General features: G+C 50.5%; 54 protein-coding genes (1 of these 54 running past the window's edge). 21 read left to right on the top strand and 33 right to left on the bottom strand.

Features of this window, described 5'->3' with window-relative positions; genetic code table 11:
- Positions 1-69: the 3' end of a DMT family transporter gene (locus tag U868_RS0110200; RefSeq protein ID WP_025153206.1), read on the top strand. 837 nt of this gene lie to the left of the window's left edge; only the last 69 of its 906 coding nucleotides appear in the window; its start codon lies beyond the left edge, outside the window; the stop codon is at positions 67-69.
- 49 nt (positions 70-118) lie between these two features.
- On the opposite strand, the gene U868_RS0110205 is transcribed toward U868_RS0110200, so the two are convergent.
- Positions 119-715, bottom strand: coding sequence for a TetR/AcrR family transcriptional regulator (locus tag U868_RS0110205; RefSeq protein ID WP_025153207.1), 597 nt, complete (start codon positions 713-715; stop codon positions 119-121).
- A gap of 196 nt (positions 716-911) precedes the next feature.
- Here U868_RS0110205 and sugE point away from each other — a divergent pair, with 196 nt between their 5' ends.
- Positions 912-1,232, top strand: a complete 321-nt coding sequence (gene sugE, locus U868_RS0110210) for a quaternary ammonium compound efflux SMR transporter SugE (RefSeq protein ID WP_004239315.1) — start codon at positions 912-914, stop codon at positions 1,230-1,232.
- A gap of 48 nt (positions 1,233-1,280) precedes the next feature.
- Here the strand turns inward: sugE and U868_RS0110215 are convergent, their stop codons facing one another.
- From U868_RS0110215 to U868_RS0110230, 3 genes are all read right to left on the bottom strand, one after another.
- A complete protein-coding gene (locus U868_RS0110215; protein WP_004237600.1) occupies positions 1,281-1,736 on the bottom strand; it encodes an Lrp/AsnC family transcriptional regulator in 456 nt (151 codons plus the stop codon).
- A 229-nt stretch (positions 1,737-1,965) separates the two neighbouring features.
- Positions 1,966-3,573 (bottom strand): ABC-F family ATPase, encoded by a 1,608-nt coding sequence (locus tag U868_RS0110220; protein WP_071997703.1) that lies wholly within the window; start codon positions 3,571-3,573, stop codon positions 1,966-1,968.
- 118 nt (positions 3,574-3,691) lie between these two features.
- Positions 3,692-4,144, bottom strand: a complete 453-nt coding sequence (locus U868_RS0110230) for a hypothetical protein (protein ID WP_025153209.1) — start codon at positions 4,142-4,144, stop codon at positions 3,692-3,694.
- 117 nt (positions 4,145-4,261) lie between these two features.
- Between U868_RS0110230 and U868_RS0110235 the strand changes: the two genes are divergently transcribed.
- The 4 genes from U868_RS0110235 (at position 4,262) to U868_RS0110250 (ending at position 7,836) form a co-directional block, all read left to right on the top strand.
- On the top strand, positions 4,262-5,005 hold the full coding sequence (locus U868_RS0110235; protein ID WP_025153210.1) for a DUF4184 family protein: 744 nt from the start codon (positions 4,262-4,264) through the stop codon (positions 5,003-5,005).
- A gap of 48 nt (positions 5,006-5,053) precedes the next feature.
- Positions 5,054-5,518 (top strand): YaiI/YqxD family protein, encoded by a 465-nt coding sequence (locus tag U868_RS0110240; protein ID WP_025153211.1) that lies wholly within the window; start codon positions 5,054-5,056, stop codon positions 5,516-5,518.
- 364 nt (positions 5,519-5,882) lie between these two features.
- Positions 5,883-7,307: an NAD(P)/FAD-dependent oxidoreductase gene (locus U868_RS0110245; RefSeq protein WP_025153212.1), complete on the top strand. Its 1,425-nt coding sequence runs from the start codon at positions 5,883-5,885 to the stop codon at positions 7,305-7,307.
- Between the two features lie 40 nt (positions 7,308-7,347).
- A complete protein-coding gene (locus tag U868_RS0110250; RefSeq protein ID WP_025153213.1) occupies positions 7,348-7,836 on the top strand; it encodes a Rid family hydrolase in 489 nt (162 codons plus the stop codon).
- Positions 7,837-7,940: 104 nt separating this feature from the next.
- Here the strand turns inward: U868_RS0110250 and U868_RS0110255 are convergent, their stop codons facing one another.
- Genes U868_RS0110255 through U868_RS0110265 form a run of 3 tightly spaced genes read right to left on the bottom strand, consistent with a single transcriptional unit; the run spans position 7,941 to position 12,341 of the window.
- Positions 7,941-9,041 (bottom strand): hypothetical protein, encoded by a 1,101-nt coding sequence (locus U868_RS0110255; RefSeq protein WP_025153214.1) that lies wholly within the window; start codon positions 9,039-9,041, stop codon positions 7,941-7,943.
- Between the two features lie 17 nt (positions 9,042-9,058).
- A complete protein-coding gene (locus U868_RS0110260) occupies positions 9,059-10,207 on the bottom strand; it encodes an ABC transporter substrate-binding protein (RefSeq protein ID WP_025153215.1) in 1,149 nt (382 codons plus the stop codon).
- 13 nt (positions 10,208-10,220) lie between these two features.
- Complete coding sequence (locus U868_RS0110265) at positions 10,221-12,341, bottom strand: TonB-dependent siderophore receptor (protein ID WP_025153216.1); 2,121 nt, start codon at positions 12,339-12,341, stop codon at positions 10,221-10,223.
- A gap of 195 nt (positions 12,342-12,536) precedes the next feature.
- Here U868_RS0110265 and U868_RS0110275 point away from each other — a divergent pair, with 195 nt between their 5' ends.
- Positions 12,537-13,142, top strand: a complete 606-nt coding sequence (locus tag U868_RS0110275; protein WP_025153217.1) for a rhomboid family intramembrane serine protease — start codon at positions 12,537-12,539, stop codon at positions 13,140-13,142.
- 37 nt (positions 13,143-13,179) lie between these two features.
- Here the strand turns inward: U868_RS0110275 and U868_RS0110280 are convergent, their stop codons facing one another.
- Positions 13,180-13,641 carry a DUF1456 family protein gene (locus U868_RS0110280; RefSeq protein WP_004237586.1) on the bottom strand — a complete coding sequence of 154 codons (462 nt, stop codon included), beginning with the start codon at positions 13,639-13,641 and terminating at the stop codon, positions 13,180-13,182.
- Between the two features lie 140 nt (positions 13,642-13,781).
- On the opposite strand from U868_RS0110280, the gene U868_RS0110285 reads away from it, so the two are divergent.
- The 6 genes from U868_RS0110285 (at position 13,782) to U868_RS0110310 (ending at position 20,385) form a co-directional block, all read left to right on the top strand.
- Positions 13,782-15,179, top strand: coding sequence for an amidohydrolase (locus tag U868_RS0110285; RefSeq protein ID WP_025153218.1), 1,398 nt, complete (start codon positions 13,782-13,784; stop codon positions 15,177-15,179).
- Positions 15,176-16,006: an HAD family hydrolase gene (locus U868_RS0110290; RefSeq protein ID WP_025153219.1), complete on the top strand. Its 831-nt coding sequence runs from the start codon at positions 15,176-15,178 to the stop codon at positions 16,004-16,006. Before U868_RS0110285 ends, U868_RS0110290 begins: the two co-directional genes overlap by 4 nt.
- Before the next feature lie 152 nt (positions 16,007-16,158).
- Positions 16,159-17,088 (top strand): Dyp-type peroxidase, encoded by a 930-nt coding sequence (locus U868_RS0110295; RefSeq protein WP_025153220.1) that lies wholly within the window; start codon positions 16,159-16,161, stop codon positions 17,086-17,088.
- A 132-nt stretch (positions 17,089-17,220) separates the two neighbouring features.
- Positions 17,221-18,573: a molecular chaperone gene (gene yegD / locus U868_RS0110300; protein ID WP_025153221.1), complete on the top strand. Its 1,353-nt coding sequence runs from the start codon at positions 17,221-17,223 to the stop codon at positions 18,571-18,573.
- A 37-nt stretch (positions 18,574-18,610) separates the two neighbouring features.
- Positions 18,611-19,207 carry a TetR/AcrR family transcriptional regulator gene (locus U868_RS0110305; RefSeq protein ID WP_024473048.1) on the top strand — a complete coding sequence of 199 codons (597 nt, stop codon included), beginning with the start codon at positions 18,611-18,613 and terminating at the stop codon, positions 19,205-19,207.
- 77 nt (positions 19,208-19,284) lie between these two features.
- Entirely contained in the window at positions 19,285-20,385 is a 1,101-nt protein-coding gene (locus U868_RS0110310; protein ID WP_025153222.1) for an alkene reductase, read from the top strand.
- Between the two features lie 42 nt (positions 20,386-20,427).
- On the opposite strand, the gene U868_RS0110315 is transcribed toward U868_RS0110310, so the two are convergent.
- The 10 genes from U868_RS0110315 to U868_RS0110360 form a co-directional block, all read right to left on the bottom strand.
- Positions 20,428-21,174, bottom strand: a complete 747-nt coding sequence (locus tag U868_RS0110315) for an ABC transporter ATP-binding protein (protein WP_025153223.1) — start codon at positions 21,172-21,174, stop codon at positions 20,428-20,430.
- The gene (locus U868_RS0110320; protein ID WP_025153224.1) at positions 21,171-22,154 is read right to left on the bottom strand and encodes a FecCD family ABC transporter permease; all 984 of its coding nucleotides are present in this window, start codon (positions 22,152-22,154) and stop codon (positions 21,171-21,173) included. The genes U868_RS0110315 and U868_RS0110320 overlap by 4 nt, the downstream gene beginning before the upstream one ends.
- Entirely contained in the window at positions 22,151-23,062 is a 912-nt protein-coding gene (locus U868_RS0110325; protein ID WP_025153225.1) for an ABC transporter substrate-binding protein, read from the bottom strand. The genes U868_RS0110320 and U868_RS0110325 overlap by 4 nt, the downstream gene beginning before the upstream one ends.
- A gap of 9 nt (positions 23,063-23,071) precedes the next feature.
- Positions 23,072-25,219, bottom strand: a complete 2,148-nt coding sequence (locus U868_RS0110330; RefSeq protein WP_025153226.1) for a TonB-dependent receptor plug domain-containing protein — start codon at positions 25,217-25,219, stop codon at positions 23,072-23,074.
- 307 nt (positions 25,220-25,526) lie between these two features.
- On the bottom strand, positions 25,527-26,303 hold the full coding sequence (locus U868_RS0110335) for a sugar isomerase domain-containing protein (RefSeq protein WP_025153227.1): 777 nt from the start codon (positions 26,301-26,303) through the stop codon (positions 25,527-25,529).
- Positions 26,304-26,305: 2 nt separating this feature from the next.
- Positions 26,306-27,460, bottom strand: a complete 1,155-nt coding sequence (locus U868_RS0110340) for an N-acetylglucosamine-6-phosphate deacetylase (protein ID WP_029991006.1) — start codon at positions 27,458-27,460, stop codon at positions 26,306-26,308.
- On the bottom strand, positions 27,454-28,230 hold the full coding sequence (locus U868_RS0110345; RefSeq protein WP_025153228.1) for a glucosamine-6-phosphate deaminase: 777 nt from the start codon (positions 28,228-28,230) through the stop codon (positions 27,454-27,456). The genes U868_RS0110340 and U868_RS0110345 overlap by 7 nt, the downstream gene beginning before the upstream one ends.
- Positions 28,223-29,521 (bottom strand): hypothetical protein, encoded by a 1,299-nt coding sequence (locus U868_RS0110350; RefSeq protein WP_162817223.1) that lies wholly within the window; start codon positions 29,519-29,521, stop codon positions 28,223-28,225. The genes U868_RS0110345 and U868_RS0110350 overlap by 8 nt, the downstream gene beginning before the upstream one ends.
- Positions 29,503-30,771, bottom strand: coding sequence for an AGE family epimerase/isomerase (locus U868_RS0110355; RefSeq protein WP_025153230.1), 1,269 nt, complete (start codon positions 30,769-30,771; stop codon positions 29,503-29,505). The genes U868_RS0110350 and U868_RS0110355 overlap by 19 nt, the downstream gene beginning before the upstream one ends.
- A 1-nt stretch (position 30,772) precedes the next feature.
- Positions 30,773-32,263, bottom strand: a complete 1,491-nt coding sequence (locus tag U868_RS0110360; protein ID WP_025153231.1) for a sodium:solute symporter family protein — start codon at positions 32,261-32,263, stop codon at positions 30,773-30,775.
- Positions 32,264-32,596: 333 nt separating this feature from the next.
- Here U868_RS0110360 and U868_RS0110365 point away from each other — a divergent pair, with 333 nt between their 5' ends.
- From U868_RS0110365 to U868_RS0110375, 3 genes are all read left to right on the top strand, one after another.
- Positions 32,597-33,748 carry an ROK family protein gene (locus U868_RS0110365; RefSeq protein ID WP_025153232.1) on the top strand — a complete coding sequence of 384 codons (1,152 nt, stop codon included), beginning with the start codon at positions 32,597-32,599 and terminating at the stop codon, positions 33,746-33,748.
- Positions 33,749-33,971: 223 nt separating this feature from the next.
- Entirely contained in the window at positions 33,972-34,964 is a 993-nt protein-coding gene (locus tag U868_RS0110370) for a YeeE/YedE family protein (RefSeq protein WP_025153233.1), read from the top strand.
- Between the two features lie 8 nt (positions 34,965-34,972).
- On the top strand, positions 34,973-36,343 hold the full coding sequence (locus U868_RS0110375; RefSeq protein ID WP_025153234.1) for a rhodanese-like domain-containing protein: 1,371 nt from the start codon (positions 34,973-34,975) through the stop codon (positions 36,341-36,343).
- A gap of 57 nt (positions 36,344-36,400) precedes the next feature.
- Here U868_RS0110375 and U868_RS0110380 read toward each other — a convergent pair whose 3' ends face one another.
- Positions 36,401-36,667, bottom strand: coding sequence for a VF530 family DNA-binding protein (locus tag U868_RS0110380; protein WP_025153235.1), 267 nt, complete (start codon positions 36,665-36,667; stop codon positions 36,401-36,403).
- A 255-nt stretch (positions 36,668-36,922) separates the two neighbouring features.
- On the opposite strand from U868_RS0110380, the gene U868_RS0110385 reads away from it, so the two are divergent.
- The 3 genes from U868_RS0110385 to U868_RS25960 all read left to right on the top strand — a co-directional run bounded on the left by U868_RS0110385 (position 36,923) and on the right by U868_RS25960 (position 39,796).
- Positions 36,923-37,723 carry an LEM-3-like GIY-YIG domain-containing protein gene (locus tag U868_RS0110385; RefSeq protein WP_025153236.1) on the top strand — a complete coding sequence of 267 codons (801 nt, stop codon included), beginning with the start codon at positions 36,923-36,925 and terminating at the stop codon, positions 37,721-37,723.
- A 400-nt stretch (positions 37,724-38,123) separates the two neighbouring features.
- Positions 38,124-39,245: a cupin domain-containing protein gene (locus U868_RS0110395; RefSeq protein ID WP_025153237.1), complete on the top strand. Its 1,122-nt coding sequence runs from the start codon at positions 38,124-38,126 to the stop codon at positions 39,243-39,245.
- A 143-nt stretch (positions 39,246-39,388) separates the two neighbouring features.
- The gene (locus U868_RS25960) at positions 39,389-39,796 is read left to right on the top strand and encodes a hypothetical protein (RefSeq protein ID WP_240182705.1); all 408 of its coding nucleotides are present in this window, start codon (positions 39,389-39,391) and stop codon (positions 39,794-39,796) included.
- 13 nt (positions 39,797-39,809) lie between these two features.
- On the opposite strand, the gene U868_RS0110400 is transcribed toward U868_RS25960, so the two are convergent.
- The 11 genes from U868_RS0110400 to malI form a co-directional block, all read right to left on the bottom strand.
- Positions 39,810-40,295, bottom strand: coding sequence for a GNAT family N-acetyltransferase (locus tag U868_RS0110400; RefSeq protein ID WP_025153238.1), 486 nt, complete (start codon positions 40,293-40,295; stop codon positions 39,810-39,812).
- 82 nt (positions 40,296-40,377) lie between these two features.
- Positions 40,378-43,074, bottom strand: coding sequence for a magnesium-translocating P-type ATPase (gene mgtA / locus U868_RS0110405; protein ID WP_025153239.1), 2,697 nt, complete (start codon positions 43,072-43,074; stop codon positions 40,378-40,380).
- 584 nt (positions 43,075-43,658) lie between these two features.
- Entirely contained in the window at positions 43,659-43,793 is a 135-nt protein-coding gene (locus tag U868_RS26165; protein ID WP_275886620.1) for a hypothetical protein, read from the bottom strand.
- Positions 43,794-43,944: 151 nt separating this feature from the next.
- Positions 43,945-45,087, bottom strand: coding sequence for an MFS transporter (locus U868_RS0110420; RefSeq protein WP_025153240.1), 1,143 nt, complete (start codon positions 45,085-45,087; stop codon positions 43,945-43,947).
- Positions 45,087-46,010, bottom strand: coding sequence for an aKG-HExxH-type peptide beta-hydroxylase (locus U868_RS0110425; RefSeq protein ID WP_025153241.1), 924 nt, complete (start codon positions 46,008-46,010; stop codon positions 45,087-45,089). The genes U868_RS0110420 and U868_RS0110425 overlap by 1 nt, the downstream gene beginning before the upstream one ends.
- 396 nt (positions 46,011-46,406) lie before the next feature.
- On the bottom strand, positions 46,407-47,432 hold the full coding sequence (locus tag U868_RS0110435; protein WP_025153242.1) for a threonine aldolase family protein: 1,026 nt from the start codon (positions 47,430-47,432) through the stop codon (positions 46,407-46,409).
- 69 nt (positions 47,433-47,501) lie between these two features.
- Positions 47,502-48,158, bottom strand: coding sequence for a Crp/Fnr family transcriptional regulator (locus tag U868_RS0110440; RefSeq protein ID WP_025153243.1), 657 nt, complete (start codon positions 48,156-48,158; stop codon positions 47,502-47,504).
- A gap of 120 nt (positions 48,159-48,278) precedes the next feature.
- Positions 48,279-49,526: an adenosylhomocysteinase gene (locus U868_RS0110445; RefSeq protein ID WP_025153244.1), complete on the bottom strand. Its 1,248-nt coding sequence runs from the start codon at positions 49,524-49,526 to the stop codon at positions 48,279-48,281.
- Positions 49,527-49,644: 118 nt separating this feature from the next.
- Positions 49,645-50,106, bottom strand: a complete 462-nt coding sequence (locus tag U868_RS0110450; protein ID WP_025153245.1) for an NUDIX hydrolase — start codon at positions 50,104-50,106, stop codon at positions 49,645-49,647.
- Positions 50,107-50,124: 18 nt separating this feature from the next.
- Entirely contained in the window at positions 50,125-51,030 is a 906-nt protein-coding gene (locus U868_RS0110455) for an AEC family transporter (protein WP_025153246.1), read from the bottom strand.
- 171 nt (positions 51,031-51,201) lie between these two features.
- Positions 51,202-52,230, bottom strand: coding sequence for a Mal regulon transcriptional regulator MalI (gene malI / locus U868_RS0110460; RefSeq protein WP_025153247.1), 1,029 nt, complete (start codon positions 52,228-52,230; stop codon positions 51,202-51,204).
- Between the two features lie 195 nt (positions 52,231-52,425).
- On the opposite strand from malI, the gene malX reads away from it, so the two are divergent.
- On the top strand, positions 52,426-54,042 hold the full coding sequence (gene malX / locus U868_RS0110465; protein WP_025153248.1) for a maltose/glucose-specific PTS transporter subunit IIBC: 1,617 nt from the start codon (positions 52,426-52,428) through the stop codon (positions 54,040-54,042).
- A gap of 50 nt (positions 54,043-54,092) precedes the next feature.
- Positions 54,093-55,265 carry a MalY/PatB family protein gene (locus U868_RS0110470; protein ID WP_025153249.1) on the top strand — a complete coding sequence of 391 codons (1,173 nt, stop codon included), beginning with the start codon at positions 54,093-54,095 and terminating at the stop codon, positions 55,263-55,265.
- Between the two features lie 35 nt (positions 55,266-55,300).
- Here U868_RS0110470 and U868_RS25715 read toward each other — a convergent pair whose 3' ends face one another.
- From U868_RS25715 to U868_RS0110485, 3 genes are all read right to left on the bottom strand, one after another.
- Positions 55,301-55,465, bottom strand: coding sequence for a hypothetical protein (locus U868_RS25715; RefSeq protein ID WP_004237547.1), 165 nt, complete (start codon positions 55,463-55,465; stop codon positions 55,301-55,303).
- 1 nt (position 55,466) lies between these two features.
- Positions 55,467-56,237 (bottom strand): PadR family transcriptional regulator, encoded by a 771-nt coding sequence (locus U868_RS26170; protein WP_025153250.1) that lies wholly within the window; start codon positions 56,235-56,237, stop codon positions 55,467-55,469.
- A 241-nt stretch (positions 56,238-56,478) separates the two neighbouring features.
- Complete coding sequence (locus U868_RS0110485) at positions 56,479-57,489, bottom strand: NAD(P)H-quinone oxidoreductase (protein ID WP_025153251.1); 1,011 nt, start codon at positions 57,487-57,489, stop codon at positions 56,479-56,481.
- Positions 57,490-57,671 lie beyond the last annotated feature (182 nt).

Consider the following 57,671-nt stretch of genomic DNA (forward strand, 5'->3'; position numbering starts at 1 on the left):
GCCGGGATCGTGATGATTGTGCTGGCACTGGCGGTGATAAGTATTAAACGGCCGAAAAAAAACGCCTGACATTTTACCGCACACTTCAGTTATCAGTCAGAAGAAGAAGGGCTGGTCATCAGCGGCCGGTGAACCGCTTAAGCTGGTCAGCCAGCAGGGTTTTGACCAGCCAGATAGCTTCTTCACTGACTTTTGCTTTCAGCGCCGGGTCTGCAAACATCATCAGGCACAGTGACTCGGTTGCGCCGAAAATCATCACGGATGTCCATTCCGGGATCCGGAAATTCTCCGGCAGCCAGCGCTGCAATGCGCGTTGCAGGATCTGACAGAAAAAATCCTGCACTTCGCGGCTGATCCCTGCATATTCAGGATACGCTTTCAGTGCCGCCACGGTGGCATTGAAGGCTTCACCATCCTCTGCCATCACATCAAAATAGGTCGTGATAAAGACAGAAACGGCCTGGTCAAGATCGGCTATCGGCTGCTCCATCCCGGTATTCATCCGTTCGGTCAGAACATCATCACTGTATTTAAACAGCGCATGCAGCAGAGACTTGCGGTTGCCGAAATGTTTGTAGGTTACCGGCTTGGTCACGCCCGCCTTTTCCGCAAGGGTAATGAGGGTCAGGGCATCGGTGCCTTCCGCCAGGATAATGCTGTTGGCGACATTGAGCAGCTGTATCTGGCGCTCGTCGCGCTGTAAACGTCCGGACAAATCTGCCTCCTCATGATATTAACGTCGTTCTGTCTGCCGGAAAGTGTATCACAGAGTTCCCGGCAGCGGTCAGCTGACAGAAAAGATCGAAAAAAGATCGGAAAGGTATTTACAAGTTACCAAAGGTAACATATAACTATACCAAAGGTAACTTATAGCCGTTTCACCTGCAACCAGGAATCAGTGAGGATGCACCATGCCGTGGATTTTATTAATTACTGCCGGATTATTTGAAGTCGTCTGGGCATTTACTATGAAACAATCAGAAGGTTTCACCAAAGTGGGGCCGTCAGTGATCACCATTATTGCCATGCTGATAAGCTTCGGGCTGCTGGCAATGGCCATGCGGGCACTGCCGCTGGGTACGGCTTACACCATCTGGACCGGGATCGGCGCTATCGGTGCCTTTATTGTCGGGATTGTGGTGCTGGGCGAACCGGCAAACATGATGCGGATTATCGCCGGGGTGTTAATTATCTCCGGGCTGGTGATGATGAAATTAGCCAGCCCGGCATAAAAAATTCAGTACAGTGTTGCCTGCCGGCAGATATTGCCGGCTTTTTTGTTACAGCAGGGGCAGTTCCCGCGCCGGGATCACGTCTTTCATCACCAGGGTGGATGTCAGGCGCTGAACCCCCGGCATGGCAGCCAGGCGGCTGTCATATAATTTCTGAAAGGCATCGATATCTTTGACCACAACCGTCAGCATATAGTCCGGATCGCCAAACAGCCGTTTGGCTTCGATAATCTGCGGGATGTCCGCCACTGCTGTCTCAAATTTGCTCATACTTTCCTGGTTGCCGTCTTTCATCGTGACAAACACCAGCGCGGAGAAATTCAGTCCCAGCACGCGCGGATCAAGCTGTGCGCGGTAATCGCAGATAGCCCCGGACTGCTCCAGTGCTTTCAGCCGCCGGTGGCAGGGGGACAAACTCAGACCCACGCGATCTGCCAGTTCAGTGACAGTTAATCGCCCGTCAAGTTGTAATTCAGAAAGAATCTTCCTGTCAAAGCTGTCCATTGATGATTTTCTCCCTCAAATAAGGTAAATCAGGGTCTGATTAGCAAGCACATTCTACCCGAATACCGATATCCTTCCTATCAGTTTCCGGTACAGGACAGAGGTATGCGGGAACTGGTTTCTGAAAAATGTCAGATATACCGGCAACCGCCCCCGCCGGGTCTGACGAAAACAAAAAGCCCCGTTTCATGGCTCTGAAACGGGGCTTTTCTTATTGGCAGAACGGGGATCAGTTGTTTTCTGATTCAATACCGCGGCTGCGCAGGTATTCATCGTAACTGCCGGTAAAGTCAGTGACTTTCTCCGGTGTGATTTCGATGATACGGGTCGCCAGGGAGCTGACGAACTCACGGTCATGGGAAACAAACACTAATGTTCCCTGATATAACTCCAGTGCCATATTCAGGGATTCAATAGATTCCATGTCGAGGTGGTTGGTCGGCTCATCCATAATCAGAATGTTGGGTTTGGTCATCATTAACTTACCAAATAACATCCGGCCTTTTTCACCCCCGGATAACACCTGTACCGATTTTTTAATGTCATCCTGGGAGAACAGCAGGCGGCCCAGCACACTGCGGACAGACTGCTCATCATCACCCGGCTGCATCCACAGGCTCATCCAGTCAAAAACCGTCATATCGACTTCAAAATCAGTGGCGTGATCCTGTGCGTAATAACCGATATTGGCGTTTTCAGACCACTTATAACGACCCGTATCCGGTGTCAGTTCACCGACCAGGGTTTTCAGGAAGGTCGATTTACCCACACCGTTCATACCAAGAACCGCAACTTTTTCGCCCACTTCCATCATCATATTGACGTTTTTGAACAGCGGGGCGTTACCGTCATAACCTTTGGACAGGTTTTCCACTTCCAGCGCATTGCGGAATAATTTTTTATCCTGCTCAAAGCGGATAAACGGGTTCTGACGGCTGGACGCTTTAATCTCGGTCAGCTGAATTTTTTCAATCTGTTTGGCGCGGGAAGTCGCCTGACGGGATTTGGAAGCATTTGCGCTGAAACGGCTGACAAATGACTGCAATTCACTGATTTGTGCTTTCTTCTTCGCGTTATCCGCTAACAGACGCTCACGCGCCTGGGTGGCGGCAAACATATATTCATCGTAGTTGCCCGGATGCACATTCAGACTGCCGTAGTCCAGATCGGCCATGTGCGTGCACACCATATTCAGGAAGTGACGGTCATGGGAAATGATGATCATGGTGCTGTTGCGCGCATTCAGCGTCTGCTCCAGCCAGCGGATGGTGTCGATATCCAGGTTGTTGGTCGGTTCGTCGAGCAGCAGAATATCCGGATCCGCAAACAGGGCCTGCGCCAGCAGCACACGCAGTTTCCAGCCGGGAGCCACTTCACTCATCGGGCCGTTATGCTGTTCCAGCGGGATCCCCACACCCAGCAGTAATTCACCGGCGCGGGATTCCACGGTGTAGCCGTCCATTTCAGCAAACTGCACTTCGAGATCCGCCACGCGCATGCCGTCTTCTTCGCTCATCTCCGGCAGGTTGTAGATGCGGTCACGCTCCTGTTTGACTTCCCACAGTTCGGTGTGACCCATAATGACGGTGTCGAGAACAGAAAATTCTTCATAGGCGAACTGATCCTGTTTCAGTTTACCCAGACGTTCGTTCGGGTCGAGAAACACGTTGCCGCTGCTCGGTGCCAGATCACCGCCGAGAATTTTCATAAAGGTGGATTTACCGCTGCCGTTTGCGCCGATCAGGCCATAGCGGTTACCGCCGCCGAATTTGACAGAGATATTTTCAAACAGCGGCCTGGCGCCGAACTGCATCGTAATATTGTTGCTGATTAACAAGACGAATACTCATAAGTTAAAGGAGAAAAATAAACGGCGGGCATTATGCCACAGATGAGCGGCGAGGCACAGATGTATAAAAAAAGGGCGGTGACCCGGCAGGCCACCGCAGTACATATTATTGTGAGTTCGGATCCATGGCATAGATTTCACCGGATGCATCTTCCGGCAGGCCGTAATTCAGAACGTCATGAATACCCAGGTCAGTTTTACAGAGTTTTTTGTTAATGACTTTATCCCCTTTGTAAACTGCCAGACCGGTAAATTCCCAGCCGCGCCCGATGCCACTGTATACCACATAGTTAAACGGGCCGTTTTCAAAGCGGATATAGGCCGAACCGCCGCCGATAAATGCGGTTTGTCCGACATAAACACCATTTTTCGCATTACCTTTCACCGGCAGAGTGATCTCCGGTTTTGCCAGCGTCCCGTAACGGTATACCGGCGTTTTGCCTTTTTCCACCACCACACTGACGTATTTATTATTTTCCAGCTGGCAGGTAAACTCCTGAGCCAGCGCCGGGGCTGACAGCAGCCCGGTTACGACCATCCCGATAAGATATTTTTTCATTTTTCTGCCTTTACAGGTTATTGTCCGGAGTCCGGTGTGCCATTAATGTTTATGACCGGCTATTTATTACCATAAAAATGAATTTATTTCCGGTTTTCCGGAACAGGATAAGCAGACATGCCATGGACTTTTGCACATCCGGCGGTTGTTTTTCCGCTGAAACAATCCCGTTTCGGGCGGTGGCTGAATCTGCCCGCATTGATTACGGGCAGTGTATCACCGGATTTGCTGTATTCTTTCGGGATGTACCGCGCAGCAGATAAGGCGCATCATTTTACCGGCTGGTTTTATACCGGGTTACCGGTATGTCTGGCGGTTTTGTTCATTTTTCACTGTTTATCCGGGCCGCTGAAAACCGTGTTACCGTTTCCGGTGACTGACCCGCTGACCCGTTCTCTGCGGAAAAATACCATTATTGTGTTGTCTCTGTTTATTGGTGCGGCGACACATATTGTCTGGGATGCATTTACCCATGAAACCGGCACGATGGTGCGGGCGCTGTCCGTTTTGCAGGTACCGTTGTTACACGGTATGACGGACGGGCAGGAGATTGCGGTCTATAAAGTGTTGCAGCATCTGGGATCACTGCTGGGCAGCGGCTATCTCTGCCTGAAATTTGCACAGTATCAGCGGGCACTGCCGAAGGCAGAAAAACGCGGGAATCTTATCCGGCTTATCCGTCTGATTGCGTTGGCGGTTCTGGCGGCGCTGTGTACAGTGCCGCTGGCCTGTCGTCTGGCACAGACAACCGCCGGTGTTCATATAAATCGTTTTGTCTTTTATGAATTGTCGCTTTCTGTCTCCTTTTTTGCCGCTTTTGTTGTTTTGGCGGCACTTTTTCAGGTTATCAGAAAGCATTAATACGCTATGATCGCGGATTCAATTTTGCAGCACTGAGGAAAATAAACCGTGGCGATTTGGGTGGATGCGGACGCCTGTCCGAAAGTTATCAAAGAGATCCTTTACCGGGCAGCAGATCGGGAAAAAACAGACGTTACCTTTGTGGCCAATCAGCGGCTGGTGGTTCCGCCGTCAGCGTTTTTAAAAACATTGCAGGTCTCTGCCGGGTTTGATGTCGCCGATAATGAAATTGTCCGCCGTGTGCAGAAAGATGATCTTGTTGTCACCGCTGATATTCCGCTGGCTGCCGAAGTGCTGGAGAAGGGCGCGGTGGCACTGAACCCGCGCGGCGAACGCTACACCCCGGCGACGATTCGTGAACGCCTGACCATGCGTGATTTTATGGATACCATGCGGGCTTCCGGTATTCAGACCGGCGGTCCGGCGGCGCTGAATCAGCGGGATCGCCAGCTGTTTGCCAATGAACTGGATAAATGGTTTTTACAGCGCAAAAAACGCACACCATCCGCCTGATTGCCCCATTTTATTAATATCTTTATAAAGCGCCGGTTGCTGCTGTGGCATCCGGCGTTTTATTTCCCCCCTTACTGTAACAACTTCTTAATTAACCCCGTCCTGCAGCCTTATTCACTATAATAACGATGGTTTATGATATTTACAGCTGGTTATACTACAGAATATCCGCTCTGCATTCTGCACGTCACCTCGTTAAATCCGACACTTTGTATCGGGTATTCCTGATAAAGCTTATCTTAAGTCTCGTTATTATTAACATGACACCATATTCATTAACATTGTAATGATAATTGTTATAATTAGCATGCTACTTAATTAAAAAAATGCCACACAAATATTACAGATAATGATGAGGCTTTAGATGAAAATCTCACGCAGAAAGTTAATTTTAGGGGTTGGTGCTGCCGGCGTACTGGCAGGTGGTGCTTCAGTATTAGTTCCTATGGTTCGCCGCGATGGCAAATTTGTGGAATCGGCTTCACGCGCAAAACATGTTGACGGCACCGGGGGTGCATTACCGAAAGAGTCCGATGCAGTCATTATCGGCGGCGGCATGATGGGGATCATGACAGCGATTAACCTGGCGGAAAGAGGCATGAGCGTCACCGTCCTGGAAAAAGGTGAAATCGCCGGTGAGCAGTCCGGACGTGCTTACAGCCAGATCATCAGCTACAAAACATCAAAAGAAATTTTCCCGCTGCACCATTACGGCAAAATGTTATGGCGCGGTATGAATGAAAAAATCGGGGCGGATACCAGTTATCGTACCCAGGGCCGTGTTGAGGTACCGTCAGGCGCGGAAGATCTCGCAAACTCACAGGCCTGGGTTGAGAATGCCAAAGAGTGGGCCGCTGATTTCGAAGCACCGCTCAACACCCGTTTCATTCAGGGTGACGAACTGAAAAAACGCCTGGTTGATGCCAAAACTGACTGGCCGGTTGCCGGTTTTGAAGAAGATTCAGGCAGTGTTGACCCGGAAACCGGCGTACCGGTTCTGGCACAGTATGCCAAATCCCTGGGTGTTAAAATCTACACTAACTGCGCGGTCCGTAGTATTGAAACTGCCGGCGGTAAAGTCTCTGATGTGGTCACCGAGAAGGGCGCTATCAAAACCTCTCATGTGGTGCTGACCGGCGGTATCTGGTCACGTCTGTTTATGGGTAATCTGGGTATTGATATCCCGACACTCAATGTTTATCTGTCACAACAGCGTGTTTCCGGTGTTCCCGGGGCACCGCGCGGTAACGTGCATCTGCCGAGCGGTATTCACTTCCGCGAACAGGCCGACGGCACATATGCCGTGGCACCGCGTATCTTCACCAGCTCTGTGGTGAAAGACAGCTTCCTGCTGGGGCCGAAATTCCTGCATCTGCTGGGCGGCGGTGAGCTGCCGCTGGAATTCTCCATCGGTGAAGATCTGTTTAACTCCTTCAAAATGGCGACATCCTGGAACCCGGATGAAGTCACGCCGTTCGAGACTTACCGCATCGCAACTGCCACACAGAATACTGAACACCTGGATGCGGTATTTGCCCGCATGAAAGCGGAATTCCCGGTATTTGAACAATCGAAAGTCGTTGAACGCTGGGGCGCGGTCGTCGCACCAACCTACGACGAACTGCCGATTATTTCTGAAGTGAAAGAGTATCCGGGTCTGGTGATCAACACCGCGACTGTCTGGGGTATGACAGAAGGTCCGGCATCCGGTGAAATCACTGCGGATATCGTGACCGGTAAAAAACCGGTTATTGACCCGGCTCCGTTTAGTCTTTCACGTTTTAGTTAATTTTCTGATTACTTACGTTGATACTATTAAGAGGCTTAATATGCGTTATAAAAGTTTACTGTTAGCTCTTCCGCTGGTCTGGGGCGCGGCTCATGCGTCAGAAGGTGTCGTTCATCATAAACTGAACGGTATGCCTATCTCTGAATCTGTGGAAATCAGCAGCAGCAAAAATATTATTTTCCTCAGCGGCAAAGTACCGACCAAAATGTCCAAAGACGCACCGGAAGGTGTTCTGGCGTCATACGGCAATACTGAAGCACAAACTGTTAATATCATGGAGCAGATCAAAGCTCACCTGGCTGAGCTGGGTCTGGAAATGAAAGACGTGGTGAAAATGCAGGTATTCCTGGTCGGTGGTGAAGAGACCAACGGTAATATGGATTTCGCGGGCTTTATGGCCGGTTACTCCAAATACTACAACGACAAAGATTCCGGTAACACATTACCGGCGCGTACCACTGTTCAGGTTTCAAAATTAGCAAACCCGGCATGGCGTGTAGAGATCGAAGTGACCGCTGTTCGTCCGTAATTGTATCAGTGTGTTAATAACGGGTTTGCCTCCGGAAGGAGCAAACCCGTTTTTTATTGAGGGATAAGTGATTGCACGACCGGCATACCAGATTCTCAATGATTTCAGGTATGCGCATCTGCTGCTGTCGGCGGCAGCCACGCCGTACGCCCGCCGACAGTGGCACTGCGGTGCAGTGCCGTGTGACTCAGACAAAAAGCACTGACCCCAGCAAACTCCTGAGAATACCATGCTCCGCCGCGCATCAGTGCACGCTCTCCGTAATTGCGCAGGTAAATCTGATCAGTCAGCGGTTTTTCCCCGTACGGCGCGAGTCCGTTCAGTTGTAACAGATGCGGCACGGGCAGATGAGCGGCTGTTTTCATGCTGAAGAACGGGCCGTCGAGCAGTCCCGGCGGATAACTGTTGTCAGCCGGATCGCCGTTATAATGTACAATATTTTCTGACAGCACTGGTGTGCCGCCGTTGCCGGTCAGACAGGCAGACGGCGAATCATATTTTGCCGTCCCGGGGCTGCCGGGTTTACAATATTCCCCGCTCTGCATATTGACTGCCTGCCATAACAGCGGCGCATCTGCCGGTAACGCACTGATATCATTATCACGGATAAGCTGAATCTCACCCGCTATCAGCCGGACGCCGGTCTGCCATTCCCACAAATTCCCGCACAGATCACTTATCCCGGTCAGTTGCTGATTATGATACCAGTCCGGGTGCGGTGATCCGGTAAGCGTATTCGCTTCCCCGCTGAGATCACCGGCTGGTTTGCCGTCAATCCGTACCGCGCTCTGGTCAGGATGACGCAGACTGCGGCCATAATCGGTATTACCGTCCGGAAAAACATTCTGCTGATCAATACAATGCATCAGTGCCGCCCATTCCGCATTACTGCTGAGATGAAATCCCGGTCCGGTTTGTTGGGCCAGTTGCCGGAATTCCGCCAGATTCAGGTGACAGGCCGGTGCTTTTCCCGGCTGACTGATAAGCTCGCCGTCATGCAGGCTGCCCGGGTAGCAGGCATAGAAAAAGGTATCAATTATCTGTCCGTTCACACGAAATGCCGGATGCAGAGCAGGGAGATCATCACGGCAAATCTGATACATAAAATTCGGCTGACCTTTGGCGGAATAAATTACGGTCCGCCGTCCCTGACTCTCTTTCTCTGTTTTGACCCGCAGCGCATCGGGTGAAAAAATCGTTGTCATCAATATTATCCTTATCGTTATGATTCCGGGCGCAGTGATACCCAGTAACCCGGCTGCCACGGCACCGGCAGAAACTGCTGATAAAATGAACGGAATACCGCGTCAGCATCAATATCGGCAAACAGTGCCGGATGCAGCCAGGCGGCGAATTTCAGGACGGCGATAAAGCCGAAAGGGCTGTCATAGAAGGCGTGCCAGATGGCATAACACGCCCGTTGTTGTACGGCGGCGAGGGTTTTAAACGCGGGACGCTTCATCAGAACAGCCAGCTGTTTTTCCGCCACCGCAAGATCAGCCCCCGGGCCGAGTCCCACCCAGTCACCGCCGGGGTTATAGCTCTGCCATTGGCCGCCGGTGACAATCACTTTCTCCGGCCGGGTATGGATGATGGTTTCCTGATTGAGCGTCCCGTAGGTGCCGTCAATATAATCCGCGCCGATATTCTTACCGCCGGCACAGGTCAGAAATTCCGCGAAATTGCCGTTCCCGTAAGCATAGCAGCACTCCGCACTGAATCCGGCGGCGCGTTCCAGCAAAACCGGTACCGGGCGGTAAGGTGCGGCAGCCAGCCGCGATGTCACGAGCGCAAGATGTGAGTGAATAAAGGCGATCATCTCAGCGCCTCTGTCCGGCACACCAAGAACAGCACCCATAATGGCGATACTGCGCGGCGTGTTTTTCAGCGGGCTGATACTCATATCCAGTACAACAATCTGTATCCCTGCGCGTTCCAGTAATGCGGTGATCCCGCCTGTTTCCATGGCGGAGAATGTGCCGGTGGTGACAAAAATAATGTCAGGGTGCAGATCAACAATAGTTTCTGTGTTTGCCTGTGCCCCGGCCAGTGGTGCAAGGTGCGGCAGGGCAGCCAGTGCCGGAAACGCCCGGCAGTATTGCTGATAGCTCAGTCCGTCCGCATGACGGAATGCTGCCGGAATCGCCGCCAGTTTTTCTGTCAGCTGTTTTCCGGTCAGTGAGGCGTACAGAAACATCAGGGAGGCATCTGCCACATAGATCCGCTGCGGTGTGATCCGGCAGTCAATCTGTCGTCCGCGTATATCGGTAATGAACGGCTGTTCCGGTGCGGCGGATAATCCGCCCGGCAGTGCAGCCAGTGCGGAAAACAGCAGGCTGTGTTTCAGCAGATTTCGTTTCAGATGATCCATAGTGTCACCGCCCTCAGAAGAAATAATTGAGGGTGGCGACAACGGTGCGGTCATTACCGATGCTGCAATAAGTGGAACTGGTACAGCCCGCCACATAAGATGTATTGGCGATATTGCTGATGGTGACACCCAGTTCCATTCCGCTCAGTTCCGGTGTCAGCGCGTCCATCTGATAACGCAGGCTGACATCCCCCAGCCAGACGGCAGGTACAGTAAAGCTGTTGGTGTTATTCCCCTGCGTCGCACCGAGATAGCGGACACCGGCACCGATCAGCGCGCCATCGAGATAACGTCCGTGAAAGCGGTAATCTGCCCAGAGTGAACCGCTGTGGCGCGGCACCTGAACAGGGCGTTTATTCAGTACGGATTTGTCATCCGATTCCGTGATTACATTATCGGTAAAAGCATAACCCAGCATAAGGTTAAGTGACGGTGTCACGGACATGCGACTCTCAAACTCCAATCCGCGGGAGCGGACTTTGCCGGTCTGATTATAGTAATCCGGATTTTTCGGGTTATGGGTGGTGACATTTTTCTGTGTCAGCTCATACACCGCGAGGCTCGCCATAATATCACCGTTATCACTCAGATATTTCACCCCGGCTTCTGTCTGGTCAGACTTTGTCGGCACAAATGCCTTGCCGTCCTCATCAGTGCCCAATACCGGGTCAAAGCTGTCAGAGATGCTTATCCAGGGAGAGAAACCATTGCTGAAGGTGTAGGTCAGCCCCGCACGGTGACTGTAAGCTGAGGTATCACTGTTTTGTGTTGTTCCGCTGAGGTTGTTGGTGGTTTTCAGTGAGGAATCATCATAACGGCCGCTTAAAATCAGGCTCCATTGCTGCCAGCGCAGATGATCCTGCATATAAACACCGTAGCGCCGGTAAGTCTGTCCGGTGGAAGTGGATGATGTCATGTGCGGCGTAAACTGCGGACGGTAGTGAGAACCGTACGGATCAAATGTTACCGTTTGCGAGCCTGACCAGTCCTTATCCAGCTTACCGGCCTGAAGATCGAAACCGGTCAGAATTTCATGGGATACCGGGCCGGTGAGGGCTTTGTAAATCAGCTGATTATCCGCAGCCAGAGTACGTGCACGGGACGGGGAATCCTGATACACTGCGGTCAGCAGACGTCCGTCCTGCACAAATCCGCGCGTAAAATCACGGCGGATATGCGTTTTCACATCCGCATAGCGGAGGTTCTGCTTCAGTGTCAGTGAATCCGATACCTGCCAGCTGACCAGTGAGGTGACGGATTGCTGTGTCCGGGCCGATTTCTCATGATCCGGATTACTGTAGTTGCGGTGCCTGTCCAGAGAGCCATAAGGCAACGGCAACAGGCCGAGAGCAGCGGCGGGAAGGGTATTGTAATAACCGATATAAGGATCATGCTGATAGACACCGGCCATTGTCCAGCTCAGGTTATTCAGAGGCTGCCAGGTGACGGACGGCGCTATCAGGTAACGGGACTGTCTGGTGTTTTCGATCTGTGAACCGGTCGATGCTGCTGAGCCGGTCATCCGGTAAAGCCAGGTTTCATCCTCATTCAGTGCGCCGGTGCTGTCAAAACGCAGTGCATTGTTATCATAATTCCCGTTCTGAAACTGAATCTGATGGGATTCTTCCGCCCGGGGCAGCCGCGACTGCATGTTAATTACACCACCGGCACCGCCCTGACCATACAGGGCAGAGGACGGGCCGTGAACCGCCTCTACGCTATCCAGCAGCCAGGAATCAACCTGTGCGCCCCAGATCCCGCTGTTACCCGCGACCCGCAGGCCGTCGAGATAATAATCCGCATCAAACCCGCGTATTTTGGAAAAATCAATACCGTTACCGAAGGCACCGTATTTTTCACTGGTTACCCCGGCACTGTAACGCAGTGCTTTACTGAGGGATTCGCCGGGCAGGGTATCGAGCTGATCACGGCGGATCACTGATACAAACTGCGGCGTTTCCGCCAGCGCTGCAGAACCTTTTGTTGCCGAGGACTGACGCAGGGCACCATAGCCGCGCGGCTCATAATGAACATCATCCGCAGCGGTGACATACACCACATCCTCCTGTTCCGCATAAACCGCCGGAGAGGATAAAAAAGCGACAGAAAAAACAGATGAAATAACAGTTGTCATAACGGCTGGGTAAAACCCCGGTAATCGGTACATGAGGATTGTCTCAGTTGATCAGAACAGCAGCAGCATATACATTGACCGACCGACAGTCAATAATGATGGTAATTATTTTCATTTGCATTTGAAAGATCAGGATGGAAGGGGCACAAAATTTCGCTATAGTAGGGCGGACTCCATCACCCAACGGATCGGGAAATGACAAAAAATATACTGAATAACACAGAGCAGCCCGCACAGAGCGGTATAAAAATCTATCTGAGAAACGGGTTGTATTTTGTGCTGTTTTTAATGGCGGTACAGTTACTGACCACACTGACCGGCGGGAGATTAACCGCATTGGGTATTGAGCCGCGTACGGTTAACGGGCTGTTTGGTATTTTCTTTGCGCCTTTTATTCACAGCAGCTGGGGGCATTTATTCAGTAATCTGCCGCCGCTGTTAATTCTCAGTGTGTTACTGATGATCCCGTCGGTAAAACATTATATTAAGGCGTCTTTGTTTATTATTATCGTCGGCGGGTTACTGGTCTGGCTATTCGGGCGGACGGCGGTGCATGTCGGGGCGAGCGGCTGGATCTTCGGTTTATGGGCATTACTGATTTATCAGGGAATTTTTCGCCGTAAACTACCGGATATTATTATCGGCATTGTGGTGCTGATTTATTACGGCGGTATGATCAGCGGATTGTTTCCGGGGCAACAATTCGTCTCGGTTGAGTCTCATCTGAGCGGCGCTGCCGCCGGGGTGTTATTCGGCTGGCTGCAATACCGCAAACGGAAACAGAATAACAAACCGGCATAACACTCTGCCGGGTGATAACACCCGGCATCATTATCTGTCAGCCCCGGATGCGGGATGTCAGACCTTTCAGGAAATAGCGCAGCAGCTGATCACCGCAGTCGCGGTAATTTTTATGATCCGGGTTGCGGAACAGGGCGCTGATTTCCGGTTTTGAAACCCGGAAGTCGGCACGCTGAAAAATATCCGCCATATCCGTATCCTTCAGTTCAAACGCAACGCGCAATTTTTTCAGGATAATATTGTTGGTCAGACGGGCATCCACCGCCGGAACCGGACGGCTTTCATCTTTGCCGCGGCGGAAAATAATCAGTCCGTTGAGAAAATGACCGGTCACATTATCATCACAAAGCTGATAATCCGCTTCGTCTTCTTTTTTCAGCCAGTCGCTCATCTGCGCTTTGGTGACAGTTAATCCGGCAAGTCCGGTGATTTCGGCCATTTTTGCGTCACTCAGATCCAGCATGTAGCGGACACTGCGCAGAACATAGTTATTCAGCATAAACAGGGGTTATCCATGGAGGGAGTTATAAACCCTGCAATACTAGTGATTATCCGTCCGCATTTCAATGAAATCCGCTGGTTGGAAGTGGATTAATGGCGGTGATATAGTAGGTTTTTCCGTTCAGTCATGAGGTTACTATGTCATTGTCCCGCGCGTTTGCCACCACACTGCTTGCTGCTGCCTGCTCCGCTTATGCTGCCGACCCGGCAGATCTGATGATAACTGACGGCACAGTGCTGACCATGAACCCGGAAAATACGGTGTTTGAACACGGTACCGTGGTGGTCAGTGACGGAAAAATTGTCGCCGTCGGCGGCCCTGAGCTGACAGCGAAATATCAGGCAAAAAAAGTGCTGGATGTAAAAGGTGATATTGTGATGCCGGGGCTGATAAACACCCACACTCACGGCTCGATGACGGTTTTCCGCTCTCTCGGGGATGATGTGCCGGATCGCCTGCACCGCTATATTTTCCCGCTGGAAAATAAACTGGTTTCCCGCGATATGGTGCGCACCGGCGCCAATCTGGCTAATATCGAAATGATTAAAGGCGGCGTGACCACCTATGCCGATATGTATTATTTCGAAGATGAAGTTGCGAAGACCGTGGATAAAGCGGGTTTACGCGCCGTACTGGGTGAGACAATTATTAATTTCCCGGTCGCGGATGCACAGACGCCGGAAGAAGGGATCGCGTATGCGGTGCGCTTTATCAATGAATACAAAGATCATCCGCGTATCACACCGGCATTTGCCCCGCATGGCCCGTATACCAATACCACTGAAAACTTACAGAAAATTGCGGCACTGTCTGAAGAACTGAATGTACCGGTGATGATCCATCTGGCGGAGACGGATCGCGAAAAAGAGGAAATCGCCAAACGCACCGGCGGGAAAAGCCCGGTGCAGTATATGGCGGATATCGGTGTGCTGAATAACCGCCTGCTGGCGGCACATGTGATTATGGCCGATGATAATGATCTGAATCTGCTGAAGAAATATGATGTCGGGGTGGCACACAATATCAGTGCCAACACCAAATCCGCCAAAGGCGTGGCACCGGTCACGCAAATGCTGGAAAAGGGGATCCGCACCGGCCTCGGTACTGACGGCCCGATGTCATCCAACACACTAACCACCATGAATGAACTCAACCTGGTCGGTAAAATCCATAAACTGGAAACCAAAAACCGGGCAGCCATGCCGCCGCTGACCGTGGTTGAAATGGCGACCATGGGATCGGCCCGTGCGCTGCATATGGATGATAAAATCGGCTCGCTGGAAACCGGAAAACGGGCAGATATCATTGTGGTGGATACCAAAGCACCGAATATGGTACCGGTGTACAGCCCGTATGCCGCCCTGGTTTATGGCGCAAACGGTGCCAATGTCCGTCATACCATTGTGGACGGTGTGATCCTGATGGAAGACCGGCAGTTACTGACCGTCAATGAAAATGAAATTATTCAGGATGCACAGCGTTTTGCGGAAAAAGTCCGTGAAACCGTGCGCGCTTCAGGGGAAGAGGTGAAATGACAGAAAAACTCAAATGTGCGCTGATTTATGATTTTGACGGCACCCTGGCGGAAGGAGATTGTCCGGAGCACGGACTGATGCCTGCACTGGGTATCAGCGACACGAAAGCATTCTGGCGGGAAGTGAAGCGGTTTGCCAAAGCCGATGACGGCGATGAAATTCTGTCCTATATGGGGTTACTGGCTGCGAAAGCCAATATCCGGCAGTCATCTGAATTGAGTGTTGAAAATCTGAAAAAACACGGTGCAACGATTCCGCTGTTTCCCGGCGTCACCGAATGGTTTAACCGTATCAATGCCTGGTCCCATGAACAGGGACTTGATCCGGAGCACTATATTCTGTCCAGCGGACTGGACGGTATGATCCGCGGCACGGCTATCGGCCATGAATTCCGCGATATTTTTGCCTGTAAATATCACTATTCCGCTGACGGAAAAACCGCGTTATGGCCCGCTCAGGCTATCAACTATACCACTAAAACACAGTTTTTATTCCGGATAAACAAAGGAATACATAACTCATGGGATAATGTGGCGGTTAACCAGTTTATCGAGCAGGAAGAGCGCGCAGTGCAGTTCCGCCATATGATCTATTTCGGGGATGGTGATACCGATATCCCGGCCATGAAAATGGTGCGTTATCAGGGCGGTTTTTCGCTGGCGGTGTTTGATCAGAAAAAATGGGGCAACCCGGAAACGCAGAGCAAGGTCGGCAAGCTGATTGCGGAAGAGCGGGCAAATTATGTGGTACCCGCAAACTACGAGGAAGGCAGCCAGCTGGATGTGACCGTGAAAGGATTGTTACAGTTGTTCAGCCGTAAGCGCTGAGATCTGCAAACCCGCACTAGTGACACTGTCACATATAATGCGGGCATTACATGTCTGTTAAGAATATTTTTGCCCGGTCACCGTCCGCAACCAGTCAATTGGTGTACCATAACGACAGAAACTATTCAGAATAAGAAATGCATGGAGAAAGTATGAAATACCAAAATGTGACTGACACGCCCGGTGAGAATTCCTATTTCCTCGTTTTTAATCTGACAGATACCCCGCAAACGCGGGAGACGGTTGTTACGCTGTGTAATAACCTGTCCGGTATTCTGCGCAGCATCCGCAACCGGTTTCCGAAACTGGAAGTCAGTTGTGTGATGGGGTTCGGGGCGGATGCGTGGCAGAAACTGTTTCCGGACGCGGGTAAGCCCCGTGAGCTGAATACCTTTGAAGCGATTAAAGGGCCGCGTTTTACCGCCGTATCCACCCCCGGTGATATCTTCTTTCATATCCGCGCCCTGAATGTGTCGACCTGTTACGAGCTGGGCTCTGTTATCAGCCGGGCTCTGAGCGGTGCAGTGACCTGTGAGGATGAAGTTCACGGCTTCCGTTATATGGACGGACGCGCGATTATCGGCTTTGTCGATGGAACAGAAAACCCGGAATTTGAGGATGAGCGCAAAGAGTATGCGGTTATCGGCGACGAAGACCCGGAATTTGCCGGCGGCAGCTATGCTTTTGTGCAGAAATACATTCACGATATGGATGCCTGGCAGAGCCTGAGCACCGAAGATCAGGAAAAAGTCATCGGCCGTCATAAATTCAATGATGTCGAACTGACGGATGAGCAGAAAATCCCGGGCTCCCACAATGTGGTGACCAATATTCAGGATGAAGAGGGCAATGACCTGAAAATTGTCCGCGCCAATATGCCGTTCTCCAATCCGGCCAAAAATGAGCACGGCACCTATTTTATCGGCTACGCCCGTTATTTCTCCACCACCCGCAGAATGCTGGAAAATATGTTCGCCGGGAAAGAAACCGGTGCCACCGATGAATTACTGAAATTCAGTACCGCCGTGACCGGTACACTGTTCTTTATTCCGTCACCGGCCATGCTGGATGATGTTGAATAACTGATCGGATCCGGGGGATCACGCCCGGATCTGTTTTCCCGCCTGTTGTTTCCGCGTTTTTTATTGGTATTTCCCCGTTGTCTGCGGTAAAGTTTCCGGCTTTTTTCCGGCATGGCAAACAGCGGAGGCATTATGTTTATTGGTTTTGATTACGGAACATCCAACTGCTCAGTGGCAGTGATGAAAGAGGGCACTCCGGTGTTATTACCGCTGGAGGGGGATAATGTCTATATTCCGTCCACCCTGTGTGCACCGACACGCGAATCCGTTTCCGAACACTTATTCCGTCACCGCGATATTCTGCCGTCAGATAATACCGGCGAACAGTTATTGCGCCGCTCTATCGCTTTTAACCGCGAAGAAAGTATTGAGCTGGTGCCGGAGGATATTCTGTTTGGCCAGGCCGCGCTGGAGCTCTATCTTAATGATCCGCGTGACGTGTATTACGTCAAATCCCCGAAATCCTTTCTCGGTGCTTCCGGGCTGCATGATGTGCAAATCAGCTTCTTTGAGGATCTGGTCTGCGCCATGATGGCGAATATCAAATCTCAGGCCGAAGTTTCCACCCGGGAAACCATCACAGAAACGGTGATCGGCAGACCGGTTAACTTCCACGGACTGGGGGGTGAAGCAGCCAATCAGCAGGCGGAGGCCATTCTTCTGCGGGCGGCAAAACGTGCCGGTTTTCAGCAGATTACCTTTCAGTTTGAACCGGTGGCCGCCGGGCTGGAATATGAATCGGTTCTGAATACGGATCAGACGGTGCTGGTGGTGGATATCGGCGGCGGTACCACCGACTGCTCGCTTATCCGTATGGGACCGGGTTACCGGGGACAGGCTGATCGCACTGACAGTCTGCTGGCACACAGCGGACAGCGGGTCGGCGGAAACGACCTTGATATCTATCTGGCCTTTAAACAGCTGATGCCGCTGTTCGGAATGAACAGCCGTGCGGCTTCCGGTATCGAAATGCCGCTGATGCAATTCTGGAACCCGATCGCCATTAATAATGTGGAAGCACAGAAAGAGTTCTATTCCCGCCAGAATCTCACCCTGTTACAGCAACTGAAGCGGGATGCGGCAGAGCCGGAAAAACTGCTGCGCCTGCTGGAAGTGTATAACCAAAGCCTGGGTTACAGTATTATCCGCCGGGCGGAAGAGGCAAAAATCGCGCTTTCCGCCTCACCGGAATACCGTGCAGCAATCCGTCTGCTCAGTGAAACGCTGGAAACAGACATCAGCGCGGCAGAAATGGAAGAATCGATTTCCTCCCCGAAAGATAAAATGATTTTCCTGGTGAATGATGCAGTGCAGCAGGGCGGCGCAACACCGGATGCTATCTTTATCACCGGCGGGTCAGGCCGTTCGCCGGTGTTATGCCGTGCGATTGAGGCACAATTACCGGGAATACCGGTGGTCAGAGGAAATGATTTCGGCTCAGTAACCGCCGGTCTGGCACGCTGGGGCGAAATTTGTTTTAAATAAACTTGCAACAGACCGGTCGGTCTATTAGAGTGTTGTTATGAACAAACACACTGAACATGATACCCGCGAACATCTTCTGGCTACCGGCGAACGCCTGTGCCTTCAGCGCGGCTTTACCGGCATGGGGCTGAGTGAACTGCTGAAAACAGCCGGGGTGCCGAAGGGCTCATTTTATCACTACTTCCGCTCCAAGGAATTATTCGGCGTAGCCCTGCTGGAACGCTATTACGAAGATTACCTGGAGCGACTGACCGGACATTTTGAGCACGGCCCGGGGAATTACCGTGATCGCTTTCTCGCGTATTACGGCGATATTCTGAAAAATGCCTGTCAGCACAGCCGTATTCAGGGCTGTCTGACGGTTAAATTATCCGCCGAAGTGTGTGATTTATCGGAAGATATGAATGCCGCGATGGATAAAGGCGTCAGTAAAGTGATCGCACTGCTGGCGCAAACCCTGGAAAACGGACGAAAAGAAAATTCGCTGACGTTTCAGGGCGATGCGCAGCACGCCGCACAGGTCTTTTATTCGTTATGGCTGGGGGCAAATTTGCAGGCAAAAATTTCCCGCAGTACCGCGCCGCTGGAAAGTGCACTGGCGCATGTTGAAACACTGATTACCGCGCCTGAGTGATTCTTTTCGCAGGCGTTTTTATTTATCTGAAAATTAGTCGACTGGTCTAATCCGGAGTTACTATGTCACAACAACCATTGTCACAGAAAAAACTGTTTACCCCGCTGAAAGTGGGTGCCTTTACCGCACCGAACCGCGTCTTTATGGCACCGCTGACCCGGCTGCGCAGTATCGAACCCGGCGATATCCCGACCCCGCTGATGGGGGAGTATTACCGTCAGCGCGCCGGGGCCGGGCTGATTATCTCAGAAGCCACTCAAATTTCGGCACAGGCCAAAGGCTATGCCGGTGCGCCGGGGCTGCACAGTCCGGAACAGATTGCGGCCTGGAAAAAAATCACAGCCGGTGTGCATGACGCAGGCGGCCACATTGCTGTCCAGCTGTGGCATACGGGGCGGATTTCTCATAACAGCATTCAGCCGGGACAACAGGCACCGGTGGCACCGTCAGCGATCAGTGCCGGAACCCGTACCTCACTGCGTGATGAGAATGGCCATGCTATCCGCGTCGATACCTCCATGCCGCGAGCGCTGGAAACCAGTGAAATTCCGGGGATTGTGAATGATTTCCGTCAGGCGGTAGCTAATGCCCGCGAGGCCGGGTTTGATATGGCGGAGCTGCATTCCGCTCACGGTTACCTGCTGCACCAGTTCTTATCACCGGATGCCAACCACCGCACCGATCAGTACGGCGGCAGCCGCGAAAACCGCGCCCGTCTGGTACTGGAAGTGGTGGATGCCGTCTGTGCGGAGTGGGGACCGGAACACATCGGGATCCGTGTATCACCAATCGGTTCATTCCAGAATATGAGCAACGGCCCGGATGAAGAGTCGGATGCCCTGTATCTGATTGAAGAACTGAATAAACGCAATATTGCGTATCTGCATATGTCTGAACCGGACTGGGCAGGCGGTCAGCCGTACAGCGAAGATTTTCGTCGTAAGGTTCGTTCTCTGTTCCGTGGTGTGATTATCGGTGCCGGTGCGTATACTCCGGAAAAAGCTGAAGATCTGATTGAAAAAGGGCTGATTGATGCGGTGGCATTTGGCCGTGATTATATCGCCAACCCGGATCTGGCCGCACGGCTGGCGAAAAAAGCGCCGCTGAACCCGCAGCGTCCGGAATCCTTCTACGGCGGTGGTGCCGAAGGGTATACCGATTATCCGTTTATGTCATAACAGACATTAATCCGGCGGCAGAAAACAGCCGCCGGATTATTTTTACGGACGGATAATCGTGTGTGCATACACTGTACTGTAACCATCCATCTCTATTTTGCGGAATTCCACATCAAAAACCGTATTTAATAAAGAGGATTCCAGCAGTGCCGCAGATGAACCGAAATAACGTAATTGCCCCTGTGATAACACAATAACCGATTCAAAATAGCGGAATACCATATCCAGTTCGTGCAGACACACTACCACCAGTTTTTCTTTTCCCTGTGCCGTTAAATCTTCAATCAGCTGCATCCGGTGTTTTATATCCAGTGCCGCACCCGGTTCATCAGCAAATATCACCGGCGGATCACACATCAGTGCCATTGCGGTCAGTACCCGGCTTTTCTCCCCGCCCGATAAGATATGCCAGTGTTTATCCAGTAACGGCTGTAATTCATATTTCCGGCAGGCGGCCTCTTTTGCGGCTTTCGGGTCAGCTGCCCGCTCTGCGGCCAGTGAAATTAATTCCTCTGTGCGCTGATCCCAGCAGGGATTAAAACTCTGCGGGATCAGCCCGATTTTCTGCATCCGCGCCGCGCCTTTATAACGGCTGATATTTTTCCCGTCCAGGGTAACGGCGCTGAATACTTCCCGGTCAAGCCCGGATAATGCCTTTATCAGGGTGGATTTACCGGAGCCGTTCGGGCCGATAAGCGCAATGCTGCCTCTGGCGGGTAAATGCAGGGAATCAACCGTCAGTATTGTTTTATCCTGTTTACGGACGTTCAGGTTATTCACTGTGATCATGATTTTCTCACCCGTTTCGCCAGCAGATAAATAAAGAAAGGGCCGCCGATGAAGGCGGTGATCAGCCCGAGCGGTATTTCCCCCGGCGGCAGCAGACTGCGCGATAATGCATCGGAGAACATCACCAGTGCCGCACCAATAACAGCGGAGGCGGGCAGAACATATTTATGACGGGCACCAACCTGCCAGCGGGCAATATGCGGGGCAATCAATCCGATAAAACCAACAACGCCGCCGAGTGAAACGGCAATCGCGACAATGGCGGACCCGGCAATTAAGGCCAGCACAGTAAACCGTTCAACCGATAAACCGAAACTCATGGCCATTGTTCTGTCCAGTCCCATTAAATCCAGCCCGTCAGATAACAGGTAAACGGATAATAAAATGGCGGCCAGGGTTAATATCAGGCTGATGAGCAGACCTTCTCCGGACGGGGTTTGTATTCCGCCCAGAATCCAGCTTAATACCACCTGGAGACTGGTACTTTCATCGGATAATGCCATCATCATAAACGAACGGGCGGCATTTAATACCGCGCTGACGGCCACCCCGGTTAATAACAGTGTGGCGGTATCCAGTGACCCGGCAATCCGGGAGACAGATAACACAATAAATATCGCCGCCAGTGCCCCGCTGAAGGCGAATAAGGGCAGCGATACCGCCAGCGGTAAGCCGAGCGGCACTAATAATGCCACTGTTCCGCCGATCGCCGCACCGCCGGAGGATCCTAATAACCACGGCTCTGCCAGCGGGTTGCGGAATACCCCCTGAAAAATGGCACCGCTTAATCCCAGTAATGCGCCGGTAAATCCGGCGGTAATCACACGCGGTAAACGCCATTCGGTTAATAAGCGGGATGTTAAGTCATCACTGTAAAACAGGGCGCTTACCACTTTCAGCGGACTCTCCCATGTATGTCCGGCACAGGCGGAGAAAATAAATGCGGCGGAGAGTATGAGTAACAGACTGATTATTTTCACTGTCTCAGGCTCCATTGCTCAAAGATATCAGACATATATTCAATGCCGTCAATAATCCGCGGGCCGGGAATAAGCACATACGCACTTTTGACCGGATAAATATCATTCTTTTTAACTGCTTTCATTTGTGACCAGCCGGGAAGCGTCAGTAAATCCCGGATTTTGTCTCCGGAAATGGTGTACAAAATAATATCCGGGTCGGCGGCGATAATTGCCTCCGGGGATACCTGTTTCAGCGCCGGTCCGGCCTGTTTATATTCCTCCAGCGCCAGCGTTCCGCCCGCTTTTAAAATGGAATCGGCGGTATATCCCGGTGTTTTTTTATACGCCTGCGGCCTGGCAACCAGTAATAACCCGTTACTGACCTGACCGGTGATCATAATGACCCCTGGTGCGCGGTAACCGGCGGGCTTTTGCTGTACAGTGTGCAGCCGCTGTTCCATTTCCGCCGCCACCTGTTCGCCTTTTTCCGTTGTTTTGGTGACCTGTGCCACCAGACGGATATTATGAATAATTTCCTCAATACTGTTTCCCTCCAGCACCAGCACAGGAATGCCGAATTTGCGCAGCGGTATTAATAACTGATGCGTGGCCTGGCGGGCAGGGGTCATAATCACCAGATCCGGTTTCTGTTCAATGATCCGTTCAAGAGAAAACCCGAGGCGGCCGCCGATTAACGGTTTATTTTTGATTTCATCCGGGAAATAGGTGTAGGCATCAATACCGGCGATATTGTCGGCCAGTCCGAGGATCGCCACAATTTCGGTATTTGATGAAAAGATAGTCACAATACGCTGCGGTTTTTCGTTCAGTGTGACCGGCGCAGATAATTGCGCCATCATACTGAAAGCAGGCAGAGCATGGCACAGGGCCATGCTCAGTGTGATAATAATAATCAGGACTTTCATTATTGCCGGTTAAAAACGGTATGTCACACCGGCAATAAATGACCGGCCCGGCATAGAGGTTCCCAGACTGCCGTTGGATTTCGACGGCAGCATAATATACGGGTCTTCATCCAGGGCAAAAAAGACCGGATGCTCATTTTTATCCAGAATATTGTCTATCCGTCCGTACAGCGTCAGTGACTGGCTGATATCCACATCCGCCTGAAGGTTCCAGACCATAAACGGCGCTTTGCGCATCACATAAGAAGAATAAGGGCGGACATCCGGGATAATACCTTCCTCTGTTTTATACCACATCGGCCCGCGCAGAATGCCCTGTAACTGAAGGCTCCACGGATAACGGGCATTGGTAAAATAGAGCTCGTTAATAAACGCCGCCTGGTACTGATACATGCGCTGAACTTTATTACTGTTATTGGTTGCGGTTATTTTGGCGCCTTTATCTTCCATATCGAAATTCCAGCTGCCGTTTAAACGCATGACCCAATCCCAGTCTGTCTGCCAGTCAAATACACGGTTAACGGTGGCCCGGCTGTTAATTTCCAGCCCGCGCACCACAATATCATCGTCGCTGTTGGCGTACTGATAAACATTCGGTGCCAGAACGTTGGTCTGTATTCTGTTCTGTATCGTATTCTGGAACAGGGCAATATCCACGGAGTTCAGGGAATCACCGAGTGTCGCGCCCACTTCAAACTGACGGTTGCTTTCCGCTTTCAGGGAACTGTTGCCCAGATATTGCGTACCGGACAGCGTAATATAATCCGCCCCCAGCTGTGTGGCGGTCGGCGCACGGTAACCGGTAGCGACAGAGGATTTCAGGTTCAGCCAGTCATTGACCTGATAGTTGGTACCGAGACTCCAGGTTAACTGATTATATGACGCACTGCCGGTGAACTGATTATCCAGGTTCGGTGTTTTATCGAAATTGGTTTTCCCGTAGGTATAACGCATCCCGCCGCGGATTATCCAGCTGTCGTCAAATAAACTCTGCCGGTCATCGAAATAAACGGCATACTGGTTTTCAGTCTGGTTATTATCATACGGCGCGGATTGTTTCAGCGGGTTGCCGCTGACACTAACCTGATTACGTTCGGAACGCAGACGGCTGTATTCATAATCCACCCCTAATAACAGATCATTCTGCTCATGGAGTTTAATTACCGGCTGGAATTTCACGCCATAAATATCCAGCTGACGGCGGTTATGATCACTGCGGGTTTTTGCGGTTAACGGTGATGCCCAGCGGAAATTATCCACGTCCTGCACAAAATAGGCATGGCTGTTCATTCTGAAAATACTGTCATCGGTGCCGTTTTTCCAGACCACATCTGCGGAGCGGTTATAACGGGTATCTTTGGCGTAAATATTCCCGGTTGAGCCCCGGAAACCGCCGTCATAAATACCGTCAGTCCGCAAAGAGACATCGAGCAGGTTACTTTCGTTGATCTGCCAGCCTAAATTGCCGCTTAAGCCAAAGCGTTCCCAGTTGGTATTTTCCTGTTTGTGGCCGCCTTTCCCGGAATGGTAATCATCACGGCGACCGGCTTCAAACCCGACATAGCCGTAAATATCGCCGTCATCATTCTGAAAACCATAACCGCCGTAAGTCTGTGCCAGTCCCCAGGATCCGGTTTCCGCTGAAATTTTGCCGCCTTCGTCGGTTAATCCGTTTTTCAGGAAAATATTAATCACGCCACCCATCGCCTGAGAGCCGTAAATAACCGAAGAAGGGCCCCGGATCACTTCAATCCGGCTGACATCTTTCGGTGATAATTTGGATAAGTTCGCGGTTCCCGCACGGCGGCCGTTAACTAATACCAGTACCTGTCCGGCAAAATCTTTTCCCTGACCATCCGTTGCGGCACCGCGGATATTAATGGATGTCTGCCCGGGACTCCATTCACTGAAAAAGCCGACACTGTTCTGTGCCAGTAATTCAGTCAGACTTTCCGCCCGTGAGCGTTCAATCTGATCGCTGTCGATAACCTGGGTGGTCACGGTGGATTTTCGCTGCTGTTCTTCACGCCCTGACGCGGTCACGATTAATGTGTCACTGTCCGGATCCTGTTTCGCGGTATTTTCCGCGCCGGCGGTGAATTGTGAATATGACAGGATCAGTGAAACCAGTGCCAGTTTCCTGCTGTTTATTTTCATTGTTAAAAACTCATTTTTATATAATGCCTGACCAAAACACCGGCTATTACCGGTGAATTTCCCTGAAACAATTTTTCTGAAACAAATAACATCAAGTGTTAATGCGATCCGTTTTCATCTTAAGAAAACAGGGGAGGCTAAGTCACTAAAAAATATGACTAAAAGTTCGAAACGGGAAAGCGGTCAAGGTAATTGAAAATAAACCGTTATAATCACATGGGTGAATTATAAAAAAGGTGAGCAGATGTTGAAAATATGCTGCGTTGTTAAAAAGTCAGCGGCACCGGAACGGCACCGCCGGAGATGATCACAATAAGCGGATGCGGTGCCGGAAACGGTCGATAAACTGCTGATTCCAGTCATCGCCGCCGGTAGCGTTGCCGCTTTTCCAGATTGGCGGTTCAATGCCCTGTTGCGCCAGAAGACTGACAGTTTCGGCTATCAGGGCATTGAGCAGGAACGCATTGGCAAAGGTGGACATGGCTGCCACCTGTTGGGTTATCCCCGTGATCTGCATAACCGCATCACCGACCTGCACATGAGAATCCAGCACCAGGTCGGCGATATCACACAGATTTTGTCCGCCGGGGTGGCGCGCGGGGTGATCTGCCGGTGTTTCCCCGGCGTGGGCAACCGACGTTACTGCTATCACCGTCACCCCGCGCTTTTTCGCTTCAAGGGCAATATCAATGACCGAGGCATTAATACCGTAAGCATTGATAAGTACCATCACTTCCCCGGCCTGTACCGGGTTGTTATTCATGACAATTCTGCCGAACCCCGGCAGCCGCTCAATCGCCATTGAACGCAGTGCGCCGTTTGTCAGCAGCGTTCCTTCATCCAGGATCGGGTTAATGTGCATCAATCCCCCGGCACGGAAAAAAACCTCCTGAGGACCGAGGTTGGAATGCCCGCCGGAGGCCGCCACGTGGATCAGGTTATCCCGTGCTATTTGTTCTGCCAGCAGGACGGCGGCCCGGGGCAGCGTTTCCCGGTTACTGTCCAGCACCGTGTGCAGATGCGTGGTGATTTTGCCGAGATACTCAGCGGATAACGCCAGCGGATCAGTTGTTGTATTCATCATCGTTATGCGCGGTAAACCGCCTCCCCCTGAAGATAGGTTTCCAGCACCTGCAATGTGCTGCCCTGTATATCCAGTACCACGATATCCGCCCGTTTTCCGGCGGCGAGTGTGCCTCTGTCGGTCAGCCCGAGGAATGCAGCCGGGTTTTCAGCGGCGTAATGCCAGGCCTGTTCTGTGTCACTTAGTCCGCTGCGGAGCAGAAAGCTGATGCATTCAAGAGCTGACTGCGCAGAGCCGGCCAGCAGTTCGTCATTAGCGGCCAGATGCAGGCGGCCTTGTTCCGTCAGTACCACATCACCGCCGATATGGGTGTGATAACGGCCCGGAGCCATACCGCCGAATGCGGTGGTGTCGCTGGTCAGCAGAATTTTTCCCTGTTTGGCACGTAAAATCACTTTGATCAATGACGGCGGCAGATGAAAACCATCGGTAATAATGCCGCTCCATAAACTGTCTTCCGCCAGTTGTGCCCAGATAGGGTTGTGATGACGGTGTATCTGTAATTCACAGCCGTTACCGAGGTGAGTGGACATAGTAGCCCCCAGTTCTGCAGCACGGCGGATCTGCGCCGGGGTCGCAGCGGTATGGCCGATGGAGACCCGGATGTTGTTATCCGTACAAAAGCGGATGGTGCCGGCCAGTCCGTCTTCCTGTTCAGGAGAAAGTGTCAGGATCCGCAACAGTCCCTGAGATACACTGTGCCAGCGGCGGACTTTTTCACTATCACAATGCTGCACACAGGCTTTATCGTGTGCACCGCGCGGCCCGCTGACCGGCGAAATAAACGGGCCTTCCAGATGAATACCCGCTGTTGAGGCACGGATACGGGGGTCGGCGGCACAAAAGGCAGAAAAATCAGCCATCAGTTGAGAAATCGCCTCATCACTGTTGGTGATAACGGTCGGGCACAGGCTGGTTACGCCTTTCTGGTATAGTCTTTCGTAACTGTGGCGGACATCATCCCGGTGCAGCGGCAGGGTGTTGTAATCGGTTCCCGCATAGCCGTTGACCTGTAAATCCACCAGTCCGGCGGCGACATACGGCAGATTTTCAGGCGCAGCGGTATGCAGCGGCTCAATAGTGGTAATAACACCATGATCTGTTGTGATGGTGACCGGCGTGCCGTTCAGTGTTTTAGCGCAGATTTGTGTCAGCATAAATCCGCTCCTGAATCGGTATCCAGATAAAGAAATGCACTGTTATGGCGGCGCAGAATGGTGGCTGGCAGATCTTCACTGATCGGATCCCGGATCATCCGGGTGACAGCCTGCCGTTTGGTGGCAGCGGGCACCACACATACCATATGACGGGCGCTGACCAGCGCAGGAATTGTCAGGGTCAGGGCATACACCGGGACATCATCCGTCCGCGCAAAACAGCCGTCGTTAACCTGCTGCTGACGGCATTGCTCATCCAGTTGCACCCGTTTGACAACCGCACTGTCACTGAAATCCGCCACCCACGGGTCATTAAAGGCAATATGACCGTTTTCACCAATCCCCAGACACACCAGATCTACCGGTGCGGCGGAAAGCAGCTTTGCATAGCGGCGGCATTCGGCTTCACTGTCCGTGGCATGCGCCCGGATAAAGTGTGTTGCAGCCGGTTTTACCGCATCAAACAGATGTTCCTGAATATAGTGGCTGAAGGCCTGCGGTGCGCCCGGCGGCAGGCCGATATACTCATCCATATGAAATGCTGTGACTTTTGACCAGTCGATTTCCGGGAATGTTTGCAGATGCTGCAAAAATTCATTCTGAGACGGCGCAGAGGCAAAAATAATACGGACTTCCGGCTGTGATGCCTGACACTGAACAATAATATCGCGGGCTTTTTCAGCCGCCGCGCGTCCCGTCGCATCACGGTTTGTATAAACAGCATAGTGCAGCAGGTCTTTCTGACCGGCAGTGACAAGAGAATCAGTCATTATTATGTTCCTCTGACAGGCGGAATAACGCCTCTGTAAAAAGGTGCTCCGCCTGCGGTGCAAACGGGGCATCAAGATAAAAGTAGTATGCTGAACCGTGCGGCTCATAGCCGCCTTCGGCAATCTGGCGGGCTGACGGCAGGTAACCGGCCATGCCGTTGCTGTAGCCGATCCCCAGGAAATATTGCCCTTTGGCGCGTAATAATTTCTGGTAGTGATTCACAACTTCCGCACTGACGGTCAGCAGTTTCAGCTGTGGTGAAAGGTGCAGACAGGTGAGAGTGATGGGTTGTGTTGCCTGCAGCGGGATCCCGCGCGCGGTCTGCTTCAGTTTGTAAACCGCCCATTCATGTTCAATCGTGGCCGGCTCATGTTCATCACGGAACTGAATCAGTTGTTCATTATTCATCACCGGCTGTAAGGGCAGCGAAACCTGACGCTGCCGGAAATACGGCGGGGCGGTCAGCTGAAAAAGCGGTAAATCAGGCTGCTCCAGCGCATCGAGAAAAAGGGCGGCCAGCTGTTTTCCGCAGATTTCCATCTGTGCATAATCCCCGCGGTAAAACTGCCCGTCACGGCTCAGGTCAGGGCGCAAATCGCCGCAGAATCCCTGTAACAGCAGACATACTGCCCCCGGGAAGGCCGTTTCAATTTCATCACAAACCACACCCGGATATTCACCGGAGAGAATATTGTCGCCGGTAATGGTCGGGTGGCACTGGTTATGCACCAGCACCGCATATACCTGTTGCTTCTCATCCGTAAACCGCACCAGTGTGGCGATAGTATCCGCCGGTTCATCCCGGTTCGGTGCCATGATGATTTCACCGTTGACCATCAGCCGCCGGTGAACTGCCAGAGGGCAGTCTGACTCCGCAACCTGTGCTGTCACCGGTTTCCCGGCGGCGAGTGCTGTCTGCAGGCCGGTAATAACCTGTTGTGTGATAAACGCAGTATATTGCCGGTCACATTCACCCAACTGCGGCGAGTGGTTATCTGCTGTCTGCGGCGCGCAGTGGCTGTGAGTGGCAGTCAGGATCAGAGCCAGTCCGGCCAGTTCCGGGATGTCTGCCAGCGCTGTGCGGATCTGCCGGTCAAGATTGTCCCCGGCAAACAGAAGTTCAAGACTGACAACGGCATACTGCCGGTTCCAGATAAAGCAGCGGGCATACAGCGGCATACCAATTTGTGTACACGGCTGATGCCGGAACGCAAATCCGCCCAATTTCACCGGCAGTGACGGTGTGATATCGGTTTTACTGACGCCGAGGATCATGACGGCAGCCCGCACAGTGAGACAATCAGTTGCAGATTGCGCATGATATGGAACGGATCTTTTACCGGCAGCGCAACCACCTTGTTCAGCGGCGCACCTTCACGATCACGGATTTGTGTCCATTCCCCCTGTTCACGGTTCGGGAAGGTATTCAGCACATAGTCTGCCGTCTGCTGATAGAGGCTGAAAAATTGCGGATCGTCATTCTGTTCTGCCATCAGCAGCAGGGTATACAGTGCTTCCGAATGCACCCACCAGATTTTACTGCTCCAGGTGTCCGCTATCAGGGTTTCATACGGATCATCCCCAAGCAGACGTCCGGCAGGCGGAGAGCCGTCTGCCAGGGTATAACGGAACAGTCCGCCGTATTGATCATCCCAGCCCATATGCCACATCAGTCCTGTAATTTTCGCAATGGCGGACAGATACGTTTCTGTCTCACCAAGCAGTTGTGCGGCATGGAAACAGAACCACATATTTTCCAGTGTATGCCCCGGTGTTTTATGGCGGGCGAGCAGGGTATCGCGGTGCTCAGGAATGACTTTCATCTCCAGCGGGATCAGGGTTTCCGGGTCATGAAACTCTGTAAAAATCCGCCCGAGGCTTTGCCGTGTCCGGGTTGTCAGCCGGGAAAGCGCCGGGTGCTGATAACGAAGGGCATAACGCAGCAGCTCCGTCACCGTTCCCAGCATAATCATTTCATAGGCATAAGGTTCAAACCCCGGCGGGGCGGGATACGGTTCACTCCGCACCCGGCCGGATGCCAGCCGCTGACTGACATTGTCATACAGTGCCAGTGCATGTTCAAAATACCCGCTTTCTCCGGAGACAAAGGCATATTCACACAAGCCGATCACCACAAAGCAATCCGCGTAAAACGAGGTGTCATATTCCCCGCCCGGCTTCATTTCCAGCTTGTTGCCATGGCGATCCAGTAAAAAAGCGCAATGGCCGTTATCGAGGAAAGCATGGTTCAGCAGGAAATCCGCGGTCTGTTTTGCATGGGCCAGCAGAGGGATGGCATCCCCCTGACACAACCCGCTGCGGATGAGCGCCGCCTGACGGCACTCATTCCACAGAAAACGCCCCTGAGACCAGGTAAATTTATTTTCACTCAGCAGCGTGCCCCCGTCATTACTGAAGCAGGTAAACACGCCGCCGGACTCCGTATCAACCGCCCGCAGCCAGAACGGCAGGATATTCTGTTCCAGCTCCTGCTGCCATAAGGCGCGGCATTGTGCTTTCTGTTGCGCGGTTAATCCCATATCAGTTGCCTCCGTCACGGCTCAGTTTATGCATCAGGGCATCCACTTCCGGTTTTACCGGATTTTTGCGCGCCACAATGGCTGCCAGGGTAAAGAACACCAGGGAGCAGAAGACAGGGCCGCCGACCGATAACGCCATTGACGGTGCGGTAACAAACAGTTTGGTGCCGGCAAAGACCGCCAGACCAATCAGCATAGAGGTAATGGCAATTTTCGGACCGCAATGCTTATAGAACGGCAGTAAACCCAGAACCATCGGAATAGACGCCGGTCCGATTAATCCGCCGAACCACACCACAATCAGCCCGATAATGCCGCCGAAATGCTCCTGATTCAGTGCCAGGATAATGGTGCAGAGGGTAAAGGTGAAGGTGACGGTACGCGCCATCCACAACGGGGTTTCGCCGTTGGCTCTTTTCACTTTTTTCGAGATCAGCGGCAGGATATCCCGCGACAGTACAGAGCTGATGGCGTTGGCATCAGAGGCCACCATCGACAGTGTGGCGGCAAACATCGACGCGAGGATCACCCCGACAAACCCGGCCGGCAGATATTTCAGTGTCAGCATGGAGTAGATTTGTGTCTGCTGATCTGCAGGGACATCCGGGATCAGCAGCGGAGCGGCCCACATCGGCGCAAACAGGATCAGCGGCCAGACCAGATAGAGAGACGCAGACAGGATCATCGCGCGGCGTGCCTGTTTACCGTCCGGTGAGGCGATAAAGCGGGATGCGAGGTTCCAGGTGCCGCCGTTATAGCTGAGGAAACAGACAAACGCGAAGCTGGCAAAAAACAGCGGGCTGTACTGGCCGTTAAACCAGTCACTGTTACCGGCAGGCAATCTGTCCCACATATCCAGATAGTTGGTACCGATATCCCCGAGCTGAGACTGCACCACGAAGAACATAATGATCCCCGCAGCAATCCCGACCAGGAACTGGAAAAAGTCATTCATGGTATCGGCCCACAACCCGCCGACGGTGACATAAATCATCGCCACCACGCCGGAAATCAGCACACCGTAAATCACCGGAATACCGGTAAAACCATAGAACAACACGCCGATCGCCGCGTATTTCCCGGCAGTATCCAGCAGTTTCAGCAGCACGCCCAGCCAGGCGATCACCTGCTGGGTTTTAATATCATAACGGATTTTCAGATATTCGGTCGGTGACTGTACCTGCAACGCATCACGCAGCCGCGCCCAGCGGGGAACAATCAGCCACGCACCGAGCAGACAGGCGATAGTCACGTTCAGCGCCCACCAGACATACAGGTTAAACCCGGTCGCATAGGCAAGGGCGGCATAACCGGTAAACACCACGCCGGAATAACCGGACACATGATGGGAAATCCCGGCCAGCCACCAGGGCAGACCACCGCCCGCGACATAAAAATCGTTAGTGCCTTTAACACGACGGTAAGCATTTAAACCGATACCTATCATGATAATGAAGAAAAGTGAGAGTGTTATCCAGTCCGGCGTTTGCATCTTATTGATTCCTTATAATTATTTTGTCATCAACATCTACAGTAAAACGGGGAATTGCGGGTACTGACATAAAATGGATAATCGGCAGCAGAGAACTGCTGATCCTGACTGTACATTAATAACACACACTGTAAATATATTTAATTCCACTGTATGTTATTAATTCGATCTGACTCACAATTCAACAACACACGCAGGGCACATCAACAGCGATTTATCCGGCAGATAATGTGTGATACATATAGGGTAATCACACCACCCACTATTGACTTATCAGATAAACAGCTGAAAATCAGTCTGTTCCTCACTCACTGAACCGGAAAGCAGATCATTATGGTGAAACCGTCTCTTTCGTCAGAACGTAAACAGCATCTGTTCCGGCAAATTCTGGACGGATACAAAATGCAGGCCGTGATCACCCGTAAAGGGCTCGCGATCACTAACAAGCTGCGCCCGGCGACGGTGACACAGCTGATCGGCGAAATGATCCAGAGCGGCATTATTGCTGAGGACACCATTAATCACCAGCCCGGACCGGGGCGCCCGGAAGTCGGTATTATTCCGGATTTCCGGTTACTGACGGCTATTTTTATCTGCATTGATGCCCGCAATATCACGGCGTCGCTGGTGGATATCCGGGGTGTGGTTCTCGCCGGTGTACACCAGCCGGTTCACGATGATAATGCTGACAGTGATACACTCCTGAACTGTTTTCGGACACTGATCAGCCGTCTGCTGCAAAATTGCCGGGCGGACACCCGGGTGCAGGGGATTATTATCTCGCTGCCGGGGGTTATGGACGCGGAACATTGCCACTGGCTCTACACCAACCGCTGGCCGAAAGCCCGCCATATGGATTTATCACGGCTGGCTGCAGAGTTTTCCATTCCTGTCTGCCTGGTGAAAAACTTACAGGCGGAGCTGAATGCCTTTATCCTCGAAAATAGTGACCTGTCCGCCAGACGTGTGCTGTATGTCCACTGGGGGGAAGGGATTGGCGCGGCGAGCTATTCAAAACAGCAGATAAATGCCAACCAGCAGGGGCTGTTCGGCGAGCTCGGGCAGCTGACGTTCGGTAATTCACAGACGATTGAGCAGATGTTTTCGTTGTCCGCACTGCGCGGTGTACTGAGTGAAGCGCTGCCCGGCGATTTAAGCAATGAACGGGCAGCGGCAAAAACATTACAGCATGCGGATATTACCGTTATTCCGTGCCTGAAAACAGCGGCGGATATCTGGGGGCGGGTACTGGCAAATATCTATTTTATTCTGTTCCCGGATGTCATTATTTTCTCAGGCCCCTTCACGCACAATGAGGCATTATTCCGGGAAATCACCACGGGGTTCAGTCAGCATGTCCCGGATTATTTTGAGCAGAATGTCACATTCATCATCAACCACAAATCCTATATGAATGAAATGCACGGTGCATTATCCCCGTTCTTTGATGCGCTGGTGGCGGAATATTGCCATCAGGGGAGTTAATCAGCGAATAACCTGAACAGAGCGGATTTTTTTACCGTAATTAGCCACATCTTTTTCCGCTCTCTTCTGTATGAGATTTACCACTGAAATATAGTAAACCGGATGAAAAAAACATCAAAGAGACACTGAGCAATACTTAACTTGATTTTGCGCCATAACGGCGAATAATGGGGAGGGTAAAATTCACAGATACACGCAGTTGTTTATTCTCCGGGGTTTTTTCATGGTCAGTGGTTTATTTATCGGCATCCTGTTCGGCGGGTTGCTCCAGTCAGGTCAGTTCTGTTTTGTTTCCGGATTCAGAAACATTCTTTACCAGCGAAATACCCGGTTTCTCACCGCACTGCTGATTGCGGTCACTATTCAGTCCGTTGGTTTCTTTGCCCTGGAATCTGCCGGATTATTACACATACCGGAAGGAAATCTGCCAATCACCGCCACACTTGCCGGTGGTTTTGTATTTGGTGCAGGTATGGTGCTGGCCGGTTGCTGCGGCAGCGGCGCATGGTTTCGTTCCGGCGAAGGATTAACCGGCACCTGGATTGCCTTATTTGCCTTTGTTGTCACCATGGCCGCCGCTCAGAAAGGCAGCCTGAAACATTGGTTTGAACCCTTACTACAGCATCCCGCTCAACCGGATACAATTTATAAAACGCTGGATATTTCCCCGTGGTTTCTGGTCGTGTTTTTAATTATTCTCACTGCCGGATTACTGATTTATCAGCATTACCATCCCCGCTATACATCACCTTCACAGGGGCGGTTTAATTATCTGCCGCTGAATATCACCGGTCTTCTGATCGGTATTCTCGGGATTATTGCCTGGGTTTTCAGCGCTGAAGCCGGACGTAATTTCGGCTATGGTGTTGCCGTTCCTTCCGGCAATGTTATTCAGTATCTGATCACAGGGCAGCAGCGTTATTTTAACTGGGGAACCTTATTTGTTATCGGTATTTTCGCCGGTTCAATGATAAGTGCGATTATCCGCAAAGAATTCAGATTAACACTTCCGCCTGATGGTATTACTGTCGTCAAACGGCTGATCGGCGGGATTGTGATGGGAGCAGGGGCAACACTGGCAGGCGGCTGTACCGTCACAAATTCTCTTGTGGCAACCGCTTATTTCTCCTGGCAGGGATGGATTTCGACATTCATGATTATGGCCGGTGTCTGGTTGACCAGTTATTTCTTCCGTGCAGGACAATGTCGTTTATAGGATCACATATGAAAACAAAATCACTCTTTCTTTTGATACCGCTATTACTGTCCGGTTGTGACCAGACGGTGGTAAAAGAGATCGGTATTGAAGAATTATCGGAGAACCTGAACAACCCGCAATACATTATTATTGATACCCGGCCGGACAGTTTATATTTCGGCTTTAAAGATAAAGGCGCGACCCGCGGCGGCCATATTAAAGGTGCAATGCAGTTTACCACCGGCTGGCTGGATTTTATTGACGAAAACAAATTTGATACTTTTGTGGAAGAAAAGGGGATTACCAAAGAAAAAACCCTGATATTTTACGACAGTGACCCGGATTCCCTGGAACGTATTACCGCCGAATTTGCTGCCAAAGGTTTTCAGGTCAGGGCATTTAAATCCTTTATCCAATACAGCAATTCTGATCTGCCGATGGATAAATACCCGAATTATTTTCTGAGTGTTTCGCCGGCATGGGTTCAGGCTGCACTGAACGGCGAAAAACCGGAAAGTTATACCCGTGATCAAAAACCGGTGATATTTGAAGTGTCGTGGGGGGATGCGGAACAATCTAAATCCTATGCAACGCATATTAAAGGCGCTTTCCATTTTAATACCGACTGGATAGAAAACGCGCCGGTCTGGAATTTATCAGAACCCGACGTTATCAAAAATAATCTGCTGAAAAACGGGATCCGCAAAGATACCCCGGTTGTCGTCTATTCTGAAAATCAGATGGCAGCATTGCGGGTATTATGGGCATTGAAATGGGCCGGTGTTGAAGATGTCCGTTTCCTGAACGGCGGGTTAAATGCCTGGGTTGATGCGGAATTACCGACGGAAACCACTCTGAATATTCCGGTACCGGTTGCAGATTTCGGCGCGGAAATTCCGGTTAATCCGCAGGTCACTATTGCTATGCCGGCGGAAGCCATACAAGGTCAGAAATCCGGTCTTAAACTGATCAGCAACCGGACATGGGATGAATATACCGGCAAAATCTCCGGTTATGACTATATTCCGCGCAAAGGGGAACCAGCCGGGGCGATATGGGGATTCGGCGGTAAAAATTCGAATGATATGTCCGATTACTATGACCCGGACGGCACATTACGTAATCCGGACGAGATTTTTGCTTTATGGAAAACGCAGGGTATTGAACCGACTGACCAGGTCGCGTTTTATTGCGGCACCGGCTGGCGGGCCAGTGTTTCCTGGTTTATGACGCAACTGGCGGGCTGGGAAAACAGCCGGATTTATGACGGCGGCTGGAATGCCTGGCAGATGGACCCGACATTACCGGTATTAAATAATATTCAGAGCCAAAAACCGGCAGCACTGAATGATTATGGTGAAATAATTAAAAAACCGGGCCAATCCTGCAAAAGCTAACGATGACTGAAAAACCGGCTTCTGCTGATATAACGGAAGCCGGTGATATCCGGTAATTTACCATGGACCTTCCGGCCAGATACTGTCTGTTTTTTTAGCCGTATCATCATCCAGTGAATCAAGATATAAGTTCTCAACCTCGGTACGTGCCCAGGGGGTGCGGCGGAGAAATTTCAGACTTGATTTTACGCTGGGGTCATTCTTAAAGCAGTTAATATTGATTAACTTACCCAGCTTTGCCCAGCCATATTTTGCAACCAGTGCATTAACCTGCATTTCAAGAGTAACGCCATGCAGCGGGTCGTTGGATTTGTGGGCTGTCATGAATGAATATCCTGTTATTTTACCTGAGCAGGGAAGGATACCGTAAACTCCGGAACATAACAATTATCCCTCCCGGCAGACTCATTCCGTATTACTTCAGGGTCTGCATTCTTCCGTTAACCTCCTTTTATGACTTCAAACATAAGATAATGCAGCAAATATAGCCGCTAATTACCGCATGGAACGTATGGTTGAATGATTGAGGTTATGGTTGAATAACAGTATTAATTAACATTCATACGATAAAGGCTAAAAATGACAGACTTCAGCAAATATAAAAAAACACTCGATAAGCTAGACTATTATGTTTATGCATTATGTGAAATAAAAGAAAATCTCCGGGTTCCGTTTTATATCGGTAAAGGGAAAAATAGCCGCTGTCTGGCCCACATCAGCGATGCCATGGCAGAAGTAGCTGATAATGCTGAAGATATATCTAATGAAAAACTAAAGCGCATTAAAGAGCTTTACGAAGAAAATCGTCTCGGTATCGATATATTGTCTCACGGACTTGACTCTGAAACTGCATTTATGGTCGAAACCACGTGTATTGACCTCATCGGAATTAAAGGATTGACTAATAAAATTAACGGGAAAAAGAGTCCCGGTAATGATATTTATAAAACACAGGGAAGGTTAACTATTGAAGAAGCGGCTTCATGGTATTCTGGTGAGCCGACTGAGGTTTCAAAAGAAGATAAAGGACTTGTATTCATTTTAAACAAACTCTACCGGTTTGATATGACTGAGCAGGAATTGTTCGAAGCAACCCGTGGTGTCTGGCACAATCCGCCGCGCAATGATGAATCCCTGAAATATGCTTACGCTGTTTACAACAACATTGTAAAAGAAGTATATGAAATTCATGGTTGGATTAAAGCCGGTACTCAGGAATATTTTACAAGGAAAGTCAGCCGTGACAGTAATCGCTGGGAATTTATCGGCAGAAAAGCAGAGCAGTCTATACGCGATAAATATGTCGGAAAAATAATCAACTATGACCGGAGTTATGGCTCGCCATTCGTTAAAGTGGGAAACACTCCGGTCGGTAAATGATGAAAACCAATAACTAATTTGTACAGTATCCGTGAACTGACGGATATTGTACATCAGTTCACGTTACCGGATAGGAGAGCAGGGAACGCCAATGAACGATATAACACATTGATATTATTGCATCTAATCATCACTAGGATCTCCTGCATTTCATTTAACATAATATACATTATGCGAACAAATGTATAAAATAACGAAATCAGGCATTCCGCCAGGTTAATCATGCTGGTTCATTTATCGTGGATAACGATTTCTTGTCTCCGGCCATCCGGCAACTGAATCATTACAGACCACAAATCTCCCCGTAAAGTTATCGACCTGCATTTGACCCCAAACAAAAATATGACAGCGCATTACTTCTATAATTACCGCTTATTTACTCTCATATAGATGTGGTCACATGGTTAACAAACTGAATCTTAACTGGCCTGAATTTTTAGAAAAATACTGGCAGAAAAAACCTGTTGTACTGAAAAATGCATTTCCTGATTTTGCCGACCCTATCACGCCGGATGAGCTGGCCGGCCTGGCCATGGAGCCGGAAGTTGACAGCCGCCTGGTCAGCTTCATTGATAACAAATGGGAAGCGAGTCACGGTCCGTTTGAGGACTACAGCCAATTAGGCGAAAAAGGATGGTCACTGCTGGTACAGGCTGTCAACCATTGGCATATGCCGGCTGCAGAATTGGTAAAACCGTTCCGTGTGCTGCCTGAGTGGCGTCTTGATGACCTGATGATTTCCTACTCAGTGCCCGGCGGTGGTGTCGGACCGCATATTGATAACTATGATGTCTTCATCATCCAGGGTATGGGTCGCCGCCGCTGGCGTGTGGGTGACGCCCTTCCCATGCGTCAGTTCTGCGCTCATCCGGCATTACTGCATGTCGATCCGTTTGAACCGATTATTGATGTGGAAATGGCGCCGGGCGATATTCTGTATATTCCGCCTGGATTCCCTCACGATGGTTTCACCTTCGAAGATACCATGAACTATTCTGTCGGCTTTCGCGGACCGACCGGACGTGATCTGCTGAGCAGCTTTGCAGACTACGCACTGGAACAGGATCTGGGAGGCGTCAATTATGGCGATCCTGACCTGAAAGTACGTGAAAACTCAGGCTCAATGGAATCTTATGAGGTTGAACGCCTGCGTGAAATGATGATTGAGATGATCAACAAGCCCGGTGATTTCGAACAGTGGTTAGGCCGTTTTGCAACTACCCCGCGCCATGAGCTGGATATTGCACCTTCGGAACCGCCGTATGAGCCGGAAGAAGTACTGAGTGCTCTGAATGCCGGCGAAAAACTGATACGACTGAGCGGACTGCGTGTTCTGCGTATCGGGGAACATTTCTTCGTTAATACCGAAGGCTGGATGACCACCGAAATGAAAGGTGCGGATACATTGTGCCGGTTAACAGAAGTCGGCGTGAATGAACTCGGTGAAGCACTGGAGAACCCGGTTTTTGTTGCGGAATTAACCGAATTTATCAATCAGGGATATTGGTATTTCGAAGAATAAGTCACATCAGCCTGACAAGATAAAACACCCGCTGACGGGTGTTTTATCTCAGCGTTTCAAAAACCTCTCGTTCACTACGCTCAGCCATGATAAATTGGCCGGATGTCCATCCCCAAATATTTCCTTTTTTATGAGATAGTTCAATGAGTAAGAGTGGAAGAAACTATACAAAAGAAAAAATAAAACAGCGCCATATAGCAAATAAAAAAAGAAAACACCCTATTCGTATTTTTATCAGAAGTTGGGATTTTTGGGGTAAATCCTGCCTTGGCCTTTTTGTTTTTGGCATGTTTATTTATTCATCAAATGACAATGTAACCATTCATTTTTTATGGATAATCTATGCCTGCATTTGCTTACCTTTATTTCCGTTTGCTAAAAAATGCAGTGATGATGTCCTTCGTCATTATTTTTCAGAATCAACATTTGAGGATGTTATTAATGGTAGTAGCCCCCGGGGGCTTGGCGGATTGTATCTGATGCTCATTATTCCTTTTATCATCCCGCTGGCAGCGGGATACTTTGTATATCAGATTATAAATTACAAATGAAATCTATCGATATTTAATCATGCCCATCTGTATGATCTGAAAACAACCGGAATCGCCGAAAATCCACACCATCATAGTTAACAGATCCATCCGGCTGAAATCCGTAACGTGTTATAAACCGGGAAACTTTCCGGGATAATGGTAATAAAATGGTGATACTGGTTAAGTGCATTTTATCAAATGCGTGGCGGATAATTTCATCACAGATGATTTTTCCCGTTCCCCAGAAATCAGGATGAAGTACCAGTGCCAGGTCAGCGTCATCACCTTCTTTCTGAAGCCCTCCCCAGCCTGCAAATATATCGTCGATCACAAATGCCCAAGGGCCATATCCGTTAATGTCCCACTGAGCGTCTTTTTCTTTTGCCCAGCAGCGGCTTTTTTCATCATCAAAATCCGGGCTGCCCAGCGGCATTTGCTGTAAAACTTTCGGGTGATTATTCAGTGCCGTGATATCGGCCGGTTTTATCTGAGTGAGCCGTTTAAATTCTAAGTGCATAGTATTCCTTTTATTCTGATGCTCTGATTGTACCTGTTATTCAGAAAAAATCAGCTGAATAACAGGTACAAAGCATCTTAACTTACAGCCACATTCCGAAACGGCGGATATAAATGCCCTTCATGATTTGCGCCAGGCCACAATAACTGACCAGTGTAGCGGCAAGCCACGGGAAATATTCCCACGGTAACGGCTCAAGCCCGATATAACTTCCGATGGGTGAAAACGGCAGCCAGATCCCGATGGCCATAACAATCCCGGTCACCAATAATACCGGCAATGTCGCTGTGCTCTGAATAAACGGGATCCGTTGTGTTCTCAGCATATGCACGACCAGTGTTTGTGATAATAATCCTTCAACAAACCAGCCGGAATGGAATAAAACCTGACTGTCCGGGCTGTTTGCCCCGAAAACAAACCATAATAATGCAAAAGTGGTGATATCAAATACAGATGATGTCGGGCCAATCCAAATCATAAAGCGCCGGATATTGCCTGCATCCCATTTACGGGGTTTGCGCAGGAATTCTTTATCCATTTTATCCCATGGCAGCGCCAGCTGAGACATATCATAAAGCAGATTCTGAATCAGTAACTGAATGGCCAGCATCGGCAGGAACGGAATAAAGGCACTGGCAATAAGAACAGAAAATACATTACCAAAGTTAGAGCTGGCGGTCATATTCAGGTATTTAATGATATTACCGAATGTCTCGCGCCCTTTAATGACGCCCTCCTCCAGAACCATCAGATCTTTTTCCAGCAGGATAATATCCGCAGATTCTTTGGCGATATCCGTTCCGCTGTCCACGGAAATCCCCACATCTGCATCCCGCAGTGCCGGTGCATCATTAATTCCGTCCCCGAGAAAACCAACGGTATGACCGGCGGATTGTAAAACACGGACCAGGGCTGATTTTTGCAGCGGCGTCAGTTTGCAGAAAATAGTGTGTGTTTGCGCCACCTGTTTCAGCTCTTCATCACTGAGATGTGCCAACTGATCACCACTGATACTCATCGAGGCATCCAGCCCGACTTCACGACAGATTTTTGCCGTGACAACCGCATTGTCCCCGGTCAGCACTTTTACCGTTACTCCGTTATGTTTCAGTGCCTTAAGGGCTTTTGCCGCACTGTCTTTCGGCGGATCCAGGAAGGTCAGAATTCCGCATAAAATCATATTCTGTTCACTGTCGGCAGAGAGCGGCAGCCCCTGCTCTTTACTATCCAGAACCCGTTCGGCGAGCAGCAGCACTCTGAATCCGGTCTCATTATAATGATTGACCAGCGCCATAATGGCCTGTTTTTTCTCATCATCCGCTGGTGAAATATGATTGCCAACCCTGATTAGTGTGCTGCATTCCAGCATCTCTTCCGCCGCACCTTTACAGATAAGCAAGGCGGTACCATCCGGTTTTCTTACTGACACAGACAGACGTCTGCGGACAAAATCAAACGGCAGTTCGTCAATTTTCTGATAATTGAGCAGAGACTCTGTTTCGGCTTTGCCGCGCCCGAAACGGATGATCGCCTGATCCATCAGGTTACGTGTACCGCTCTGGTGAAAACTGTTCAGCCACGCCAGTCCCAGTATGGCTTCATCGGTATTACCCTCCGTATCGAGATGATGCTCGAGGATAATATTGTCCTGTGTCAGCGTCCCTGTTTTATCCGTACACAGGATATCCATTGCACCAAAGTTTTGTATTGCATTCAGACGCTTAACGATAACTTTTCGCCGTGACATTGCAATTGCGCCTTTTGCCAGGTTAGAGCTGACAATCATCGGCAGCATTTCCGGGGTTAATCCGACAGCAACAGCAAGCGCAAAGAGTGTGGCATCAAACCAGTCACCTTTGGTAAACCCGTTAATCAGCAGGACAACCGGCACCATCACTAACATAAAGCGGATCAGCAGGATACTGACACTATTCACCCCGCGATCAAATGACGTCTGTGAGCGTGTGCCGACGATAGATTTCGCCAGTGAGCCAAAATAGGTTTTGTCGCCGGTTGCCACCACAACACCCAGTGCCGTGCCGCTGGCCACATTGGTGCCCATCAGGCAGATATTGCCCGATTCCGTCAGTGATTGACCATTTTCCGTTATCGTTGCCGCGTCTTTCTGATGGATATCACCCTGAGTATCATATTTTTCCACCGGAACTGATTCTCCGGTCAGAATGGCCTGGCTGATAAAAAGATCGCGGGAACGAAGCAGCCGCAAGTCAGCCGGTATCATATCTCCGGCACTCAAAACCACAATATCTCCCGGCACCAGGCATTTCACCGGCAGCTCAGTCCGGACAGATCGTCCTTTTTTACGCCGGAGTACAGTGGCAGTGGTTTTTACCAGCGACTTCAGGGCTTCTGCCGCTTTGTTGGTCCGGTATTCCTGCCAGAAGCGCAGTACCACACTCAGAAAAACCATCGTTCCGATGATCAGTACACCGGTGAGGTCCGTTTCTTCGCCCTGTTGCAGGGGGATCAGGTAGTCCGTCATAAAGCTGATAACAGCGAGTGCCAGCAGCACATAAATAAACGGATTATGAAACGCGGAAATAAACTGAATAAACGCGGACGGTGCTTTGTCATGTGCCACCACGTTTTCCTGATGTTCTATCAGGCGGTCAAGGGCATCAGTTTCATCCAGCCCCAGCATATCAGAATGTAATTCTGCCAGGGTTTTATCTGGTGTTTTTGCGGCATAGACCGCCGCAGGGAAAGTATTATTATCGCGCACAGCCGGTGTGACGGTGCGGTTAACGTTGACAGTCATGGTACGATTCCTTTTATTTCCTCAGATAAACTGAGTCATTTATTTTTCACCGGACTGCCTGATTTAACAGTTAATTTAAATAACTGTCATAATAACGGACAGTCCGGGAAATGATATATTTCCGGGCCCGGGTGGTGTGTCCATATATTCCTTATCAGCAAAAGATAATCCGCACGCTTATTCATAGATGAATACGTACTGTGAATTTATTTAATAAAAAGCCATGCCTTTCCGCTCTGAGTAAACGGAACAGCAAAATACAGAGCACAAGCACGGCGATTTAAATTGAATTAACTGAAAATCAATCAGTTAGGAGGGAATAACGCCAGCATATAGAGATTCATGATAAATCCGTCCTTTCGGGCTTATCCCGTAAAAGATAAGCGAAATTAAATAAGGAAGTACCATTTATAAAGAGAGGCACTGCCGCAGTATTACTGCCAGCAGTCAGAGGAAAACAGAATTACCGGCAGGTTCAATATATTTTGATAAATAATCTATGACTGTCCAATGATGTGTTCTCCGCAAGAAATAAACACATGGAGTATATTCCGGTAAAATCACAAAGTAAAATTATAAATCCATCAGATATAAAATGGTGTCTCCGTTGCAACCACATCGCCGGGACTGAACATACTCAGAACAACAGAGGTCAGCCCGTGCCGGGCACCGCTGATCATGACAACCGTATCCGGGTCAACGGCTGAAAAACCGCGCAATCCTGTTCAGTATGCTGATCGGGTTTTTCTGCTGTACCGGATGAAACCATCAGTTCAGTGATGTATTGGGAAGAAGAAGCCCGTACCATTGGTTTCGGCCCTTTTTCTCTGAAAATACTTTTCGTGCAGAAATAGGCGTTCCGCTGAGAATTCACTGGTAACCCCTTCCCTTTCGCAATGCAAGTATACCGGCGACAAACAGATACAGTACAATAACCAACGGTAAAAACACCACTGAATCACTGTAAATTGCCGCTGTCATTGCCGCACCAATTGCCAGTGAAATTCCGGAGATACCGTCGAGCACTGCGATTTTCCGGGGCGAATCCGCCGATGTGATCAGTGTGTCGGTGCCCGCCCCGTAAAACATTTCCAGCAGTGTTACGCCAAGCACAATTAATAACAGACCGGGAAGTTCTGCGATACCGGAGAACCACGGCACGAAAAGAAGAATACATAGCCCTGTCGCCACCATCAGTGCGGTAATAATGCCCCATTTTTCAGTGAAGTAACGGTATACAGGAAGTTGACCGACAATAATCACCAATGTGTTAAATAGCAAAACCGGGCCTATCAGATAGTCATCCCCGGCCCGGATCAACTCCAGCGGCACAATGACTTCAAAACTGTAATACAGCATGGCAAAAATAACGCTGACCACAGCAATCAAAATGGAGTCTCTGCCGGTAAGGTCAGAAAAATGAAGGTAATGAACATGGTTTCCCGCTTCCCCGGGACAGGAATACAACTTTGCTGAAAAGAGAATACCCACTATGAAAATCCCGATCAGGATGAGTAATGCATATGGAAAAGGCAGTGAAAAAAAGACACACAGCGTAATCAGAACCGGTGCAACCGCCGCTCCGGTATTATTCAGTGTCATTCGCACTGAAAAGCTTTCGCTGATATTTTCTGAGGTGGCTTTGATATAGTATTTTGCTGCCACTGAAAATACGGAGGTGGCAAGACCGTTTGCCAGCATCACCACAGTACACAGGTAAAATGTTTGTCCGGTAAACAAAAATGACAGTGACAGCAATTTAAGCAACAGTGAAAAAACAAGGATTTTTTTGCTGTTAAACCGGCTTATCAGCGGAATAATAAAAAAATACGCCAGTGAAAATGACCAGAATTTAATCGTGCCGAGATACAGAATTTCTTTTTCACTGAGCGTTTTCCCCGCGAAATAGAGTAATGCCAGCGGCATCAGTAATCCGGAACCCAGTGCATTAAAGAAAAAGCAGATATTAAGCGCCCTGCTTTTCCGCTCAAAAACAGTCCGGTAAATCTGCATCAGCGGAGATTCCAGCGCCGGCAGATGGTCGTGAAAATATCGCTTCCGGTTTCTGTCAGTATGGCATGCTGCCTGACAATATCCGCAGTATTACGGAGCTTTTCCAGATTACTGCTCAGCCGGTCATAATATTCCGGATCCGGTATATCGTTGCTGTTACGGATAATTTCAGAAAATACATAGCAGATGCGGGATAATACAAACAAGGCATGAAAAATACCGATCATCGGCCGGTCATCATCACGCAGCGGCGCAGCAAAGACCTCATCCGCCGGGTTAAGTACCAGCGGATCACCGGCATTGAGGATATTCAGTGCAGTATGGCCGCATTCATGCGCCAGAATATCAATATAATACGCGACCGAATGCGATGGATGCACATAGGCAAACATCATTCCCCACATATAGAAGTTAGTACCGGAACGCATAAAACGGGAGCCGTCTGTCGTTTCCCTGGTCAGGTATATCTGATGAATAAACAGGTCAATTTCATTGCCGGTTTCCGGCGCACAGCGGCGAATAACGGATAATGCCTGTGTGATTTTTTCCGTTTCTGCAGCTGCCAGTACCGGATCATCACAATAGCCGAAACCAAGTTGTTTATCGTCGCGGATAATTTTAAGAATCATTTGTTTTGCAGGAGAATGATCGGCGGATGTCAGCGGCGAGATTGTCAGTGGTAACGGCGTTCTTTTTCGCATCAGCTGATTGAGATAAGTTACCGCATCCGCGTGTTCATCATCTTCCGCATATTTTCCGGCGATATAATGAATGGCACAATTTTGCCACGATAACGGAACCCCTGAGTTTATTTCGGGCAAGCAATAATAAGATAATAAATAATTAAGTGATTCATAGATTTCTTCAGAAAAGTATTGATAGGCCTGCTGATGTTTATAATCAGGAAAAGTCAGATTTATCATATAACGGCTTCCGGGCAGACAGATAAACCATGCCCGGACTGACAGGCACGGTTTATCAATTAGTTAACGGGTTTATTATTTACTGAACGACCATCCTGATAATGGTGATTTTATTTTCAGCAGTTTGCTTTTATCTAATTTTTTCATTATTTCATTTCCTTATTAATAACGGGTTATATGAATGGATGTACTGTGCACTCAGATTGCTGTTAAACCCTAGAATAAAAATAACGATTAAAAAACACTTTTTTTATCCGGTGTTATTTTTCTGAATCAGCGTCACGAAAATAAGCAGGAATAATGAGGAAATAAATAATTGCCATAATATGAAATTATAAAAAAACCACGCGATGTCTTCACCGCGTGGTTTTATCAAAACGGAAATTATCCCGCCATTCAGATCAATGACAAGAATGTCTGTTTAAAATCATCGATATCATGCTGTGTGGTTGCCCACGAGGTGCACAGACGCAGACAGGATTTTCCCGGTTCCTGCAACAGTGTTTCATGGAAAACAAACTGCTTTTTCAGTTTTTCTGCCAGTGCGGAAGGCAGAATAACAAAGACCTGGTTGGATTCCGGTGGTGCCAGGAAGGTAAAACCCTGCTCCGTAAAGAATGCCGCCAGTTGTTCTGCCATGCTGTTAAGGTGTTTGCCTAATGAGAAATAGAGATCGCCGGTAAATAACGCCAGGAACTGCGCACCCAGCAGCCAGCCTTTTGCCTGAAGCGCCCCCTTCTGTTTGATACTGAACCGGAAATCATCTTTCAGTGCCGGGTTATTGATCACCAGAGCTTCTGCCGCAATCGCACCGATTTTAGTACCGCCGATATAGAACGCATCTGTCAGTACCGCGATATCTTCAATTGCCAGATCACTTTGTGCGGACATTAATCCGGATGCCAGGCGGGCGCCGTCAAGATAGAGCCATAACCCGTGCTCATCACAGAAACGACGAAGTGCCTGCAATTCTGCTTTGCGGTAAACCGTACCGATCTCGGTGGAATTGGTGATATAGACCAGTTTCGGCTGTACCCAGTGCTCATCATTATGTTCGGCAATGACCGGTTTAAGATGATCGGGTGTCAGTTTGCCATCCGGGGAAAATACGGTGATGACTTTGTGCCCGGTCGCTTCAATTGCCCCGGTTTCATGGGTGGCAATATGGCCGGTGCTGACGGAGATCACCGCCTGATGCGGACGCAGAAAATGGGAAATCGCCGTCAGGTTGGTGATAGTACCGCCGTTAAAGAAGTGGATATCAGCCTGCGGCTGACCAATCCGCTGTTTAATCAGTGCGGCGGCATCACCGCATAACGTATCCGTGCCGTAACCGTCGTGGCGGTGGCCTGCTGTGTCAGTAATGGCTTTTAAAACAGCCGGATGTGCAACTTCATTATAATCATTCTGAAAACGGTACATATGCTCCTCCGATAGTGTGCAGTAATACTATGCTGATACTTACCGGCGCACAATGGTACGAACCGCAGTTCAGTCCGGTTTTACCAGCCCGATCACACCTTCACTGAGGGTAATTTTTCCCTGTGTTTTCAGGCGCAGCAGAACTTTATCGGTATGACGCCGGGAAGTACCGAGAATGCTGGCCAGCATGTCCCGGGGAAGATGGATCTGATGGCCGCTGATTTGTGTCAGCATATAGAGCAGATTGTTTTCGATGGAATCAACCGCATTCATCAGCCGCTGTTCACCGTTGATAAGGCAGCGTTTTGCCAGCTGGCGGTTAAGCAGCAGAGACAGGCGGTGATCCTGTGACAGCCAGGACAGAAATGTTGCCGCCGGCATCCGCAGTACACGACAGTCTGACAGCGCGATCACATCATAACGGTATGCCTGCCGGCAAATCGCTTCCATCTCCCCGAGGAATTCGCCCCGGTAGCAGAATGTCAGCCCGACCTGTTTACCATTCTCCGCCTGCTTATTAACAATAAACTCGCCGTCCAGAATGATATAGACCGCCTGAGCCGGGTCGCCCTGGCAAATCAGATTTTGTCCGTTATAAATATGCAGTGTGGTCACACTGGTTCTGACAACATCCGGTGCATCACGGAGCAGGCTGTCTGCCTCCGGTAACAGCTCTTCTTCGCTGAATTTCAGCCATAGTTCACGAAACGGGGTTGTATTTTGCATGTGCCGTATCTGTCAGGACGGGATAATCAGTGGGTAAACGTTAGCATGGTTAACAACAGGTTTGAACCGGTAAACACCGGTTTTGACGGGCTGCGGATTACCGGCAGCCCGTCAGTCAGATTACTTCAGTTCGTAGCCGTTCAGATACTGCTGCTGTCTGGTGGTCAGATTATCAAGTGAAACGCCCATATCCTGTAATTTCAGTGCCGCGACTTCACGGTCGATTTCATCACTGACATCATAGACTTTCGCTTCCAGATCATGGCTGAGCAGATACTCGGCGCTGAGTGCCTGGAGGGCAAAACTCATGTCCATAATTTCTGCCGGATGCCCGTCCGCACAGGCAATATTAACCAGTGCACCACGGCCTAACAGATAGAGTGTGCGGCCATTTTTCAGGGTATAACCTTCGATATTCTCACGGGCGATTGTGACGCTGTCACTTAACTGCTGAAGGTCGGTCAGATTGATTTCATCCTCAAAATGCCCGGTATTACTGATGATGGCCCCCTCTTTCATCAGACTGAAATGTCCGGATGTCAGCACGTCACAGCAGCCGGTGGCGGTGATAAAGATATCACCCAGCGGTGCTGCGGCGGACATGGTCATGACTGCAAAGCCATCCATTTTCGCTTCCAGGGCCTTTATCGGATCCACTTCCGTGACAATCACTTCCGCACCCAGCCCTTTCGCCCGCATAGCGCAGCCTTTGCCGCACCAGCCGTAACCGGCAACAACCACGGTTTTCCCTGCGATAACCAGGTTGGTGGTGCGCATAATGCCGTCAAAGGTGGATTGTCCGGTGCCGTAGCGGTTATCAAACAGGTGTTTGGACTGAGCGCCGTTGATCGACAGTACCGGGAAATTCAGTGCGCCGTTTTTTTCACGGGCAACTGCACGCAAAACACCGGTGGTGGTCTCTTCACAGGCACCGATCGTGTGTTTGGCATATTCCGGATACAGACTGTGCAGTTCATGCACCAGGTCACCGCCATCATCGATAACAATGTGCGGTTCACAGGCCAGAGTCTGTTTAACAAAGTTGCGGTAGGCTTCCGTATCTGCGCCGCGGATGGCAAATGTATGAATGCCGCTGACCACCAGTGCCGCCACAATATCGTCTTTGGTGGACATCGGGTTGCTGCCGGTGACGGACACTTCAGCCCCGCCTGCTGCCAGAACCCGTGCCAGATAGGCAGTTTTGGCTTCAAGGTGAATAGAAAGCGCAATGCGTTTTCCGGCAAACGGCTGTTCTTGTGTGAAACGCTGTTCCAGTGCACGCAGCAGCGGCATGTGGGCGCGAACCCAGGCAATTTTTTGCTCACCTTGTGGTGCAGATGAGAGATCTTTATAAATACTGGTAACCATGGCAACTCCTGCATACGTCTTTTATCACGGGATGAGCCACAGTAACCGGAGGTTGCGGGGGTCTCCAGGGCATTTGCCCTGAATCAGATAAAAAAAGACAGCCGGATGAAAGCTTTGTTCAGTGGCGCGCCTGCACCATGGCAATCAGGCCGCAGACATCCTGCGGAACATTGTCCGTTTTCAGGATCTCCTCCGGCGTCATCCACTGAAAGTCAGGATGTGGTACGGTCGTTTTATCCAGCGGATGGCACCAGTACACCATATCAATATGCCAGTGATCACCGGTTTTCTTGTCCGGGATAAACTCTTTCAGGATCGCCATCGGCAATGGCAGTACACCAGCCTCCGGCAGTGGTGTGATAAATTGTTGCGCCTGCGTATCCCAGCTGATAATCCGGCATTCCAGCCCGGTTTCTTCGTGAATTTCACGCAGTACGGCATCCTGCGGTTCTTCATTTTCTTCAATATGCCCGCCGGGCGGCAGCCAGATGCCGAGCTTCGGATGGCGATGGAGCAGAAAACGGCCATGGCTGTCACTGATCAGGCCGGAGGCGGTAAAATGTTTGATAACAGATGTCATTATTTTTTCTCAGGTTATTCAGGTGATCATCGTCAGAACCACCGGCAGTGTCAGTACCGCCACCATGGTCTGAAACGTGATAATCCCGGCCATCAGCTGGCTGTCACCGCCAAGCTGACGCGATAAAATATAGGCGGTCGGCGCGGTCGGAATAGCAAAAAAGATCACAAACAGCTGATATTCCAGTTGGGTTAACCCCATCACAGTCGCTACCGCAATCGCCAGTAATGGCATAACACACAGGCGGACAAGGCTATTAAGGCTGATTTTCAGTGCGGAATAGCGGATGGTCGCCACCTGCAATGCAGCCCCGACACACAGCAGCCCCAGCGGCAGACTGGCTCCGGCCAGCAGCCCGGCAAACTGACCGGTGTGATACGGCAGCCCGGTACCGGTGACATTCAGAAACATCCCGATAATACAGGAGATAATCAGCGGGTTTGTCAGAATGGGCAGTAACAGGCGGCGCAGCGATAACTGCTGAAATTCAGATAACGCAACCACGGAAATGATATTACACAGCGGAACCAGCACCGCGAGGATCACTGCCGCCACCGCCACACCGGACAGGCCGTAAAAATCATTGACGATGGATAACCCGAGATAGGTATTAAAGCGGATCGCGCCCTGCAGCAGCACGCCGAATTCTGCCGTTGGTATTCCGCGCAGGCGCTTTACCACCGCAAATGCCGCAGTGGCCAGCCCGAGCATAATCACCAGCGCGATTGCCAGTTTCGGCAGTTGCGGATTATCCAGCGGAGCAACGGCGAGGCTGTTGATAAGCAGCGCCGGAAATAAGATATAGTAGTTCAGCTTTTCCGCACCATTCCAGAACCCGGCATCGAAAACCGGCCGCCGTTTCAGAATGCAGCCGAGCAGAATCAGTGCAAACAGCGGCCATAATGTCATCAGAATTGCGAACATCAGCGGAAATCCGGCAAGAAAAGGGATTCCTGCATCATAACAGGAACAACGGGTTACGCGAGCAGCAGAGCCGGTTTTGTATCGCTGATCGCGTTTTTACATTTTATCTGCCGCAGCGCATAAAACACACTACGCTTTGCCGGGGTTATATGTTAGTCCGCAGCGATATCATTATCCGTTAAGCTGTGAAAAACCGGGTGACAGTGTCACGCTTGCAGGCGGAGAACTATCACCACCAATGCGCCTCAGCAGGCGGGTTGCGGCACTGCGGCCCACATCACGCGACGGCTGGGTGATAAAGGCCACCGGGATGTCATACAGTGCTTCACTGCCGATATCATCAAACCCCACGAGGGCGATTTCCTGGGTGAAATAACTTTCGTTATCCCCCTGTCTGACCGTGTTACCGGTACTCAGGGCGGCAAAATACGCACCCAGCGCCGTACCGGTGTTGTGGCAGACAATCGCACTGACTTTGGGATACTGATACATAAATTCAGATACCCGGCGGATGATATTCTGTTGTTTGTTATCCGTTTCCACTATCCATTCGGTGCGGAACGGTAACCCGTATTGCACCAGTGTCGAGCAGTAACCGCCGACCCGCTCGGCGCGGGTGAGAGAATCACTTTCCCCGCCGAAATAGGCTATCTGGCGATGACCGTTTTTGATCAGGTATTCCGTTGCCATTCTGGCGGCAGAGGCATTGTCCGGGCGGACAACATCAATACCGGAGAACTCACTGGCCCGGGCCGCGCACACCATCGGGATCTGATAATGATTTACCCGCTCAACCACGTCATTGGTGAGAAATTTTCCGCCGCCGACAATCACACCGTCCACGCCGTAGCGGATCAGGCTGTCCAGTGAGCGGGCAAACCCGGCGGCGGAATTACCGCACTGGGTCAGAAAGACCTGTTTGCCCTGTGTTTCCGCATATTCACTGACACCGGCGGCGACTTCCGCATAAAACGGTTCGGTAATATCTTTGACAATCAGGCCAATCACATTGGAGATATTATCCCGCAATGTGGCAGCCTGCTGATTACGGACATACCCCAGTTCTTCAATTGCCGCGTTGACTTTATCCGCGGTTTTCCGCGAGATCCGCCCTTTTCCGCTGATTACCAGTGACACCGTGGTCACGGATACCCCTGCCTGCTGCGCCACATCAACTATCGTGACTTTTCTGAGATTCATAACGCCGGATACTTCCTTATGCTCAGGATACTGCACGGGATTTTACACAAAATCCGATAAAACGTTTTATCTATTTCCGAAATATGGTTGCCAGGTCATGTTTATTTTTTGTGATCGGGCAACTATTATAATTTGGTAAAACGTTTTATCTTATTTTACCTTCACAACACCACACTGACATTTACAGGATACCGTATGAGTAGCCAACCAAAACAAAAAGTCACGCTCTGGGAGTTTTTCCAGGGACTGGGCAAAACCTTTATGCTGCCTGTCGCGCTGCTCTCGTTCTGCGGGATCATTCTCGGCATCGGCAGTTCCCTCAGCAGCCGCGATGTACTGACACTGCTGCCGTTTCTGGATCACACCGCCTTTCAGTTACTGTTCACCTGGATGAGCAAAATCGGCTCATTTGCGTTCAGTTTCCTGCCGGTGATGTTTGCTATCGCCATTCCGCTGGGGCTGGCGCGTGAAAACAAAGGCGTTGCTGCATTTGCCGGATTTGTCGGCTTTGCGGTGTTTAACCTTGCCACTAACTTCTACCTCACTGCCGCTGATATTTTACCAACCACCGATCCGGCCATTCTGAAAGCCCATAACATCCGTGATGTGCTGGGAATTCAGTCTATCGACAGCGGGATCCTCGGTGCGGTTATCGTCGGTATTATTGTGTATATGCTGCATGAGCGCTTCAATACCATCCGTCTGCCGGATGCCCTGGCGTTCTTCGGCGGTACCCGTTTCGTGCCGATTATCACTACTCTGGTACTTGGCCTGTGCGGCCTGCTGGTTCCGCTGATCTGGCCGTGGTTTGCGATGGGTATCAACGGATTAGGTAAGCTGATTCAGAGCGCCGGTGCTTTCGGACCGATGATTTTCGGCTCCGGTGAACGGCTGTTACTGCCGTTTGGTCTGCACCACATCCTGGTGGCGCTGATCCGTTTTACTGAAGCGGGCGGCACCATGGAAGTGTGCGGTAATACCGTTAACGGCGCACTGACCATTTTCCAGGCACAACTTTCCTGCCCGGAAACACAGGGTTTTTCAGCCAGCGCCACTCAGTTCCTGTCTCAGGGTAAAATGCCGGCGTTTCTCGGCGGCCTGCCGGGAGCGGCATTAGCGATGTATCACTGTGCTCACCCTGAAAATCGTCATAAAATTAAGGGATTACTGATTTCCGGTGTGGTCGCCTGTGTTATCGGCGGCACAACGGAACCGCTGGAATTCCTGTTCCTGTTTGTCGCGCCGTTCCTGTATCTGATCCACGCGATTTTGACCGGTCTGGGCTTTACCGTGATGGCGATAACCGGTGTCACCATCGGTAACACCGATGGTAACCTGATTGACTTTGTGGTATTCGGCATCCTCCACGGCATCCAGACCAAGTGGTATATGGTACCGGTGGTGGCCTTTATCTGGTTTGCTTCTTATTACGCGATTTTCCGTTTCGCCATTACCCGCTTCAATATTAAAACGCCGGGCCGCGATACAGACACCAAAGAAAGCGCACCGGCAACCGGCAGTTCAGCAGGGAAATCCGGCTATGATGTTCCGGCCATTCTGGCGGCGCTGGGCGGTAAAGAAAACATTATTTCACTGGATAACTGTATCACCCGCCTGCGGATGTCCGTGCAGGACATGAGCAAAGTGGATGACGCCCAGCTCAAAGCATTGCGGGCGATCGGGGTTGTCCATCTTAATGAACATAACTTACAGGTGGTTATCGGCCCGCAGGTTCAGTCTGTCAAAGATGAACTGGAAAAGCTGATGAAATCTGTGCCTGATTCCGCTCAGCCGGAACCGCAAAATGCCTGATAACCAACACCGCACTGCCTGACAGTGCGGTTTTTCTTTCCGGAGATACTATGTCCTCTCTCTTTTCTGTCCCGGTTGACCGCCACGGCACTTACTGCACGCAATGGGATTTTGTGCAGGATCGCTTTGGTCAGGCGGATTTACTGCCTTTTACTATCTCAGATATGGATTTCGTCACAGCGCCGGTGATCCTGAACGCTATTTCAGAGCGTACCGCACACGGCGTATTCGGCTACAGCCGCTGGCAGCATAATGATTTTCTCAGCGCGGTTGCGCACTGGTTTTCATCCCGTTTTCAGGCGCAGATTGATACTCAGGCACTGGTGTACGGGCCGTCGGTGATCTACATGGTCAGTCAGATGATCCGCCTGTGGTCACAGCCCGGTGATGGTGTGGTGGTGCATACCCCGGCGTATGATGCATTTTATAAAACGATCACCGGCAATCAGCGCACCATCATTCCCTGCCCGCTGCAAAAAACAACAGACGGCTGGTGGTGCGATATGGATGCGCTGGGATCGCTGCTTGCAAAACCGGAAACCCGGATTCTGCTGCTGTGCAGCCCGCATAACCCGACCGGGAAAGTCTGGACCCGCGAAGAACTGACCACCATGGCAGAATTGTGTGAGCGGCATAATGTGCGGGTGATCAGTGATGAAATTCATATGGATCTGTGCCGTGCGCCGCATCAGCACACGCCGTGGTCTGAAACCGGGCGCGGGGAATGGGCGTTATTCACTTCCGCATCGAAATCTTTCAATATTCCGGCGCTGACCGGCGCTTACGGGCTGATTTCAGATACTGCCTCCCGCGAAGCTTATTTTCATCAGCTGAAAGCCTGTGACGGGCTCTCTTCCCCCGCCGTGCTGGCGGTTATCGCCCATATCGCGGCCTACCGGGAAGGTGCGCCGTGGCTGGATGAACTGCGTGATTACCTCTTTGCTAATCTGGACTATATAAAGCAGCGGCTGGATGCGGAATTTCCGCAACTGAACTGGCAGGTACCGGAATCCACCTATCTGGCATGGATAGATCTGAATCCGCTGAATATTGATGATAAAGTTCTGCAACATGATCTTATCACACGGGGAAAAGTGGCGATCATGCCGGGATATACCTACGGAGAGGAAGGGCGCGGATTTTTGCGTCTCAATGCCGGATGCCCGCGTGATAAACTCGCCGCAGGCATGGATAAATTAATTCACGCGCTGAAATCACGCTGATGTTTTGCACGACCCGGGCGCATTATGCGCCCCGGTTATTCGTGTTTGCCGACCTTATTGCGCAAGGCGCGGCGTAAATAGGAAAACGGTAAGCTGGGGCACGACTTATCTGCGGGTCTGCCGGTGTTCACCGCTTCCTGTTTTTCATCCTGAACCGGTTTTTCCGGCGGGATCTTTCCGGAGGTGGTGTTTTCCGCCATGTTATTCCCCTTCTTTACTCAGAGCGTCGTTAACCGCTTCTATTTTCCGTACTGCGTCATTAAGAATATCAGCGATCTGTCCGAGCTTGGTTTCATCCAGTTCACTGGTGACCAGTTTATGGCGCAGCAGTGCCCGTAAATTCCCCAGCGCCTGTTCGATTTCATCGGATAACAGTGAACCGCGGCGGAAAGATTTGGTTTCCTGCAGGCGTTGTGCAATCTGTTCCAGAACATCGGTGTTCTCTTCCAGATGCATTTTACCTTCCGGTGTCAGGCTGTAACTTTTACGGCCGTTACCGGTGTTTTCCGCAACAATCAGCTGCTGATCTTCAAGCAGGGTCAGTGTCGGGTAAATCACGCCCGGACTCGGTGTATAGAGCCCGGAAGTCAGCTGGCCAATAGATTTGATTAACTCATAACCGTGACTCGGTTTCTGGTTAAGATTCGCCAGCATCATAATACGCAGGTCACCATGATCAAGCAGGCGGCGCAAGCCTTTCCCGCGACCGCGATGACGACCGTGTTCGCGCCCTTCGTGACAACCGTGGCCTTCGTGGTGTTCATGATGATCGCCATGGTAACCATGTTCGTGCTGTCCGTGATGATCACCATGACAGCAATGGCTGTGGTGTTCGTCGTGGCCGTGATGTTCACCATGGCAACGGTGCCCGTCTTGTCCGTGGCGTTCCCCGTGACGGCCGCCATGGCCCCCGCGGCGCTGACGCCCTTCCTGTGAATCACAGGCGCGGTGGCGTAAAGCATGAAGAAACATAATAAATTCCTTTTGTGACAGATAATGATAATCAGCAAAATCAGATTTTAGATATATCTGTTTTGCCTTCAGGAACGACTATAGTCTACCGGAATAAAAAGATCAAATTAGATATATCTAAAATAGCACATTTTGTCTTTTAACGGGAATGATTATCACTATCGCAGTATAACAGGAAGTGACCTGCACTATCAGCAAATGGTGCGAAACACACTGACAGTGCAGGTATAAAGGACGAAAATCAGAAGTCAGGGTTAACCAGAACAATTTTTCCGGTTAAGTCGCCGGATTCCATCAGCTGATGGGCTTTTGCCGCATCCGCCAGGTCAAAGGTATAGTTGACCAGCGGTTTGACCTTTCCTGCCCGCAGCAGCGGCCAGACTTTATGGGCCAGATCACGGGCAATAACCGCTTTCTCTTCCGGTGTCCGTGCGCGCAGTGTTGAGCCGGTATGCAGCAGGCGTTTTACCATCAGCGGCATCAGATTGAGGTTCTGCGGATTACCGCGCATCAGGCCAATCTGGATAATCCGCCCGCCTTTGGCTGCAACCTCATAGTTTTTGCTGACATAATCACCACCGATAAGGTCAACAACCATATTCACGCCCTGCCCGCCGGTCAGTTCCGGAATAACCTGTGCAAAATCGTTTTCGCGGTAATTAATGACGTGATCGGCTCCCAGCTGCCGGGCCAGTTCTGCTTTCTCACCGGATCCGACAGTCGTGTATACCGTGGCACCAAAGGCTTTCGCCAGCATAATCGCCACACTGCCGATACCGGAGGTACCACCGTGGATAAGTACACTCTCTTCACTCTGGAGTTTGCCGGTCTGGAAGACATTCGCCCATACGGTGAAAAAGTTTTCCGGAATGGCCGCAGCTTCGGTGTAACTCAGATTTTCCAGCGGCAGCGCGATGCTGTCATGCACCAGGCAATATTCAGCATATCCCCCGCCCGCAACCAGCGCGCACACTTTATCGCCGATCTGACGGCGTTTGCAGTCCTCCCCGACTGCCACAACCTCGCCCGCGATTTCCAGCCCCGGAATCGGGGAGGCATCCGGCGGCGGCGGATAACTGCCCTGACGCTGGAATACGTCAGGCCGGTTAACACCGGCGGCTGCCACCTTAACCAGCAGGTATTCTCCCTGTACCTTCGGCAACGGTATCTCAATTGCCTGTAATACTTCCGGGCCACCGTGCCGGGTTATATCAATTGCCATCATTGATTCAGGTAATGTATATGACATCATTACTTTTCCTTAAACAGTCCCGGTTTTTTAATACCTGTCGTATTATGACGAGTCAGGCAAGTTACGGTTTCAGCATAATGCAGCTTATCAAAGATAGCACTGCATGTTTATGACGGTGTATTATATCCGGCCACTGCTTTTTATATTTTTTATCCGGCCGGAATTTTGGTTTTTTCGTTATT

Source organism: Morganella morganii H1r (assembly GCF_000633515.1).
GTDB lineage: Bacteria > Pseudomonadota > Gammaproteobacteria > Enterobacterales > Enterobacteriaceae > Morganella > Morganella morganii_B.

What these genes read in the sequence shown, in the direction of transcription:
- U868_RS0110345 (WP_025153228.1), bottom strand. Translation starts at nt 28,230, where the DNA reads ATGACTGATTCTCTTGTCACTGCCGGTCAGAAAGACCTGCTGCACTAT.
- U868_RS0110280 (WP_004237586.1), bottom strand. Translation starts at nt 13,641, where the DNA reads ATGCTGAATAACTATGTTCTGCGCAGTGTCCGCTACATGCTGGATCTG.
- U868_RS0110305 (WP_024473048.1), top strand. Translation starts at nt 18,611, where the DNA reads ATGAACAAACACACTGAACATGATACCCGCGAACATCTTCTGGCTACC.
- sugE (WP_004239315.1), top strand. Translation starts at nt 912, where the DNA reads ATGCCGTGGATTTTATTAATTACTGCCGGATTATTTGAAGTCGTCTGG.
- U868_RS0110440 (WP_025153243.1), bottom strand. Translation starts at nt 48,158, where the DNA reads ATGCAAAATACAACCCCGTTTCGTGAACTATGGCTGAAATTCAGCGAA.
- U868_RS0110420 (WP_025153240.1), bottom strand. Translation starts at nt 45,087, where the DNA reads ATGCAGATTTACCGGACTGTTTTTGAGCGGAAAAGCAGGGCGCTTAAT.
- U868_RS0110365 (WP_025153232.1), top strand. Translation starts at nt 32,597, where the DNA reads ATGGTGAAACCGTCTCTTTCGTCAGAACGTAAACAGCATCTGTTCCGG.
- U868_RS0110315 (WP_025153223.1), bottom strand. Translation starts at nt 21,174, where the DNA reads ATGATCACAGTGAATAACCTGAACGTCCGTAAACAGGATAAAACAATA.
- U868_RS0110355 (WP_025153230.1), bottom strand. Translation starts at nt 30,771, where the DNA reads ATGGGATTAACCGCGCAACAGAAAGCACAATGCCGCGCCTTATGGCAG.
- U868_RS0110255 (WP_025153214.1), bottom strand. Translation starts at nt 9,041, where the DNA reads ATGACAACGATTTTTTCACCCGATGCGCTGCGGGTCAAAACAGAGAAA.
- U868_RS0110485 (WP_025153251.1), bottom strand. Translation starts at nt 57,489, where the DNA reads ATGATGTCATATACATTACCTGAATCAATGATGGCAATTGATATAACC.
- U868_RS0110285 (WP_025153218.1), top strand. Translation starts at nt 13,782, where the DNA reads ATGTCATTGTCCCGCGCGTTTGCCACCACACTGCTTGCTGCTGCCTGC.
- malX (WP_025153248.1), top strand. Translation starts at nt 52,426, where the DNA reads ATGAGTAGCCAACCAAAACAAAAAGTCACGCTCTGGGAGTTTTTCCAG.
- U868_RS0110245 (WP_025153212.1), top strand. Translation starts at nt 5,883, where the DNA reads ATGAAAATCTCACGCAGAAAGTTAATTTTAGGGGTTGGTGCTGCCGGC.
- U868_RS0110470 (WP_025153249.1), top strand. Translation starts at nt 54,093, where the DNA reads ATGTCCTCTCTCTTTTCTGTCCCGGTTGACCGCCACGGCACTTACTGC.
- U868_RS0110385 (WP_025153236.1), top strand. Translation starts at nt 36,923, where the DNA reads ATGACAGACTTCAGCAAATATAAAAAAACACTCGATAAGCTAGACTAT.
- U868_RS0110445 (WP_025153244.1), bottom strand. Translation starts at nt 49,526, where the DNA reads ATGGTTACCAGTATTTATAAAGATCTCTCATCTGCACCACAAGGTGAG.
- U868_RS0110290 (WP_025153219.1), top strand. Translation starts at nt 15,176, where the DNA reads ATGACAGAAAAACTCAAATGTGCGCTGATTTATGATTTTGACGGCACC.
- U868_RS0110450 (WP_025153245.1), bottom strand. Translation starts at nt 50,106, where the DNA reads ATGACATCTGTTATCAAACATTTTACCGCCTCCGGCCTGATCAGTGAC.
- U868_RS0110380 (WP_025153235.1), bottom strand. Translation starts at nt 36,667, where the DNA reads ATGACAGCCCACAAATCCAACGACCCGCTGCATGGCGTTACTCTTGAA.
- U868_RS0110375 (WP_025153234.1), top strand. Translation starts at nt 34,973, where the DNA reads ATGAAAACAAAATCACTCTTTCTTTTGATACCGCTATTACTGTCCGGT.
- U868_RS0110235 (WP_025153210.1), top strand. Translation starts at nt 4,262, where the DNA reads ATGCCATGGACTTTTGCACATCCGGCGGTTGTTTTTCCGCTGAAACAA.
- U868_RS0110325 (WP_025153225.1), bottom strand. Translation starts at nt 23,062, where the DNA reads ATGAAAGTCCTGATTATTATTATCACACTGAGCATGGCCCTGTGCCAT.
- U868_RS0110395 (WP_025153237.1), top strand. Translation starts at nt 38,124, where the DNA reads ATGGTTAACAAACTGAATCTTAACTGGCCTGAATTTTTAGAAAAATAC.
- U868_RS0110335 (WP_025153227.1), bottom strand. Translation starts at nt 26,303, where the DNA reads ATGATGAATACAACAACTGATCCGCTGGCGTTATCCGCTGAGTATCTC.
- U868_RS0110260 (WP_025153215.1), bottom strand. Translation starts at nt 10,207, where the DNA reads ATGGATCATCTGAAACGAAATCTGCTGAAACACAGCCTGCTGTTTTCC.
- U868_RS0110360 (WP_025153231.1), bottom strand. Translation starts at nt 32,263, where the DNA reads ATGCAAACGCCGGACTGGATAACACTCTCACTTTTCTTCATTATCATG.
- U868_RS0110400 (WP_025153238.1), bottom strand. Translation starts at nt 40,295, where the DNA reads ATGCACTTAGAATTTAAACGGCTCACTCAGATAAAACCGGCCGATATC.
- yegD (WP_025153221.1), top strand. Translation starts at nt 17,221, where the DNA reads ATGTTTATTGGTTTTGATTACGGAACATCCAACTGCTCAGTGGCAGTG.
- U868_RS0110330 (WP_025153226.1), bottom strand. Translation starts at nt 25,219, where the DNA reads ATGAAAATAAACAGCAGGAAACTGGCACTGGTTTCACTGATCCTGTCA.
- U868_RS0110295 (WP_025153220.1), top strand. Translation starts at nt 16,159, where the DNA reads ATGAAATACCAAAATGTGACTGACACGCCCGGTGAGAATTCCTATTTC.
- malI (WP_025153247.1), bottom strand. Translation starts at nt 52,230, where the DNA reads ATGAATCTCAGAAAAGTCACGATAGTTGATGTGGCGCAGCAGGCAGGG.
- U868_RS0110230 (WP_025153209.1), bottom strand. Translation starts at nt 4,144, where the DNA reads ATGAAAAAATATCTTATCGGGATGGTCGTAACCGGGCTGCTGTCAGCC.
- mgtA (WP_025153239.1), bottom strand. Translation starts at nt 43,074, where the DNA reads ATGACTGTCAACGTTAACCGCACCGTCACACCGGCTGTGCGCGATAAT.
- U868_RS0110340 (WP_029991006.1), bottom strand. Translation starts at nt 27,460, where the DNA reads ATGCTGACACAAATCTGCGCTAAAACACTGAACGGCACGCCGGTCACC.
- U868_RS0110425 (WP_025153241.1), bottom strand. Translation starts at nt 46,010, where the DNA reads ATGATAAATCTGACTTTTCCTGATTATAAACATCAGCAGGCCTATCAA.
- U868_RS0110265 (WP_025153216.1), bottom strand. Translation starts at nt 12,341, where the DNA reads ATGACAACTGTTATTTCATCTGTTTTTTCTGTCGCTTTTTTATCCTCT.
- U868_RS0110215 (WP_004237600.1), bottom strand. Translation starts at nt 1,736, where the DNA reads ATGGACAGCTTTGACAGGAAGATTCTTTCTGAATTACAACTTGACGGG.
- U868_RS25715 (WP_004237547.1), bottom strand. Translation starts at nt 55,465, where the DNA reads ATGGCGGAAAACACCACCTCCGGAAAGATCCCGCCGGAAAAACCGGTT.
- U868_RS0110370 (WP_025153233.1), top strand. Translation starts at nt 33,972, where the DNA reads ATGGTCAGTGGTTTATTTATCGGCATCCTGTTCGGCGGGTTGCTCCAG.
- U868_RS0110435 (WP_025153242.1), bottom strand. Translation starts at nt 47,432, where the DNA reads ATGTACCGTTTTCAGAATGATTATAATGAAGTTGCACATCCGGCTGTT.
- U868_RS0110275 (WP_025153217.1), top strand. Translation starts at nt 12,537, where the DNA reads ATGACAAAAAATATACTGAATAACACAGAGCAGCCCGCACAGAGCGGT.
- U868_RS0110455 (WP_025153246.1), bottom strand. Translation starts at nt 51,030, where the DNA reads ATGTTCGCAATTCTGATGACATTATGGCCGCTGTTTGCACTGATTCTG.
- U868_RS0110250 (WP_025153213.1), top strand. Translation starts at nt 7,348, where the DNA reads ATGCGTTATAAAAGTTTACTGTTAGCTCTTCCGCTGGTCTGGGGCGCG.
- U868_RS26170 (WP_025153250.1), bottom strand. Translation starts at nt 56,237, where the DNA reads ATGTTTCTTCATGCTTTACGCCACCGCGCCTGTGATTCACAGGAAGGG.
- U868_RS25960 (WP_240182705.1), top strand. Translation starts at nt 39,389, where the DNA reads ATGAGTAAGAGTGGAAGAAACTATACAAAAGAAAAAATAAAACAGCGC.